The 57,671-nt window shown below is 45.8% G+C and carries 60 protein-coding genes (2 of these 60 cut by a window edge); 42 read left to right on the forward strand and 18 right to left on the reverse strand.

The features are described 5' to 3' along the window. The 3 genes from BUA75_RS01500 to BUA75_RS01510 form a co-directional block, all read left to right on the forward strand. Nucleotides 1-661 carry the final stretch of a carboxypeptidase M32 gene (locus BUA75_RS01500; RefSeq protein ID WP_072872816.1) on the forward strand. It extends 851 nt beyond the left edge of the window, so the window shows 661 of its 1,512 coding nt (coding positions 852-1,512); its start codon lies beyond the left edge, outside the window; its stop codon occupies nt 659-661. A gap of 88 nt (nt 662-749) precedes the next feature. Beyond that, entirely contained in the window at nt 750-2,036 is a 1,287-nt protein-coding gene (locus BUA75_RS01505; protein ID WP_083573998.1) for an MFS transporter, read from the forward strand. Continuing rightward, complete coding sequence (locus BUA75_RS01510; protein WP_072872817.1) at nt 2,033-3,244, forward strand: acyl-CoA dehydrogenase family protein; 1,212 nt, start codon at nt 2,033-2,035, stop codon at nt 3,242-3,244. Before BUA75_RS01505 ends, BUA75_RS01510 begins: the two co-directional genes overlap by 4 nt. Nucleotides 3,245-3,288: 44 nt before the next feature. On the opposite strand, the gene BUA75_RS01515 is transcribed toward BUA75_RS01510, so the two are convergent. Then, nucleotides 3,289-3,783 carry a L,D-transpeptidase gene (locus tag BUA75_RS01515; protein WP_165611918.1) on the reverse strand — a complete coding sequence of 165 codons (495 nt, stop codon included), beginning with the start codon at nt 3,781-3,783 and terminating at the stop codon, nt 3,289-3,291. A 216-nt stretch (nt 3,784-3,999) separates the two neighbouring features. Here BUA75_RS01515 and BUA75_RS01520 point away from each other — a divergent pair, with 216 nt between their 5' ends. Then, a complete protein-coding gene (locus BUA75_RS01520; RefSeq protein ID WP_072872819.1) occupies nt 4,000-5,571 on the forward strand; it encodes an acetate--CoA ligase in 1,572 nt (523 codons plus the stop codon). A gap of 120 nt (nt 5,572-5,691) precedes the next feature. Here the strand turns inward: BUA75_RS01520 and BUA75_RS01525 are convergent, their stop codons facing one another. Continuing rightward, nucleotides 5,692-6,048: a hypothetical protein gene (locus BUA75_RS01525; protein ID WP_165611919.1), complete on the reverse strand. Its 357-nt coding sequence runs from the start codon at nt 6,046-6,048 to the stop codon at nt 5,692-5,694. Between the two features lie 38 nt (nt 6,049-6,086). Then, nucleotides 6,087-6,614, reverse strand: a complete 528-nt coding sequence (locus tag BUA75_RS01530) for a DJ-1/PfpI family protein (protein ID WP_072872821.1) — start codon at nt 6,612-6,614, stop codon at nt 6,087-6,089. An 80-nt stretch (nt 6,615-6,694) separates the two neighbouring features. Here BUA75_RS01530 and BUA75_RS01535 point away from each other — a divergent pair, with 80 nt between their 5' ends. The 4 genes from BUA75_RS01535 (at nt 6,695) to BUA75_RS01550 (ending at nt 12,051) form a co-directional block, all read left to right on the forward strand. Continuing rightward, complete coding sequence (locus BUA75_RS01535) at nt 6,695-8,851, forward strand: ATP-dependent helicase (RefSeq protein WP_072872822.1); 2,157 nt, start codon at nt 6,695-6,697, stop codon at nt 8,849-8,851. Between the two features lie 115 nt (nt 8,852-8,966). Beyond that, entirely contained in the window at nt 8,967-9,440 is a 474-nt protein-coding gene (locus BUA75_RS01540) for a hypothetical protein (RefSeq protein WP_072872823.1), read from the forward strand. Between the two features lie 225 nt (nt 9,441-9,665). Then, complete coding sequence (locus BUA75_RS01545; protein WP_072872824.1) at nt 9,666-10,226, forward strand: GNAT family N-acetyltransferase; 561 nt, start codon at nt 9,666-9,668, stop codon at nt 10,224-10,226. Nucleotides 10,227-10,311: 85 nt separating this feature from the next. Then, entirely contained in the window at nt 10,312-12,051 is a 1,740-nt protein-coding gene (locus BUA75_RS01550) for a FapA family protein (RefSeq protein ID WP_072872825.1), read from the forward strand. 55 nt (nt 12,052-12,106) lie between these two features. Here BUA75_RS01550 and BUA75_RS01555 read toward each other — a convergent pair whose 3' ends face one another. Further along, nucleotides 12,107-12,301, reverse strand: a complete 195-nt coding sequence (locus BUA75_RS01555; protein ID WP_072872826.1) for a DUF378 domain-containing protein — start codon at nt 12,299-12,301, stop codon at nt 12,107-12,109. 220 nt (nt 12,302-12,521) lie between these two features. Here BUA75_RS01555 and BUA75_RS01560 point away from each other — a divergent pair, with 220 nt between their 5' ends. The 5 genes from BUA75_RS01560 (at nt 12,522) to folB (ending at nt 16,050) form a co-directional block, all read left to right on the forward strand. Further along, nucleotides 12,522-12,752, forward strand: a complete 231-nt coding sequence (locus tag BUA75_RS01560) for a NifU family protein (RefSeq protein ID WP_072872827.1) — start codon at nt 12,522-12,524, stop codon at nt 12,750-12,752. A gap of 53 nt (nt 12,753-12,805) precedes the next feature. Further along, complete coding sequence (locus BUA75_RS01565; protein ID WP_083574001.1) at nt 12,806-13,927, forward strand: RluA family pseudouridine synthase; 1,122 nt, start codon at nt 12,806-12,808, stop codon at nt 13,925-13,927. Then, nucleotides 13,924-14,763 carry a YihY/virulence factor BrkB family protein gene (locus BUA75_RS01570; protein WP_072872829.1) on the forward strand — a complete coding sequence of 280 codons (840 nt, stop codon included), beginning with the start codon at nt 13,924-13,926 and terminating at the stop codon, nt 14,761-14,763. Before BUA75_RS01565 ends, BUA75_RS01570 begins: the two co-directional genes overlap by 4 nt. A gap of 46 nt (nt 14,764-14,809) precedes the next feature. Continuing rightward, nucleotides 14,810-15,616, forward strand: a complete 807-nt coding sequence (locus BUA75_RS01575; RefSeq protein ID WP_072872830.1) for a glycosyltransferase family 2 protein — start codon at nt 14,810-14,812, stop codon at nt 15,614-15,616. A gap of 71 nt (nt 15,617-15,687) precedes the next feature. Then, nucleotides 15,688-16,050 carry a dihydroneopterin aldolase gene (gene folB, locus BUA75_RS01580; RefSeq protein ID WP_072872831.1) on the forward strand — a complete coding sequence of 121 codons (363 nt, stop codon included), beginning with the start codon at nt 15,688-15,690 and terminating at the stop codon, nt 16,048-16,050. Between the two features lie 47 nt (nt 16,051-16,097). Here the strand turns inward: folB and BUA75_RS01585 are convergent, their stop codons facing one another. From BUA75_RS01585 to BUA75_RS01600, 4 genes are all read right to left on the reverse strand, one after another. Continuing rightward, nucleotides 16,098-16,520 carry a DUF2269 family protein gene (locus BUA75_RS01585; RefSeq protein WP_072872832.1) on the reverse strand — a complete coding sequence of 141 codons (423 nt, stop codon included), beginning with the start codon at nt 16,518-16,520 and terminating at the stop codon, nt 16,098-16,100. 132 nt (nt 16,521-16,652) lie between these two features. Then, nucleotides 16,653-17,714: a tetraprenyl-beta-curcumene synthase family protein gene (locus BUA75_RS01590; protein WP_242650225.1), complete on the reverse strand. Its 1,062-nt coding sequence runs from the start codon at nt 17,712-17,714 to the stop codon at nt 16,653-16,655. A gap of 43 nt (nt 17,715-17,757) precedes the next feature. Next, nucleotides 17,758-18,042: a hypothetical protein gene (locus BUA75_RS01595; protein WP_072872833.1), complete on the reverse strand. Its 285-nt coding sequence runs from the start codon at nt 18,040-18,042 to the stop codon at nt 17,758-17,760. Between the two features lie 185 nt (nt 18,043-18,227). Further along, the gene (locus BUA75_RS01600; RefSeq protein WP_072872834.1) at nt 18,228-19,283 is read right to left on the reverse strand and encodes a M42 family metallopeptidase; all 1,056 of its coding nucleotides are present in this window, start codon (nt 19,281-19,283) and stop codon (nt 18,228-18,230) included. Between the two features lie 171 nt (nt 19,284-19,454). Here BUA75_RS01600 and BUA75_RS01605 point away from each other — a divergent pair, with 171 nt between their 5' ends. From BUA75_RS01605 to BUA75_RS01615, 3 genes are read left to right on the forward strand one after another with little or no spacing between them, the layout of a single operon-like run. Then, the gene (locus BUA75_RS01605; RefSeq protein ID WP_072872835.1) at nt 19,455-20,987 is read left to right on the forward strand and encodes a dynamin family protein; all 1,533 of its coding nucleotides are present in this window, start codon (nt 19,455-19,457) and stop codon (nt 20,985-20,987) included. Beyond that, nucleotides 20,987-22,948 (forward strand): dynamin family protein, encoded by a 1,962-nt coding sequence (locus BUA75_RS01610; protein ID WP_072872836.1) that lies wholly within the window; start codon nt 20,987-20,989, stop codon nt 22,946-22,948. The genes BUA75_RS01605 and BUA75_RS01610 overlap by 1 nt, the downstream gene beginning before the upstream one ends. Before the next feature lie 12 nt (nt 22,949-22,960). Next, nucleotides 22,961-24,193, forward strand: a complete 1,233-nt coding sequence (locus BUA75_RS01615; protein WP_072872837.1) for a S1C family serine protease — start codon at nt 22,961-22,963, stop codon at nt 24,191-24,193. A gap of 88 nt (nt 24,194-24,281) precedes the next feature. On the opposite strand, the gene BUA75_RS01620 is transcribed toward BUA75_RS01615, so the two are convergent. From BUA75_RS01620 to sigK, 3 genes are all read right to left on the reverse strand, one after another. After that, nucleotides 24,282-25,070: an SDR family oxidoreductase gene (locus tag BUA75_RS01620; RefSeq protein ID WP_072872838.1), complete on the reverse strand. Its 789-nt coding sequence runs from the start codon at nt 25,068-25,070 to the stop codon at nt 24,282-24,284. Nucleotides 25,071-25,205: 135 nt separating this feature from the next. Further along, nucleotides 25,206-25,781 (reverse strand): hypothetical protein, encoded by a 576-nt coding sequence (locus BUA75_RS01625; RefSeq protein ID WP_129583474.1) that lies wholly within the window; start codon nt 25,779-25,781, stop codon nt 25,206-25,208. A 35-nt stretch (nt 25,782-25,816) separates the two neighbouring features. After that, nucleotides 25,817-26,554, reverse strand: a complete 738-nt coding sequence (gene sigK / locus BUA75_RS01630) for an RNA polymerase sporulation sigma factor SigK (RefSeq protein WP_072872840.1) — start codon at nt 26,552-26,554, stop codon at nt 25,817-25,819. 252 nt (nt 26,555-26,806) lie between these two features. Between sigK and BUA75_RS01635 the strand changes: the two genes are divergently transcribed. From BUA75_RS01635 to folE, 4 genes are all read left to right on the forward strand, one after another. After that, nucleotides 26,807-28,003, forward strand: a complete 1,197-nt coding sequence (locus BUA75_RS01635) for a hypothetical protein (protein ID WP_072872841.1) — start codon at nt 26,807-26,809, stop codon at nt 28,001-28,003. A gap of 172 nt (nt 28,004-28,175) precedes the next feature. Beyond that, nucleotides 28,176-28,817, forward strand: a complete 642-nt coding sequence (locus BUA75_RS01640) for a TetR/AcrR family transcriptional regulator (protein WP_072872842.1) — start codon at nt 28,176-28,178, stop codon at nt 28,815-28,817. Between the two features lie 288 nt (nt 28,818-29,105). Beyond that, entirely contained in the window at nt 29,106-30,041 is a 936-nt protein-coding gene (locus tag BUA75_RS01645; protein WP_129583475.1) for a MerR family transcriptional regulator, read from the forward strand. Between the two features lie 222 nt (nt 30,042-30,263). Next, entirely contained in the window at nt 30,264-30,848 is a 585-nt protein-coding gene (folE, locus tag BUA75_RS01650) for a GTP cyclohydrolase I FolE (RefSeq protein ID WP_083574013.1), read from the forward strand. Nucleotides 30,849-30,912: 64 nt separating this feature from the next. Here the strand turns inward: folE and iadA are convergent, their stop codons facing one another. Further along, nucleotides 30,913-32,250 (reverse strand): beta-aspartyl-peptidase, encoded by a 1,338-nt coding sequence (gene iadA / locus BUA75_RS01655; RefSeq protein ID WP_072872843.1) that lies wholly within the window; start codon nt 32,248-32,250, stop codon nt 30,913-30,915. Between the two features lie 125 nt (nt 32,251-32,375). On the opposite strand from iadA, the gene panD reads away from it, so the two are divergent. Further along, nucleotides 32,376-32,780, forward strand: coding sequence for an aspartate 1-decarboxylase (panD, locus tag BUA75_RS01660; RefSeq protein WP_072872916.1), 405 nt, complete (start codon nt 32,376-32,378; stop codon nt 32,778-32,780). Nucleotides 32,781-32,878: 98 nt separating this feature from the next. On the opposite strand, the gene BUA75_RS01665 is transcribed toward panD, so the two are convergent. The 3 genes from BUA75_RS01665 to BUA75_RS16045 form a co-directional block, all read right to left on the reverse strand. Further along, nucleotides 32,879-33,487, reverse strand: a complete 609-nt coding sequence (locus tag BUA75_RS01665; protein WP_072872844.1) for a superoxide dismutase — start codon at nt 33,485-33,487, stop codon at nt 32,879-32,881. Nucleotides 33,488-33,590: 103 nt separating this feature from the next. Further along, nucleotides 33,591-34,670, reverse strand: coding sequence for a quinone-dependent dihydroorotate dehydrogenase (locus BUA75_RS01670; protein WP_072872845.1), 1,080 nt, complete (start codon nt 34,668-34,670; stop codon nt 33,591-33,593). A gap of 41 nt (nt 34,671-34,711) precedes the next feature. Further along, entirely contained in the window at nt 34,712-34,867 is a 156-nt protein-coding gene (locus tag BUA75_RS16045; RefSeq protein WP_207549677.1) for a hypothetical protein, read from the reverse strand. Between BUA75_RS16045 and BUA75_RS01675 the strand changes: the two genes are divergently transcribed. The 12 genes from BUA75_RS01675 (at nt 34,858) to BUA75_RS01730 (ending at nt 44,826) form a co-directional block, all read left to right on the forward strand. Continuing rightward, entirely contained in the window at nt 34,858-35,406 is a 549-nt protein-coding gene (locus BUA75_RS01675) for a sigma-70 family RNA polymerase sigma factor (protein WP_083574004.1), read from the forward strand. The two genes, BUA75_RS16045 and BUA75_RS01675, sit on opposite strands and share 10 nt — an antisense overlap. Continuing rightward, entirely contained in the window at nt 35,396-36,454 is a 1,059-nt protein-coding gene (locus BUA75_RS01680) for a hypothetical protein (protein WP_072872846.1), read from the forward strand. Before BUA75_RS01675 ends, BUA75_RS01680 begins: the two co-directional genes overlap by 11 nt. Before the next feature lie 120 nt (nt 36,455-36,574). Continuing rightward, a complete protein-coding gene (locus BUA75_RS01685) occupies nt 36,575-36,874 on the forward strand; it encodes a hypothetical protein (protein ID WP_072872847.1) in 300 nt (99 codons plus the stop codon). A 99-nt stretch (nt 36,875-36,973) separates the two neighbouring features. Further along, a complete protein-coding gene (ald, locus tag BUA75_RS01690; protein WP_072872848.1) occupies nt 36,974-38,092 on the forward strand; it encodes an alanine dehydrogenase in 1,119 nt (372 codons plus the stop codon). 14 nt (nt 38,093-38,106) lie between these two features. Beyond that, complete coding sequence (locus BUA75_RS01695; protein ID WP_072872849.1) at nt 38,107-38,415, forward strand: metal-sulfur cluster assembly factor; 309 nt, start codon at nt 38,107-38,109, stop codon at nt 38,413-38,415. A 332-nt stretch (nt 38,416-38,747) separates the two neighbouring features. After that, nucleotides 38,748-39,533 (forward strand): Fe-S cluster assembly ATPase SufC, encoded by a 786-nt coding sequence (sufC, locus tag BUA75_RS01700; RefSeq protein WP_072872850.1) that lies wholly within the window; start codon nt 38,748-38,750, stop codon nt 39,531-39,533. Between the two features lie 12 nt (nt 39,534-39,545). Beyond that, nucleotides 39,546-40,826 (forward strand): SufB/SufD family protein, encoded by a 1,281-nt coding sequence (locus BUA75_RS01705; RefSeq protein WP_072872851.1) that lies wholly within the window; start codon nt 39,546-39,548, stop codon nt 40,824-40,826. Next, nucleotides 40,826-42,064 carry a cysteine desulfurase gene (locus BUA75_RS01710; RefSeq protein ID WP_278247823.1) on the forward strand — a complete coding sequence of 413 codons (1,239 nt, stop codon included), beginning with the start codon at nt 40,826-40,828 and terminating at the stop codon, nt 42,062-42,064. Before BUA75_RS01705 ends, BUA75_RS01710 begins: the two co-directional genes overlap by 1 nt. Then, complete coding sequence (gene sufU, locus BUA75_RS01715; protein WP_072872852.1) at nt 42,051-42,473, forward strand: Fe-S cluster assembly sulfur transfer protein SufU; 423 nt, start codon at nt 42,051-42,053, stop codon at nt 42,471-42,473. Before BUA75_RS01710 ends, sufU begins: the two co-directional genes overlap by 14 nt. A 53-nt stretch (nt 42,474-42,526) precedes the next feature. Beyond that, nucleotides 42,527-43,924: a Fe-S cluster assembly protein SufB gene (gene sufB, locus BUA75_RS01720; protein WP_072872853.1), complete on the forward strand. Its 1,398-nt coding sequence runs from the start codon at nt 42,527-42,529 to the stop codon at nt 43,922-43,924. An 80-nt stretch (nt 43,925-44,004) separates the two neighbouring features. Next, the gene (locus BUA75_RS01725) at nt 44,005-44,313 is read left to right on the forward strand and encodes a non-heme iron oxygenase ferredoxin subunit (protein WP_072872854.1); all 309 of its coding nucleotides are present in this window, start codon (nt 44,005-44,007) and stop codon (nt 44,311-44,313) included. A gap of 69 nt (nt 44,314-44,382) precedes the next feature. Further along, a complete protein-coding gene (locus BUA75_RS01730) occupies nt 44,383-44,826 on the forward strand; it encodes an RrF2 family transcriptional regulator (protein ID WP_072872855.1) in 444 nt (147 codons plus the stop codon). 218 nt (nt 44,827-45,044) lie between these two features. On the opposite strand, the gene BUA75_RS01735 is transcribed toward BUA75_RS01730, so the two are convergent. Next, the gene (locus tag BUA75_RS01735; protein WP_072872919.1) at nt 45,045-45,332 is read right to left on the reverse strand and encodes a hypothetical protein; all 288 of its coding nucleotides are present in this window, start codon (nt 45,330-45,332) and stop codon (nt 45,045-45,047) included. A gap of 168 nt (nt 45,333-45,500) precedes the next feature. Between BUA75_RS01735 and fadR the strand changes: the two genes are divergently transcribed. The 3 genes from fadR to BUA75_RS01750 are packed head-to-tail and all read left to right on the forward strand — an operon-like array spanning nt 45,501 to nt 47,901. Next, on the forward strand, nt 45,501-46,127 hold the full coding sequence (gene fadR / locus BUA75_RS01740) for a fatty acid metabolism transcriptional regulator FadR (RefSeq protein ID WP_072872856.1): 627 nt from the start codon (nt 45,501-45,503) through the stop codon (nt 46,125-46,127). Nucleotides 46,128-46,130: 3 nt separating this feature from the next. After that, nucleotides 46,131-46,901 (forward strand): electron transfer flavoprotein subunit beta/FixA family protein, encoded by a 771-nt coding sequence (locus BUA75_RS01745; RefSeq protein ID WP_072872857.1) that lies wholly within the window; start codon nt 46,131-46,133, stop codon nt 46,899-46,901. A 22-nt stretch (nt 46,902-46,923) separates the two neighbouring features. Continuing rightward, nucleotides 46,924-47,901: an electron transfer flavoprotein subunit alpha/FixB family protein gene (locus tag BUA75_RS01750; protein WP_072872858.1), complete on the forward strand. Its 978-nt coding sequence runs from the start codon at nt 46,924-46,926 to the stop codon at nt 47,899-47,901. Between the two features lie 123 nt (nt 47,902-48,024). Here BUA75_RS01750 and BUA75_RS15810 read toward each other — a convergent pair whose 3' ends face one another. Further along, nucleotides 48,025-48,174: a hypothetical protein gene (locus BUA75_RS15810; protein WP_165611920.1), complete on the reverse strand. Its 150-nt coding sequence runs from the start codon at nt 48,172-48,174 to the stop codon at nt 48,025-48,027. A 139-nt stretch (nt 48,175-48,313) separates the two neighbouring features. On the opposite strand from BUA75_RS15810, the gene BUA75_RS01755 reads away from it, so the two are divergent. The 4 genes from BUA75_RS01755 to hutH all read left to right on the forward strand — a co-directional run bounded on the left by BUA75_RS01755 (nt 48,314) and on the right by hutH (nt 52,908). Continuing rightward, the gene (locus BUA75_RS01755; RefSeq protein WP_072872859.1) at nt 48,314-48,646 is read left to right on the forward strand and encodes a hypothetical protein; all 333 of its coding nucleotides are present in this window, start codon (nt 48,314-48,316) and stop codon (nt 48,644-48,646) included. Nucleotides 48,647-48,671: 25 nt separating this feature from the next. Beyond that, nucleotides 48,672-50,774: a S9 family peptidase gene (locus tag BUA75_RS01760; protein WP_072872860.1), complete on the forward strand. Its 2,103-nt coding sequence runs from the start codon at nt 48,672-48,674 to the stop codon at nt 50,772-50,774. Beyond that, the gene (locus BUA75_RS01765) at nt 50,761-51,213 is read left to right on the forward strand and encodes a hypothetical protein (protein WP_207549678.1); all 453 of its coding nucleotides are present in this window, start codon (nt 50,761-50,763) and stop codon (nt 51,211-51,213) included. The genes BUA75_RS01760 and BUA75_RS01765 overlap by 14 nt, the downstream gene beginning before the upstream one ends. Before the next feature lie 162 nt (nt 51,214-51,375). Next, nucleotides 51,376-52,908, forward strand: a complete 1,533-nt coding sequence (hutH, locus tag BUA75_RS01770) for a histidine ammonia-lyase (protein WP_072872862.1) — start codon at nt 51,376-51,378, stop codon at nt 52,906-52,908. Here hutH and BUA75_RS01775 read toward each other — a convergent pair. After that, nucleotides 52,905-54,398 (reverse strand): lyase family protein, encoded by a 1,494-nt coding sequence (locus BUA75_RS01775; protein ID WP_072872863.1) that lies wholly within the window; start codon nt 54,396-54,398, stop codon nt 52,905-52,907. The two genes, hutH and BUA75_RS01775, sit on opposite strands and share 4 nt — an antisense overlap. 236 nt (nt 54,399-54,634) lie before the next feature. On the opposite strand from BUA75_RS01775, the gene BUA75_RS01780 reads away from it, so the two are divergent. Next, complete coding sequence (locus BUA75_RS01780) at nt 54,635-55,240, forward strand: TetR/AcrR family transcriptional regulator (RefSeq protein ID WP_072872864.1); 606 nt, start codon at nt 54,635-54,637, stop codon at nt 55,238-55,240. A 170-nt stretch (nt 55,241-55,410) separates the two neighbouring features. Then, nucleotides 55,411-57,671: the 5' portion of a bifunctional cytochrome P450/NADPH--P450 reductase gene (locus BUA75_RS01785; RefSeq protein WP_072872865.1), read on the forward strand. It continues 922 nt past the right edge of the window; only the first 2,261 of its 3,183 coding nucleotides appear in the window; the start codon lies at nt 55,411-55,413; the stop codon falls past the right edge of the window.

A 57,671-nucleotide genomic window follows, 5' to 3' on the forward strand; every position in this document is an offset into this window, starting at 1 on the left:
TACACCGCTTTGTCATGGAGCTTCTATGGGTATTCATGAATCTCAATCTCGTTTCTGGGAAAACATGTTGGGTCGATCCCGGTCTTTTCTGCAGGCGATTTATGGAGACTTTCAAGCAGCATTTCCTGGATTGTTTGCTGATGTCCATCTTGAGACTCTATATCAAGCAGCAAACCATGTTGAGCCATCACTCATTCGTATTGAGGCAGATGAATTGACTTATAATTTACACATTATGATTCGTTATGAAATTGAACGTGCACTTTTTGAAGAAACGTGTGAAGTTGGTGATTTGCCTCGACTCTGGAATGAAAAGGTTCGCGATTATCTAGGACTTGAGACGCCAAACGACGCGCTGGGCGTTTTGCAGGATGTACACTGGTCGGGGGGGGATTTTGGATATTTTCCCACTTATTCGCTTGGCAATCTATACGCAGCTCAGTTTCGAGAGACGCTTTACAAAGAAATTCCCGATATTGAAGAACAGTGGTCAGAAGGGGATTTCTCGCAAGTCTTGGAATGGTTTTCAACTCGAGTGCATAGCCACGGAAAAGTGCTTTTACCAAGCGAATTGATCGAGCAGGCTACAGGGAAACCGCTGTCTGCAGATTATCTCATTCGTTACTTGCAACAAAAAATGAGCGATATATATCAAGTGTAAGAAAAGAAAAAGAGCTGGGAGAGCAGGCGACGGCGATCCGGAAAATATTCCGGGGCGCCGTTTGACTTGCCGAGAGAGGTGAAAGAACATGCCCTGGCAAGCTCGAATTCAGACTATGTTGGGGAAAAGATTTTGGATAGGGCTACTTCTCTGTATGTCTTATCTATTGGCTTTTATGCAACGGACAGGACCGGGTGTTGTGTCGACCACTTTGCAGCATACTTTCCATGTAAGTGGCGCTGTATTAGGCACAATGACCAGCGTGCAATATTTGCTTTATATGATTTTGCAGATTCCAGTTGGGCTTTCTGGAGACAAACTTGGCCCTGAGAAGCTTCTGGCAGCCGGCGTTTGTTTAGACGGCATAGGAACGCTTTGTTTTGCGGATAGCCACCAGTTTGCCATGCTTCTAGTCGGTAGAGCTGTCGTTGGCTTAGGTGATGCGCTCATTTGGGTGAATATTGTATTGATCATCGGAGGCTACTTTCTCCCGTCTCAATTTGGCGCTTTACTTGGTATTGTGTCCACAGCAGGAAATGTGGGGGCATTGTTGACCACGATTCCGTTTGCCGCCTGGACGACAGTTGCTGGTTGGCGTGAACCTTTTGCTCTTCTTGGAATTTTGCTCGTCATCACGGCCGTATTTGATTTTGCAGTGATTCGGAAAAAAAGGCCAACCTTGGATAGGGTGTCTGTCCTATCGGATCAACCAGAGCAGTTTAAAATTAAACCTGTTCCCATTCGAAGCATTTTATCTACTGTGATTCAAGACAGAAATGCTTGGGCTACGTTTTTTTGCCATTTTTCAGCGGTTGGAACGTATATCGGTTTTGTGGGGCTTTGGGCTGTTCCTTATTTTGAACATACGTATGCAGTCAACCGTTCTTTAGCCACAACGTTTACTTTGACAGCCTTTGTAGGTGCCTTGATCGGTGGCCCGCTTGCGGGTACGCTGACTGACCGTATCGGTTCGCGCCGTGGTACCTATATTGTCCTGCAAGTGTTCATTTGTCTCTCTTGGCTGTCTGTTCCGCTTTTTGCTGGGCAACCACCCGTACTGATTGCCTATATGCTTATGTTTGTACTCGGATTGGGATCGGGAGGTAGTTTGCTGACGTTTGCCGTGATTCGAGATCAGACTCCTGCAGAGCGTGCTGGTGTGACTTCTGGATTTGCCAATACGGGCGGCTTTTTATCAGCAGTTCTTTTACCTGTACTGTTTGGCGCACTGTATGATGCTCACCTTCGCCAAGGTATCCATACGGCATATGCGGTTGCCTTTTTGGTACCCACAGGTTTTACCTTGCTCGGCGTGATAGGCAGTCTGTTTATTCGAGAAAGAAGGCAAGCATTCCAAAATGAGGTGGGAGTATGAGTCAACTTCATTGGTTTTTGGATGATGAAAAGGCGTTAAAGCGTTTCAAAATCATTCGTGAATTGTCGCAGCAGTTCTCAAATCGGGCAGCACTTCACGATACAGATTCATCATTTCCCCACGAAAATATTGCAGCACTGCGACAGGCGGGTTATGTGAGTTGGACAGTTCCAGAAATGTATGGTGGTCTCGGTTTATCATTATATGAATTGCTGGCTCATCAAGAAGAATTAGCTCAGGGCGATGGGTCTACCGCGCTTGCGATTGGTTGGCATATGGGCTTGTTCCTGAATTTATCAGCCACCGACGCATTACCAGAAGAAGTGTTTGCGGAAGTTGCTACAACCGCTGTTCAAAACGGCTGGCTCATGAACTCTTGCGCAACGGAACCTGCCACAGGAAGTCCAAGTCGCGGCGGACGACCGCAAACAACTGCCAGGCAAGTGGAAGATGGATTTCTATTGACTGGTCGAAAAACGTTTAGCACACTTTCTCCTGAATTACACTGGATTCTAATTACAGCTGGTATTGAAGATTCTGAAGATGTCGGCGAATTTCTCATTACCGGCAATCAAGTCCAAATTGTAGAAACATGGAATATGATGGGTATGAGAGCAACAGGAAGTCATGATATTGTCATGGAAAATATTTTTGTGCCCCATCGTTATTTAGTTGCACGCTTAAAGCCGGGAGAAAAATCACCGCGCAATCGTGATGGTGGCGGTTGGATGTTGCATATTCCGGCTTGTTATCTTGGTATTGCAATGGCTGCCAGAGATTTTGCTGTCCGCTATGCTGCGGAGTATCGGCCTAATAGTCTAGCCCAACCCATTTCGCATGTCCCGCATATCCAAGAAAAATTGGGACAGATGGAAATGAAATTGTTAAGCGCTCGAACGTTGATGTACGACATGGCGAGACGATGGGATAGAGCGAGTAAATCGGATCGTCCTACATTGAGGCCTGCTCTTGGTACGGTCAAGACAATTGCTGTCCAAGCTGCGATGGATGTGGTCGATCTCGCTATGCGTGTAGTGGGGGCACAAAGTCTTTCCCGTTCTTATCCTTTAGAACGGTTTTATCGTGACGTGCGCGCGGGATTGCATAATCCGCCTATGGATGATGTGGTTTTGCGTATGCTTTCCGAAGCAGCTGTCAACGAAATACAGAAAACTCGCAACAGTGATTCAAGATTACCCTTATTCTAAGTGTGATCAGATGGGTCAAAAAGGCATGTCGATATAGACGAAAGCTAGGGGTGAATGTATACGTCTGTTCCATTAGGAATATGTGTATACAGCCATTGAGCGTCTTTCAGGGAGAGACGCACGCAGCCGTGTGAAGCTGGTTGACCTAATTTTTGCGCCTCTGATTTTAAAATGTGCTGGTGGATATCCATGGGAATACTGTGAAACAGAAATTCTCCGTGATTTTTAAAGGAAATCCAGTATTTTGCTCCCTCATTGTATAAAGGTGAGTAAAACCATACCCCGCGTTCTGCTTGAATGTGAAAGTGGCCAAGAGGTGTTTTTTCATGCGGACTGCCTGTTGACGCTAACATGTCGGCCAGCAGCCGATCTCCCTGATAGACGAGCACATGTTGTGAAGAAAGAGAAACTTCAAGCCGGTAGGAGGAAGTTGATGGGCTATCCTTAGCGGAAGCGATGTTTGGCAACATCAATCCTAAGACGACAGAAAAAAAAGCGCCAGTTTGAATAGAGCGATAAACGTATCGATAGTTTTTCATGAAGACCTCCTGCCATTCATTTGAAATTGTCGCAAATCGCATCGAATCTGCACATGTTACTGAATTAGTTTGTTTTTCCTTCAACGTCTCATACATAAATGCTCCCATAAAAATTTTCTACTATTCAATATTGACCAAATTTTCTTTTCCGTGTAGCGTTAAATAAGGTAGATTGAATACATAGTCATAGAAAATCATTCCTTTGGAGATGGTTATGTGACATATAATTTTGCCGAGAAAATTGATGAAATTGCCCAATTAGCTGGAAATAAGCTAGCCTTGATTTGTGTGGACGAAAATAGAAAGGAAAGCCACCTTACATATGCTGAGTTGACTGCGCACAGTTCTCAACTAGCTAGAGCGTTACAACTGCAGGGTTTGCATATGGGTTCACGAGTACTTGTACTATTGCCGCGTGGTATTTTGCCATACACTGTCTATTTGGCCTTATTGCGAATCGGTGCCACAATATTGCCAGGCTCGGAAATGTTGCGTTCTCATGATATAGTCTATCGACTCCAACATGCTGGTGTAGAAGCTGTCATTGCGGATGAAGGACTGCTTTCTGAGGCTGAAAAGGCGCTTGAGCAACAACCGGTCAAATATCGCTTTGTGGCTGGAGTGGCGCATGAAGGTTGGAAATCGTTAGATGACATTGTGCAAGGAGTTTCTCATCATCCACTGGTTCAACCTATGGATGATGAAGCATTGGCTTTTCTTTCCTATACCAGTGGTACGACGGGTGGTCCTAAAGGAGTTCAGCACGTATACAGTTGGCCTCGAGAACATTTAAAAGTAGCAGGAACATACTGGTTTGATGCGAAACCTGAAGATTTAGCTTGGGCTACAGCTGGTCCTGGATGGGCTAAATGGGTGTGGAGTCCATTTGTTTCGGTGCTTGGCAATGGCGCCACAGGGTTTGTTTATACCGGACGTTTTCAACCCGAAACTTATTTGCAATTGCTGAATGATTACGGAATCACTTTACTTTGTGCGACACCTACAGAATATCGTTTGATGGCCAAAGTGAATGGTTTGCAAAGGTTCCAGTTAAAGTTAAGATCAGCCTGTTCTGCCGGAGAACCTCTAAATCGTGAGGTTATTGATACATTTCAGAGAGAATTTTCAGTTTTAGTTCGAGATGGTTACGGTCAAACGGAGAATAGTCTTTTGGTGGGTACGCTCAAAGATATGGAAGTTCGTGCCGGCTCCATGGGCAAACCTTTTCCTGGAATGCGTATTGCCATAGTCAATGAGGAAGGTCAGCCGCTACCGGTAGGAGAAGTAGGGCATATTGCTGTGCATAAGTCATTTCCAGCACTTTTCCGTGGCTATTTAAATGATCCAGAACGAACCCAGGCGGCATTTCGAGGAGAATGGTACATTACCGGGGATAAAGGTCGTCAAGACTCAGAGGGCTATCTTTGGTTTGAAGGTCGTTCAGATGACATCATCATATCTGCGGGATATACAATAGGGCCCTTTGAAGTTGAAGACGCTTTAGTCAAGCATCCCAAAGTAGCAGAATGTGCAGTAGTTGCCAGTCCAGATGAAGAGCGTGGCCATATTGTCAAGGCTTTTGTTGTTTTGCGCAATCCGGAAGATGAATTTCTGGGTGAGAGGTTAGTCGAGGAATTACAAAATCATGTAAAGCAACTAACAGCACCTTACAAGTATCCCCGAAAAATTGAATTTGTTAGAGATTTGCCGAAGACAACCAGTGGGAAAATCCGGCGTGTCGAATTGCGCAACAAAGAACAAAAAAATTCCTCTTGGAGCAGGACCTAGTTCTTAGGTTCTGCTTTTTATTAGAATCTGCTGAACGGTTTCTTGACTCTATTTCTTGCATTGTTGTTCCAGACTGTCACGCCGCCCAATCCAGTTGATGCACGACCCGTTCAGCAGACCCTAATTAACCTTTTTGAGAATGATAAATCCTGATTGATTTGCCGGATCGACAACAATCTGTTCTGCTTGATACAGAACACCACTCAAGGTGATATTTCCATGCGTGGCAAATACCAGATCCTGATGTCGGTGCTCGGGATGCCCAGAGCTTGGGAAAATCTGTACCAGTCGCTGATGGTTATACACGCTGACAAAAGCAGCTCCAGCGCTGTTTCGCGTCAATGTCCAAGTTTCATTTTGGGTTGTCACGTTTTGCGTTTTGACGGGAATGCGAATAGATGAACCGTCGCTATAATGTGCAGGTATTTCTGCACTCGGAGTGCTATGCAACTTATAGATGATTAGAAAACCTGCCAATAAAATAATCCAAATCCAATTTTTTCTTGCCAGCCTTCTCATCCTTTCTTTAAATAGTCGTTTAAAAGAACGTGCCTGTAAAACCAACTGGCCATACTGGCTCCGGCATGCGCGTGCGCGCTCAAAATATTTCCGTGGACAGCCAGTACTTGATTTGATTTTTGCACATTTTGCAGTCGATAGGAATAGAGTTGTTCACATTCGTCGTCAATAGCCACTTGCAGACCGCCAAGCAAACCAGCCGTAGCCAATAAACCAACGCCTTGGCCTGTAGCTAATATCCAGGCGTGATGACTGTCTGCTTGGCGCAAAAAACGGATGGCGTGAGGATTTTCAGCAACTGTTGGCGTATATCGCCCGCCTGGTACTAGAACGATGGTATAATCAAATGCGGCTGATGGTTCCAGTGCGCTATCAGCAAGCAACCATTGCTGCCCATCCAGACGAATTTTATTTCCTCCCGGAGTTAGGGTGCGAATGACGATGCCCGCGTCTGTTAAACTCTGGTTGACTTGACCCATCTGCCAGAGAGAACAACCTTCAAATGCCAACAATGCTGCTTTCATTTGTGTACACCTCGCTTTCTTCTTCATCTGCATCGTACACGCAGCAGGAAAAAAAGTCATGCAGGAGTTGCTGTTTCTCTATGAAAGACAAAACATCAATACCCGTGCGCGTTGAGGAACTGCTTGGCGGACTCAATGATGAGCAGCGTACAGCCGTTCAGACAACAGAGGGACCAGTGCTTGTGGTGGCTGGGGCAGGTAGTGGCAAGACGAGTGTGCTTACCCGCCGCATAGCGTATTTGCTTGCCCAACACTTGGCTAACCCTCATCAAATTTTGGCGATCACGTTTACCAATAAAGCGGCTCGCGAAATGCAAACACGCGTGCAGAAACTGGTTGGAGATGCTGCGCGCGATCTGTGGATGGGGACTTTCCATTCAATATGTGTAAAAATTCTTCGCCGCCATGCTGACAGACTGGGCTATGATTTGAATTTTACAATTCTCGACAGTGATGACCAACGAGCATTAATTGCTCAGTCGTTACTGGATGCACATTACGATCCGAAAAAATTCGATCCAGCCGCAGTCCATTTTGTCATCTCGCGTTGGAAGAATGAATTGGTGACAGAAGCACAATTGTCCAAATCGAGATCGGCCAAAAATTTGACAGAGGCGGTAGCATCACAAATTTATCCCGTTTATCAAGATCGTCTTTTTGCCGCTTCAAGTATGGATTTTGATGATTTAATAGGCTTGACGGTCAAACTTTTTCGCGATCATTCGGATGTTCTCCAATACTATCAAGAAAAATTCCGCTATCTGCATATTGATGAATACCAGGACACCAACCGTGCCCAATATCTTCTTGTCCGGATGTTGGCTGATCAATATCGTAATCTTTGTGCTGTTGGTGATTCTGACCAAGCGATTTATGCGTGGCGTGGAGCAGATATCGAAAACATGCTGCGTTTTGAGAAGGATTTTCCAGAAGCGAAGGTTATCTTATTAGAACGCAATTATCGTTCTACTGAAACCATTCTCCATGCGGCCAATGCCTTGATTGCTCAGAACAAACGCCGGAAGGAAAAAAACCTGCGAGCCGTTCGTGAAGGAGGTTGGCCCATCCGTGTGGCCGAGTTAACAGACAGCGAAGCAGAAGCGCGATATGTGGCTGACACCATTCAAGCGCACCTGCAATCCGGCGGACGCCCTGGAGATTGTGCTGTACTATATCGTGCCAATGCTCAGTCACGGGCTATTGAAGAAGCTTTGATGAGTCAAGCCATACCTTATACCATAGTAGGAGGATTGACTTTTTACGATCGTCGAGAAATTAAAGATGTCTTTGCCTATCTACGTGTTCTTGTCAATCCCAAAGATGAAATTTCCTTGTTGCGAATTGCCAATGTACCAAGACGTGGACTCGGTGATGGTACGCTGGGAAAACTGTTAGACTATGCGCATGCTGAAAATAAAACTTTGTATGAGGCACTTGCCTCTGGACGGGAAGCAGGTTTGACAGAAAAAGCGGCATTAGCCGCTGAACAGTTCTATCAGACACTCGAAGAGCTTAGACTATGGATGGAAGGCATGAGTGTGACAGAATTTCTGGCCGAAGTTCTTCATGGGACAGGCTATCGCAAGATGTATGCGGAGAGCAACAAAACAGAAGACCAGCAGCGCCTTGAAAATATTGATGAACTTCTGACCGTCAGCCAATCATTTGATCGGCGTCGGGGTGGTTCAGTGGCTGAGTTTTTGGCGGAAGTCTCTCTGCTGAGTGATGTGGATAAAGATAAAGGCAAGGAGCGGGACAGTGTTCGACTGATGACTTTGCATGCGAGTAAAGGCTTGGAGTTTCCTGTCGTTTTCCTGGTTGGCATGGAAGAGACGCTGTTTCCTCATGCGCGTTCTCTAGATGATGAACAGGGCATAGAAGAGGAGCGCAACCTTTGTTATGTTGGGTTAACGCGAGCTAAAGACAAGTTATATTTAACGTATTGCAGCGAGCGTACTCTTTTTGGACAGACCAGCATGCGTGAGCCTTCGCGTTTTTTGGCCGAGTTACCTGCCCAACTTGTGGAGCGTGAAAGATTAACCAATGATGTCATTTACTCTTATTCAGCGGGAGATAAAGTGATTCACCCACAGTTTGGAGAAGGTATTGTTTTGGAAATTGGCAAAGATGTCAAAACGGGTGAAGAACAGTTAACTGTAATGTGTCATCCGCGCATTGGGATGAAGACGTTTCCCAAACGTTACGCCAAGCCTGCTGTGGAACGAAAAAAAGCGTAATAGGCCGATCTCGTTTCCGTTGTTCAGTGAGCGTGGTACAATACGGATACATTTCCATCGCAAGTTTATACAATAATGAAGAACCGACAGGCTTGCGGTCAGGAGGCAAATCAGTGTGCGTTACTGGATAATCATTGGCATCCTTTTTGTGGTTTTTGTCGCAGTTTATCTGGGTGTATTTCTCTACACGAGGAAAAAACAAAAAGCGTTTGATGAGCAATACCTATCTATGAAAGAAAGACATGAAGTTTTCGTTCTCAATAAGAAAATTACTAAAGAAAGACCTCAACAGGGTTGGGCGCGATTTATGAAAATGAAATCTTATCAAGTGGTAGGCCGAGTTACTGTCTCTCAAGCTATGCGTGGAATGCAGATGAGTAAGATGCAGACAGTCACATTTCGGACCACCAAACAGGAATACGATAAAATCGAGATCAACCATAAATACAAAATGGACATTGCGGGAAATTATATTGGTAATGTGATAGCACCGACGCCTTCTAAACAAAAAAAGTCGTCGTCCAAAACGACTGGAGGAAAATCGGAGAGCAAAGGCAAAAACAATAAGAAATCAAACGTGAAATCGTAAATTCAAAGCTGTTCTCAAAGTCATCCGCAGGATGGACAGGAGAACAGCTTTTTACATGGATTTGCATGCTGAATGTTTCTTCTACGGACCAACGCCTATGTTTTTGCATAGGCTGTTGTGAGTTGGGCTGGGTCTTCGATTCAGATTGTATGGAGACCCGTGAAGCGAGGGGCAGTGGTCTCCACTGGAGATTGGATGAAGCCCGCGAAGCGAGGAGGAACTAGCATGCAACAGAAACGCCGTACGTCTACCGGATTACAGAGTGTGCGCAAAAAAAAGCGTCCGCAGGGTAGAAAAACAGCTCAAACGACAGGTCAAACGCCTTCCGTCAGTTTACCAACAGCGTTAACCTATCGTCTGCGCCGTCCAGAAGATGATGAATATATTGTGAAATTGACCAGTGAACAATTAGGAGGAATTCATCAGAACGCATTTGGTGAACCTTTTCCAGAATCAACTTTTCTGCACTATCTGCAATCTGGGGCGCCAACAGTCATTATTGAAAAGGACGGAAAAAGGATTGGCTACTATTCCTATCTGGTAGGGCCAGCAGAAAAAATGCATATCTCTGCAATGGTGCTAGAGCCTCGGTATCAGTCATCCGGCATTGGTCGCGAGGTTATGGCGCGTATTGAAAAGAGAGCAAAGGAACAGGGAATTCAAGTACTTGAGGTTTTTGTGCAAGAGAATAACGAAAAGAGTCTCAACTTTACAAGGCAACTTGGCTTTCAAGAAGTATTTCGTTTAGAACCGCATTCAATTGCTTTCCAAAAACGCATTCTTTAAGCAAGGATTCGTGCGGATTTTGTCGAATTTGATAGAGAGGAGAAAGAAAATAGCGTGATCGGGACATAAAAGGGAGTCGTCACAGATGTCAGAAACACTGTCACAAGGGCGCATACAGGTGGAGCATAATCAAATCCGGGTACTCGCCGAGCCACAAGATTTGCCGCCGACATTGATTGTTGCTCGTCACCCTTCTTTGCATGTGCTTGTGGACGGTGTGGAGGTTGTGGGTCGTGTACAGGTGCACGCCTTTCAGGAAATTCAGGTCAGTGTCATTGATGTGGAACCTTATCGGGAGATACGCATACAAGTCTCTCCAGATACGCTTCACGCTACACTCGAAATTGAATATCAAAAAGGGCAACACTTTCGCTTGGGCGATTCTCCTCCAACTGCAGTCTGTCTATTGCATGTCATTCAAGAAGCTGTTTTGCCGCAGCCCTATACGCGAAGCGACGTGAGACAATTGCTTGCTGAACAGAGAATTGTTGAAGGTGTGGATTGGGAAGCTATTGATAGTTTGCTCGCTTCCGGTGAATCTGGTAGTTGTGTTTGCGCTTCCGGTACTCCGCCGGTGGATGGTTTGCCGGAGCGAGTAACCATTCTGGTTCAGCCCGTTCATGAACCTCTCTATGGAATTGTTCCAGTGCGTCCCATTCTTTCTGTACAAAAAGGTATTTCCGTAGCCAAACGTCTGCCGGAAGAAAGCGGTGAGGCAGGTGTCAGTGTTTATGGTACGGCCATCCCTCCTTATACGCCTCCTGCCAAATTGCCACGTATTGGAGATGGGCTGGCAGAAAACGATGAAGGAGTTTTCATTTCTGTGCGAGGAGGACGTGTAATTCACCGTCCTGATTTGCTTGATGTGGCTCCCACGTTGGAATTTAATGAATCTCTTACGGCGAAGCAGGGTCATGTGCAGTTTGACGGCGATGTTTTGGTACGTGGCAATGTGGAGCAAGGTGTAGAAATAGCTGCTTCAGGACAAGTTTTTGTCCAAGGGATTGTATCACGGGCTAAAATTGTTGGAGATGCGGGAATTATCATATCGGGTGGAGTTTTTCAGTCAGAGTTGTATGCGGGTCTGCGCTATCATTGCCTGCAAGAACTATACCATTTTCTTCAGGATTTCTTACAAGAATGGCAAATTTTTCAATCGGCCGTTGAACGCTTGCAAGAAGCAGTTAAGACGCGTGGTTCAGAAATTTCCCATGCGCGCATTGTTGCCTCTCTTTTGGCAGATAAATATCGTGAGATACTGGTTTGGCCAACGCGATTTCAAGAATTTATAGAGTCGCACCCTACGCTCGATCTCGGTCCCTGGCTGGGGAGATTGCGCCGGGCTGGAGAATGGATGCGCCAAGCGTATTTGGAATCAACTACAATACAGCGTTGGGTACTTCATCGTACTGAAGTGGAAAAGTGGTTGAGTGTGATAGAAAACTGGGAAGTGTCAGCTGAACTGGCCGCCATACAGTGCGCTTATGCGCAGTCATCTGATTTGCGTGCTGCGGGGGATGTGGATATTACACATCAGGGAGTTTACCAATGTCGCGTGTGGGCTGGCGGTACTGTAAAAGCACTCGGTAAGCCGGGCGTCATTCTGGGTTCCAACATTGAAGCAGGTTTGGCTGTCTTTGCCAAAATTATTGGTTCACACGCCGAGTCAATAACTCGTATCCATCTTCGTCAAGAGGATGGTTGCCAAGTATCTGCCGATCTCGTTTACCCAGGCACAATTTTTATCGTCGATGATTTTCCCCATCATGTTCAGCACGAGTGGCGCCAATGCGTATGGCCAGTCCCCGCAACAAAAGACTCATAACAAAAAAGCTGCCTGCCAGAAGGCATGCAGCTAGCGGGGATAAGTGCTGGAGTGTCTAGACGGTTTCCCTATCAGAGAAGAGCAGGGAAATGCAATAGAGGCCAGCCAGCCCAATGATGACATAAACCACACGACTGATAAGTCCGGTAGTGCCACCAAACAGGGCTGCTACAAGATCGAATTTGAACAATCCAACGAGCAGCCAGTTGAGTGCCCCAATGATAACTAGAACTAATGCTGTCTTGTTCATGGGAACTCCACCCCCTTCGACAAAGAGTATGCGCTCCGCGAGACTTTTCCATGTGTCCAGTTTTTGAGCAAAAACCGGAAATTTTCCTGTGCCAGTTTCGCATATCGTGGTTCTGATCTGCAGAAAGCTATCAGCAGGAGCAGTTGCAGCCTTTTGCCATTCGGGGTATGCTACTAGGGAAAAGATTGTAGAGCCTCGAAGTGAGGAGGGTTGAGCGCATATGGATGTGGAAAATCGGATTCGGGAAGTGTTGGTTCCCATCAAGGAAGCCATTCAACAAGATGGCGGTGATGTGGAGTTTGTTTCCTATGATAGTTTGACCAAAACGGTCTATGTTTCCCTGCTTGGCGCGTGTGTAGGATGCCCGGCCAGTATGATGACCTTGAAAATGGGAGTTGAGCGCTCCATCCGCCAGCAAATACCCGAAGTTGAGCATGTGGAGGCATGTTGAAGACTGCTTGGACATAGATTTTACCATAACAGGCATCAGGGGCGTGTCGTTCAGTGAATCGACGCGCCTTTCTGTTGCTGACGGATGGGTTACGTTTTAATCTTATGGATAGGAAGGAGGTGCAACGCTTGAAGGTGGAACTCAAGGGTCAGAAATTAGAAATCTTGGCACGAGATTTGCATGAGCCTTGTACAAGCCGCGCATGGCTCGAACAAGCGTTGTTTTTGCCTCCTGGTTTCGTTGGTAGACTGCATGCTCAAGGACTCGTTTCACGTGACGCCAATCGTTTGCATGCTGAAAGCAAAATATATCCAGACGACCGAATCGTTATAGATTTATCTGCTTTTGCACCACCTACGACTCTGCAACAACTCGACTTGAAGCGTGTATCCACTCAGTCACCTGGTGCGGAGATTCTTTTTGAAGATCCTCATTTGCTGGCCGTACAAAAACCAGCTGGTATTCTGATACATAGTGAACGGCCAGAAGAGGACACATTGGATAGACGAGTTTCTATACAACTGGGCAGTCCATTTGTCTATCATGTGCATAGGCTCGATCGCGGTACGAGTGGCATCGTACTATACGCCAAGCATGCGCTGATGTTGCGATCGCTTGACCATCAGTTGGCAAAACATAAAATTCGTCGGCTTTATGTAGCTCTGGTGGAAGGAAATCTGTCGCCTTTGAATGGAACCTTGAATGATTCTATAGGAAAGGATCGCCACCATGCGGGACGATATCGAGTATCTAAAGGCGGTCAGCCAGCAGTTACAGAGTATCATACGCTCTTCTCGCCACTCTTTTATGGTCAGCAGAAAGTATCATTGCTTGCTTGTCAGTTAAAAACCGGACGCACTCATCAGATAAGGGTTCATCTTTCTTCGCGGGGTTGTCCTGTTGTGGGAGATGTCTTGTATGGTGCTCTGCAGCCTAGGTTGTCCTCCGCTAGACAAGTGAATCATCATTCTGCAATAGAGTCAACCAAAGAAGCATTTTTTTTGCATGCTCACGCTTTATCCTTTGTCCATCCTTATACTGGGAAGGCTCATTTATTGACTGCTCATTGGCCGCAAGCTTGGCAACCTGTGCTTGAACTTGTGGGAGACCATCGACTCGATAGAAAATTGCATCATCTTTACAAAGAACTGAATGGGGCAGAGGTACAGGCATGATACAAAGAGTTCAGGTTACCATACGATTTTGTTGGGCTTTGTTGTTGGATGTGACGCGTAAAGACATTGCCTCACTTGCAGCAGTGATTTGTTTTTATGGACTTTTCTCCATGTTTCCTCTCTTGTTGTTAATTCTATATTCGCTCTCTTTTCTAGCTCCTAACGACTTGGTGGAACACGCCTTGGTTCAATCCGTTAGGCCTTTTTTTCCTGCTCTTCCTGATGCGAAAAAATTTATTGCTGACAACATTACACGTTTGGCTGGACTTGGGGCTAAAGTGACGCTGTTTTCCTTGATTTCGCTGCTGTGGAGCGCCACAAGCGCTTTTATTGCACTTCAACAGGCACTTGACGTCATCTTTGAAGTGAAGATACCGCGCTCTTATTTTTCTCGGCGTATGGTAGGGTTTGCCATGTTTGCGTTATTGCTTTTGGTCATGATGGTCACTTCTATTGCGCTTGCCATGTTTCCTGCGGCGTTTTCCCATTCAGCTTTCTGGGGAATTTCTATCTTTCATCATCTCCCTTATCCTTCGATTACTAATTTTCTGTTTCCGTTTGTTCTGTTTGTTACCTGTGTGCTTCTGTATCGGATGCTACCTACCCATAATGCACCACTGCGTCCGTTATTGATTGGCGCCTTTGTGGCAACGGTACTTCTCGATATCGCTCGCCAGATGTTTGTCTGGTATGCAGAGAGTTTTGTACGGTATGAGATGGTATATGGCACTCTGGCGATTTTAATGATTATTGTTTTGTGGATGTATGTGGCAAGCACGCTCGCTTTGTTTGGTGCCGCAGTATCTCATCAATGGATGCTTCAGTTTGAATCGTGAACGACCCAACATTTTCATTGGATAAAATCAAGGGGGGACGCTAAGGTTGGAGAAATCAACTTTCTCAGTCATTATTCCTACAAAAAATCGACTTCCAGACTTGTCAGCTTGTCTAGATGCTCTGGCTCATCAAACTTATGAAGGTCTGATTGAAGCTTGCGTAGTGAACGATGGCGGCGAGTCTATTCAGTCGGTGCTGGATAAACCTCGTAACCTTCGTGTGAATGCTTTAGAGTTGCGCGATCCGGTTGGACAAGTAAAGGCTCGTCAGCTCGCTATAGAGCGGGCCAATGGCGAATGGATTGCCTTTTGTGATGATGACGACCGGTGGTTGCCTCAGCATGCAGAACGGCTTGCCCAAGCCCTGCTAAACGGTATGAACTTTGTCTATACAGACGCGGAAATGGTAGCTAGAGATGCTTCTGGTGTTGTTCGTGAACGTCGGACGTTTGCATTTCAGCATGGAGAAAGGCTGCTTTTACACTACAATACTTTGCTTGCTACGGCTGTTGCCGTCCATTCTTCACTTCTCGAGCGAGCTGGTGGATTGGATGTGAATATGGAACATTATTGGGACTGGGATTTATGGCTGCGTTTGGCTCGTCTAATATCTCCTGTTCGCATACCAGGTTGCAGTGTGCTCTATCAAATATCGCTCGCTGGGCATAACCAATCAAGCCGACCTGAAAGTATGCGCTCCTCTTTAGAACGTCTTATTGAAAAACATCACTTGCCAGATTTGCCAAGCAGTAATTTCTGGAGAATGACGGAAGTGGCTGAGTTGGCAAAATACCGTGACTCGCCAGAAGTTTTTTGGGATGGTTCGCTAGAGATTTGGCAAGGTTGGCATTGAACCATAGAGTTGGCCGCATCCAGCAGATGTATGAATGAGGGCAATGTGACAAGGAAAGGGAGAATGAGCAAGTGGATGAAATTCGTCTACGTGGTCTGCAGTTTTTTGGTTATCATGGTGTGATGCCAGAGGAGACAGTTACAGGTCAACGGTTTATCGTTCATCTGAATTTAAAAATTGATTTAAAACAGGCAGGTCTTACCGACTCTATTAAACATACCGTTGATTACGCAGCTGTTTATCGCACTGTAAAGGAAGTTGTTACTGGAGTTCCTCGTCGACTGATTGAGGCTGTAGCAGAAGATGTTGCGAAAGTGCTTTTGGAAAGATTTCTGCTGGTGGAAGAAGTCACGGTGGAACTTGAAAAACCGGGGGCGCCTATCCCCGGTATTTTTGAAACGGTGAGTGTGCTTATGACGCGACGCCGTCATTAAACCCATTGAGTTGAATGCTATGATGCTGGGATGCTTGAGGTTGTGCATTAGGGCTGGACACTCATTAAATAGGCGATAATGGCAAGCAGGGCGACAGCAAGAATACCAATACACCAGTTGCTGACTCGCAAGCGTTTTAATTCGGCTTCAGCCAAAATCTTGCGGCTGTCAGATATTTTTTGTAACTCTCGAAATAGGCCGTAACGAATAGCGACAAATACCAGAAGATAGAGGAGTAATGAAATAATCATCCATGCTTGTTCAAGCATTTTTAGACTGGAAAAAAGAACGAGTAAGCCGCCCGTAATCCACAACAAAATATTGGCGGTGGTTTCAAAAGGGCGGTAGCGTTGGATGAAACGTGTCACACCAGCTACCGAACGCAATCTAGGAATGGCGAAGAAAATGGTAAGTTTCGAACAAACAGCTATAAGATGGACAACCAGTACTGGCATAAAAATCGCAGGCACGCACGATCTCTCCCTACTCAAACGATTCTGTCGCTTAAGCAACTCCTTCTATGCCAGTGTAACTCATTGACCAAACGGCCGGAAGATCCCCGAACAAACTAAAAACACATTGATTCAGTGGTAAATTCTTGATCACCGGATGATCCGATACAAAAGGCAAGCCCAGTAGAACATCCAGGCGGTTGGGCCAGCTTGCAACAGCAGCCATTGCGCTTTGCGAATACCTTTTTGTCGCAATGCTTTCCGATCTGAAAGATACATCCCCAATAAACCTTTGACAACAAACTGGTGAATTTTATTTTCTAAGGGCTTCCGTCGAGAAACCCATAGACTTGTTTTCATAAAACGGCGCAACCTTTTGCGAGCAGCGCGGGGGGAAGGGTAACAAAGCACGAAATTAAAGTCACCTTCACGAATATCTTCTTCTACGTCGATCAGATAATCCAGTAGGATATGCAAGCCGCAAAGCCAGGGAAAATAACCAGCCCGTACCTGGTTGGCCAAATCTGATTCCAATGGCTCTGTAGCGGCTAAAAATAAAGCGAACATACCTAAGGTAGACCCAGTGGCTGCAGCAAACTCCCACCATTCAATTTCCGGAAATTCGCGCAGATAGGGGCGGCTCCATGCAATCAGAGCTGCTTCCCTCAAGTGAGGTTCAATATGCTTAGTTTCTTGCAATTCGCAGTATCGTTCTACAAGCCACTCTACATCAGGTTGGACTGCTGCATAACCAGGCAATTTTTCCAGAGCATTTTGACATGTACTGACTAAATCGTCCAGATAATTGCCATCATCACAAGATTTGCGAAATCGGTAGTATTCTTGATGAGCTTGTCCTGGACGTACGGCATCGCGCATAGCGTCGTGCAATGCGCGGAAATCATTGGCATCTGTGCGTTGACATCGGTCACAGAGGTTGTCCAAATAATCGCTGATGGTTTGTAATGCAACAATAATCTTGACGAGCAAGATTCTCGATTCAGGCTTGGCGGCTGCGTAAACACACCCTCCATCAGCGTGAAAACGCTTGTCAGTCAAACTGGCAAGTGCTTGAACACGCAATTCTGTATCCGGAATGTTTTCAGCCCGGCGGCGCCAATACATTAATTCGGCGCGCGCCGTTGGCATCACATCATGAAACAAACGATAGAGGAACTGTGGTGGAGCTATTACAGACAATCGTTTCGTCACAGCAGCCTCCTCTCTTCGTTGAACACAGTGGCTACAACTGTTTTTACTTTAACAGCAATTGACCTACATCACTTGCCACACTTAACATCTTTTTGGCATTCTCGGCATTTAGCCAACTAGGTAAACCTGCCTGAGACGGAATGGGTTGTTGAGTTTTGGGAGCAAAGGGGATAGCCGGTTTCGGCACAGACGCATGTCCATGAATTTGTCCGTAAAGTCCGCGCCTTTTTGCGCCCTGATGAACCATTTTGACTAATTCTTGAATTCGCTCATCGCGCGCCACATCAAAAGCCATTCCCCCAAATTTTAGCATGGTGTTCAATTGCATGCTCATACACCTCGCATTAGGGTAATTCTTCATTGGCTTCTGCTTTACCATATGCAACTGATGTGTGCGAGTAGCGGACAACCGCCTCATTCCTGATGTGCTTTCATTCACTGCTCTGTGTCTAACATTCTATGCATGTTCTGTATTTCTCAGTCATGCTAAGCGGAATCCACGTGCCTTTATGCTTAAACTTCGCAAAGCGGTGATTGCAAGTAGTGAATGAGCAATTCGGACGTGTGGATTAAAGCGTCTGAGTGCAGGCGTTCATAAGTATGAGAATTGGCAACGCCGGGTCCCACCAGACCATGCTTGATGTCTGCACCGGATCGGACTGCTGCAGAAGCGTCAGAACTGTAATGTGGATAAATATCAACTGCATAGTGAAGCTGGTGTTGTTGAGCTATATGTACAAGGTGCTGACGTAATCCGAAATGGTAAGGTCCTGAGCCATCCATAGCACATATGGAAACACAGTGCTCATCTGTTGTCTGACCCTTGCCAATAGCCCCCATATCTACAGCGACATATTCTACAGTTTGTTGCGGAATGTTGGAATTACCGCCATAGCCAATCTCTTCGTTGTTTGAGATGAGAAAAGTACAATCTACAGCTAATTCGCGGTTGTTTCTTTGCAATGCGTGAACCACACCAAAGAGTATGGCCACACTCGCTTTATCATCCAAGTGCCGACTCTTGATATATCCACTTTCAGTCAAAACAGCGCGTGGATCCCAAGCGATAAAATCTCCTACGGAGATACCGAGTTTCTTGACATCTTCTGCTGAGTGTACGACTTCATCAAGCACAATCACCATATTGTCAGCAGTGCGTTCAGTTTCGTTGACTTTGGAGTTAACGTGGATAGAGGTGTTTTCCAGGAGAACAGTGCCTGTAAATGTCTTTTTCTCAGAAAAAATGCGACAAGTTTCTCCTTCGATAGTACTCCAGGCATAGCCACCAATTTTTTGTATGCGCATTTGTCCACTGGGCAAAATTTCTTTAATCATGCCACCGAGCGTATCGACATGAGCCGTCAGCAAACGGCTAGACTCAGATTGTTTTCCTTGGATGGTAAAACAAAGCGCACCTTTATGTGTTCTGGTCGACTGAATTCCGAGCTTTTTGGCTTCTGCTTCAACAAAGTCAATGGCAGTCTTCGTCATTCCGGTAGGGCTAGGAATATTTAACAGGCGCAACAAAAAATCTTGAGTATACTGTAAGTCTTCCTGCGAAAATAGCATGTTCTTATCCTCCCTTTTGTGATAGATGAGGCAATGTCGCTCTATTGTCAGAATTCCGCCTCATTGTATCACAACAAAATCTCCACAGATTCTTAAACTTGCGTATCATAGTGTAGGTGGAGATTACGATCATTGAGTGGAGATTGTGATAAATGAAAGGAAGCAGACGGTATGGTACAGCAAAGAACAGTCGCTGACACAGCATGGACACCTGAGTCAGAGCGGGCATTGAATCAAGTGTGCGCAGAGATGGAGGAGCAAGGACAAAATGAATTGTCTGAGCGCTTGCGCGCTATTGTCAATCCATTACGGGAGGGTCAATGGAAGATAGTGGTGGCCTTTTGTGGCCTGTTTTCCGCTGGTAAATCCAGCCTCATCAATGCGCTTACAGGTGCTTCTCTTGCGACTGGTGCCGTACCTACAACTGCCAAAGTAGAAACAGCGGCAATGGTCAATGAAGAACTTGGATGTGAAATCGATCTACTGGACACACCGGGCATTGATTCAACGGATGCGAGTCACGAAGCGGAAACGCTTGCACACCTCTACCTGGCAGATCTCGTGGCGCTTGTCATGGATTACCAACACGTGGAGGCTGACGAGCATCTGGAATGGGCAAAACGCTTACAAGATGAGGGGAAGCGGCTCATTTTAATTGTCCACCAGGTTGACAAACATCTCGATTTTGAATTGTCGTTTGAAGAATATCAAGAACGGGTGGAAACAGCATTTTCAGCTTTTGGTGTGGAACCCGAGCGGATTTTCTATACTTCCACGCGTCCTTCACCCTATTCACAAATTGTCGAGCTCCAATCTTTCCTTCTAGGATTAGCGCATATCAGTCCTTGGGAGAAACAGTTTTCCATCTATATTCGTGTGCAGGAAATCCTTCGTCAATTCGCACAAATTTGTCATCAAGAAGAATGGCAAAAGGTACAGGAAGATGTTATGGACATCTTTGGGCAATTCCCGGAAAACGCTCAAGAAGCCAGGCAGTGGTTAGAAACGAGATCGAAATCTATTCTAAAAGTACAAAAAGACTACCAATTGCGGCTGGATGAGCTACAGGACAAATGGAATCATGAGCGTATTGAACTGGCTCGTCTCATTGAATTGGCGCAGATTTCTCCTTATGAGACAACGGAACTGGGCAGAAAATATGTTGAGAGTTTGCGAAGTGATTTTCGTGTAGGCTGGTTTGGTCGCGAGAAAAAAACGGAGCAGGAACGCGAACAGCGTATCCAGAACTTCTTGAATGATTTAACCGATCGCGCTCAAAAAAATCTTTTTTGGCCGCTTCAGTCTGCGTTGCGCGCCTTTCTTCAGGAGGAACTAAGTTCCGGAACCTGGGATGCTGCGCAACTTGACAATTTGACAGTTCCCATAAGCTCTGAATTGCTGCAGAGACAAATCAAATCTGGTGCGCTGGTTTCTGCAGATTACGGTTATCAGTACGTTCGGGATGTGGTAGCGGCAATTCGTGGCCAGACATTGGCGCGTTTGCAAATGATGCTGGACGATTATCAACAATTGGCCATTGTTCAACTGCAGGAAGAAGAACAGTCTATCAAACAAACATTTGCTCCTGATGTGGAAGCCTGTCGCGCCTTGAATGCTTGGTTGCAGGTTTATGAGAGTATTGAACGGGAATGGCGCCAGAAATTAAATGCAATTCCTGTATTTTCGGAGGTGGGCGCAAGGTAATGGGTGTTGAACATACCATCCAAGATAAAATTGCAGCAGCTCAAAATTTACTGGCGGATTTACCGCACGGGCAGCCTTTTCAGGAAAGCCTTGTCTTAGCAAAGGAACGTTTTCAGAATCGTCAAGTCATGGTGGCTGTTTTTGGTGCTTTTTCAGCAGGCAAGTCTTCTTTGCTCAACGCTTTGCTGGAGCAACCTGTATTAACCGTCTCTCCCAATCCTACGACAGCGACAGTGACAAAAATTCTTGCTGGTCGTCAGGGTGAATTATGGATTGAAGCTAAATCGAAAGATGAGGTTTGGCAAGACGTATCTGATGCCTGTCGACGCATCCAGTTAGAAGCAGATTCTCTCGAGGCTGCGCTTGCCAAAGCAGAGAGTTTGCAGCCAGCTCAGTATGGCAAAACAGCGAGAACTTCCCTTTCCTATCTCAAAGCGGTCAGCAAAGGTTATCCTGTTATGCGTCACCGTCTTGGACAATCATGGAACGCAACGTTGGACGAGCTGCGTTCTTTCACTGCAGATGAGTCATTGGCCTGTTATGTCAGAGAAGTACAGGTGCCGCTGGCGAATGCGCCTTTTGCGGAAGGATTTGTTCTCGTGGATACACCGGGCGTCGATTCTATTCACCGCCGTCATACCAATGTTGCTTTTAACTATATGCGCCAAGCAGATGCAATCGTTTTTGTGCTTTATTATACACACGCTTTTTCGCGTGCAGATAAAAACTTTTTGCAACAATTGGCTGATGTGCAAAACGTAATGGGTCAAAACAAATTGTACGTGGTTGTGAATGCGGTCGATCTTGCTGTGGACGAAGAAGAGCGCCATGCTGTAGAGCAGCGCGTTCGAGATGAGCTGAGATCACTGGGTATCGTTGAGCCGCGTATTTATGGAGTTTCCAGCCAACTGGCTTTAGCGGCCAAGCAATTAAAAATAAAAACGGATCCGAAATTTGAACAAATGGCAAGAGTACGTCTTCAATTAGGTCCTGAAGAGCCATTGCCAGTTCCGGATGAGATATGGAATATTTCAGGGCTGGAAGCTTTGCAAAAAGATTTAATGACGGCAAATGATGATGTGCGTGAGCGTTTGCGGGTAGAGACTTTACAACGCGAAATGACGCATCTTATGAATCAAATCGAAGCGGAAGTCACGCGTTTGGGATTGCTCCAGCGCGCTCGAGCAGAAGAGCGGGAACGTTTCGTGGCAGACGTTGAAACTGCTCATCGTTTGCTTCAGGAAGAAAAAGAAAACGGCGCTGTTTTGCGGAATGTGCAAGTACAACTGCAAAGTGATTGTCAGGAACTTATTTTTCATATAGGAGAACGCATTCGTCTCAGGTTTTCTAACTTATTCCGTGAGGCGTTTTATCCGGGCCGTTTTGTTCAAAGTAAGGAGACCAAAATGGCTTTGCAGGAAGCGGCCGCAGAATTGGCCGGACAATTGGAAACGCAAATTTTGGTAGAGACTAGAACTTTTTCGCTTCGTTTGCAAAAAATTGGACAGGAATTACTTGAACAAGCAGCAGATGCTCTTTGTGCTCGACTACCACAGATGTTGCGAGCAGCAATCAATATTCCAGACATACAAATTCAGTTGCCTGAGGTTCAGGCAGAAGATGTGCACATGAATCATCAACCTTTACTGCAATCTCTCCACTACTTCCGTTCTGCGCGGCAGTTTTTTGAAGAAGGCGGCCAACGTGATATGCTTGAAGCAGTGGAACCATTGCAGATGGGGGAAGTAAAAAGCGAGATTAGCCGTTTGACAACACAATTACTCGAACATTTGCAACAGCAATGGGCAGAGATGGAGCAAGAATGGATTGAAGCATGGATGTTGCAGTTGCGACAGTTTACAGAGCAAGGTAGAGCAGAGGAAATAGCAGAGAATCAATCGCGTTGGCAATTTGTTGCAGAAGAATGGGCAAAGTTGTGGGGGCTATCTAGGGCGCAATAAGGGGGTATGCACATGGCGAGAAGAAAATGGCGCGATGATGATTTATGGCAATCGCGCCGCAACGGGGGGGCGCGGACAGTTCTACTCGGTATTGGGATATTTGCTGCATTTGCTGCAGGACTTGGAGTAGGATTGTTGGTGCAGTCGCCGCGTGTAGTAGAAGTGCCAATGCAGGCTCCAACTTCTGGCGCTCCAAGCAGTACGGGTGCGCTCGGAAACTCTCCTGCGAATACCCTTGCCAGTGGACAGTCGGCTAATGTCATTACTCGGGTCTATAATCAGGTAAAAAACAGCATTTGTACCATAACAGCTATCTCTGGCGGTACAGGCAAAAATGCCGGCGAGGAAGACATTGGCACAGGTTTTTTAATTAATAATCAGGGCGATATAGCTACAAACGCTCATGTCGTAAATGGACAGAAAACTGTTACGGTTACGTTTGGACAAAAGAATTATACAGGAATTGTGCTTTCTGCAGATACATTGGATGACTTGGCGATTGTTCATGTGGCGGGTATCGATCAACTGCCGCCGTTGCCTCTTGGAAATGCCAACACACTGGTACCAGGTCAGTTTGTCATAGCCATCGGCAATCCGTTTCAATTGACGGAAAGTGTGACTTTTGGCATTATCAGCGGTTTGAATCGATCGATGCCTATGCAAACGGGTCATGTGATGGATGGATTAATTCAAACCGATGCACCTCTGAATCCTGGAAATTCTGGCGGTCCTTTGCTTAACGAGGCTGGACAGGTGGTTGGTATAGATACAGCCATTGAAAGTCCGGTTGAAGGATCTGTAGGGATTGGTTTTGCGATTCCTATTAACCGTTTGGAACGCTTGCTTCCGACTTTATTGCGCGGTGAACAGGTCAAGCATGCCTGGATTGGTATTGCAGGAATGGATATTGACAGTTATTTGCAAAGTCAACTTGACCTCCCAGTCAGCCAGGGTATTTACGTAGAGTCTGTCACACCCGACAGTCCGGCTGCGAAAGCAGGATTACGCGGAGATAGTGGTGCGGCTGCCGCCAATCAGACGGGGCAAATCAGTAAACTGCGCGGTGATGGAGATATCATTATTGGCTACAATGGGCATCCCATTCAGACCATTGAGCAGTTGACGGCAGATATCAATCGGGATCAGCCTGGACAAGTGATACAGTTAACAGTGTTAAGGAATGGTAAGAAAATACAAATCTCTGTGACGCTTGGTAACTGGCCATCATCATCCAGTGGAGGTTGATTTCATCAATAACCAACCGGTCTTTTGCTGACCGGTTGGTTATCCAGTCGTATGGGATGAAAAGTCGATATTGCCATACAGTCGTTTTTTAAAATCGAATTGGCCCGAGACTTTGACCGCCGTCCATCGTGAGTACATCGCCGGTGATAAAGCTGGCTTGCTCGGAAGCGAGCCAATCCATAGCTTTGGCGATTTCTTCTTTGCTGCCCAGTCTTCCTGCGGGGATGGAATGAAGAACTCGTTGATAGGCTTCTTCTGTTGGCCATAGGCGATCGGCGCCGCCGGTGTCGCCTATTGGCCCAGGAGCAATGCAATTAACCCGAATACGGTGTTTGGCCCACTCGACAGCTACGCTTTTCGAGAATGCCACTACACCAGCTTTAGCAGCAGCCGAATGACAGACACCTGGGCCGCCATTCGCGTAATAAGTGGCGACAACATTGACAATCGCTCCTGGTTGCTGGCGGGCAATTAAACGTCGAGCAAAAGCGGTGGAATAGAAAAATGTTCCATTCAATACAATTTGAACAACAGCATTCCAGCCGTTAGCTGACAGTTCTTCTGCTTTACAGATAAAATTCCCTGCAGCGTTATTAATCAGCACATCTACTTTTCCAAAGTCTGAAAAAACCTCATCCCAAATTTCCTCTGCGCGTTCTGAGTCCCGTACATCTGCCTGATAATAACGTATACGATCTGTTTTATTTTCTGTTAATCCGCAATGCGTGGCAATCGAATTAGAGGCGTTCTGCAATTTCTCAATACTTCGTCCAATAAGAGCAACAGAACCTCCCGTTTTCACAAAATGCTCCGCAAACGCTTCGCCAATGCCACTGCTTCCTCCGGTAACAAGTGCAACTCTTCCGCTGTTTAACAATAAGATTCCTCACTTTCGCGGGCCTGAAAAGGTCTTCATCGCGCAGCTAGTTCAACCTCTGCACAGAGCCCACTGTTCTGAAGAGTTTCAACTGACATTCAGTCAAAACTCTGATAAACAAAGATTACCTTATTTTCAGCCGTTTGAGTTTAATTTTTTCAAAATATTTACGAGTGAAGGGGAAGCCATAAATGCATGGCCATTGGCCAGAACATAAGGCGATTGTAATGAGGTTGGGTTTACGGCCAGTTGGATAGAAAGCATTTGTTGTGAATTGGACTCCACATAAAGCGTATCGAATACTTGAGCGCTTTGGACGTTTTTGTTATCAGATATAGGAGTCGATTCAGATAGAGATTTAAGAATTTGCACAATCGTGTTGTGACCGCTGACTGAAATCAGCGTATTGGCAGCCGTTGCGCCAGAAGTCAACGGCTGCAATAAAATGGAACGAACATTAGCCACATCTATATTTTCCGTCAATACGTGAAGTGTGACATGTTCATTGATATAGTCAACGACAAATGCAGACAGGAATGCGACAATCAGGAGAATTGGCGCAATCCAGACAGTACGTGGAATACGGTTTCTTCGCAAGCCATACATAGGGCAGAGGACTCCTTGATTCAAAAGTCGCTTGGCGCGTCCTCTGGTATCGTACTCTGAAAGAGCATCGACATCAACAGCAACTATATGGTTATTTATCAACAATCTTGTGAGAAATATCTATCTTGGTTAGCAGCGTTCTAAGAATCTGCATATCGGCGCTGATAACGAAAAGCAGCTCGTCGGCGCTTGCCTGCTTGCGAGTGATGAAACATTTTGAGCAGAGCCCTTTTTTCTAAACGTGAAACGTAGGAACGGGATATGTTTAAAGCATCTGCTACGTCGTTTTGCGTCCACTCGCGTCCGTCCGTCAGTCCAAACCGCAGTTCAATGACACGTCTTTCCCGTTCATCCAAAATATCAAGCAACTTTAGTGTGGATAGGATTTCCATGCGTTTGCTGACTTCTTCCTCAGTCATGTCTACTTCAGAGCCAAGTACATCGGCAATGACGATATCGTTACCTTCTTTATCAGTGCCAATGGGGCTGTAAAGGGATACATCTTTACGGGATTTTTTCTGTGCTCGCAGTTGCATGAGAATTTCATTTTGAATACAGCGCGCAGCGTAAGTAGCAAATTTTGTCCCTTTGTTGGGCTGGTAAGTATCTACAGCTTTGATCAGTCCAACGGTGCCAATGGAAATGAGATCGTCCTGATCGATATTGGCTGAGTCAAATTTTTTTGCTACGTGGGCAACTAGGCGCAAATTGTGTTTAACCAACATGTCATGCGCTTCCCGATCGCCGTTTTGCCAGCGTTCGAAGTACATCTTCTCCTGCTCCTTGCTCAACGGTTGGGGAAATGACTGATGGAGGTAGCCGCTGACCAACGTGACATCATGAAGCAGGGAAAAGGCAGCAGCGGCAAGAGAAAACAAGGCAGGAACACCTCCGACATTTGATTCAAGATAGCGTATGTCGGAAGCGTATTTTTGGTGAGGAGCTTTGTAGATGTCACCTGCCCAAAGTTTGTTTTACATCATAGTCTTCGCAGAAAAAATCTTCATTGCGTATGATAAATCGTTTCATGCATGCTTTCGCTTTATTGAATGCAAGCAAACCTGTTCTTTTGTAGGTCTAATGACGGGGTGAAACAAAGTTGCCATCCATACCATAGGAGGTCTATAAGAATGACGGTGCCTTCACAAAAAATCTATTTATACGCAGCAACAGAAGGTGATTTTTGGAAAGCAATGGCTGCTGCGCAAGCTTGTAATATACCAGTTTCCCAAGTGACGGGTGATTTCCAAGAAGCCTGGCGCTATGTTGCAGATGGTCAACATCTGGTTATAGCTGTTGGGGGCGCTGCACTTTATGCGCTCTACTACAATCCTTGCAATTGGCAGAATCCTGCTGCTGAAGCTGGGGGGCACACACCATTTTCTCATTATGCCAATGGTGGAGGTATCCAAACCATCACCAAGAACTTCTTTGTGAATGCAGCAGGTTATACAGCACTAGATTCGCTCAAATTAGCCACAATGCTCACTTACTATGCAATTAATGGTGTCTACCCTTATGGGTGGACTGGATTGCCGATACAGGAAACTCCGCAAGCTGTTTGTGTCCAAGGTTCGTCTAACCATATTGATCCTTTGCAACGATCAATAACCACTGTTCAAAAAGCTGGCACCAATATTCTTTCGCCAGAGGTTGGATTATACGCGGTGTTTGACTCTGTACAGTCTGCCGAGTCAGCTTTACAAATCGGCTGGTCAGGATTGGCCAGCACAGCGGCATTGGGTATCTCTACGCCTCCTTATACAGAGTTGCTCTCTAACCATTCTGATCAATATGTTGCAGCCGCGTTGGCCAACAATAACAATCCTCTGGTCTTCTGGATTTCCTTTTGGACGGTTTCTTGGCCTGAACCGGGAGATAGCTTTCAATCGGCTGGGCATGCTGCGGGTGTCTATGCTGCCAATCAATTGGCCAACTATCCAGGGACAATACGCCCTAGTTTTGTTGTGATTGATCCGGAAGGATACAATCAACCTGCAACGACCTCCAGTGAATGGAAGGATTTTATCAGTGGATGGCGGGAAGGACTGCTCTCTGTAGATAGCTCTTTGCAACCAGGATTCTACTGTAATCAGTTTCAGTATCAACAGTATCAATTAAGCTCTTTGCCCGATCCGGCATTTATCGCCATATCTCCAATCTCGGGAAATCAACCTGAAGTAACGGGCGGCAATATCCGTGGCTATATTGCTTACACCGCAAGTTGTCCTGTAATTTCTGATATAGAACAGGTAAAAAGCTGGGGAGCTACGTACAATACAGTTCAATTTGCGGACAGCGGTGTAGATTGTGGTCCCAACAGTTAAAACCAGCAGATGATAGTTTCCATTTTTTTAGCATCCGATATGTCTGTAAAACAACTGCTGTTCTTTGGCATGCCAAGGTGGATAAGGTACACTATGGGGTATGATAAAGCGTATGGACCACCTTGGCATCAATGGAAAAGGCCCAAGGCGTTGGTTAGGGAGGTAAATTTGTATGACGTCAACTGTCCGTCGCAAACCGGGCCGCCCCAAGCTGGTCAATGGTGATACTTCAACTGCGCACGCTATCCTAGAAAAGGCTGCTGAATTATTTATGAATTATGGGTATGAAGGCGTGAGCGTAGAGCGCGTGGCAGAAGAATGCAATTTGACAAAGGCAAGTATCTACTACCATTTTGCTAATAAGGCGAGTCTTTTTACTGCTTCAATGATTCATTTGATGAATTTAATAGAGAATCAAGTTAAGGATATCTTGTCCAAAGACATGCCTTTTCTGGACAGGCTTTATGAAATTTCACTGGCTTATTTGAAAATTGCTGAACCACGCATGGAGTTTTCCACGTTGATGAGAGAAGCTAAGCCGTTATTAAGTCGGCAACAGTTACGGCGTATGAAAGAATCGGAAGAACGTTTAGCCACAGCCTTAGCCCAAGCAATTCAAGAAACTCAAGAATCCCAAGCCAAAGCGTATGTCGATCCTTATTTGGCAGCTAAGGTCTATCAAGCACTTTTGCCACTGGGTCGTTTGAAACTGGCTAACGGCGCTGCTTATTTTTCAACTGCCGAGCAAGCAGCATCGGAAGTTGTCCATATCACCGCTAGAGTTTTAGGATTTTCTTTTCAGACAATCGAATAAATCTTCATACTTATGCTTCGTTGGACGCTCGAGCAATGGAACGTGATCGAAAAAATAACATTGTACAAATATTATACAATTGTTGTACAATACAAATGAACCCACTGTCCTATTTATCCATTCAGTCTCTTGGATAGGCAGACAAGTATGCCTGAGAAATCAGTTGGCGAGACTTGGATTATCACCAAATGGTTTATTATGAAATTTTTGTATTGCTCTAAAGGATCAAGGTTAACCATGATGTCGTGATTGCGAGATTTTTTAATTTGGGGAAAGGAAGGCCATGTTGTGGGCAATAAACCTGCGTTTTACAGTATTAGCCAAGTTGCGGAAATGACGGGACTGACAACGCAGTTAATCCGGAAGTGGGAACAGCGTTACCGTCTCATCCAACCAGAACGCATGCCTAATGGCTATAGGGTTTACACACAGCATGATGTGGATCTTCTCCAAAAAGTAAGTAAGCTTGTGCAAAGTGGGTTCTCCGTAAAAAACGCGGTTCTCTCTGTGCAAAACCAGCATTCTCATTTGCGAGCGTTAGAAAGTCATCCAGAATATCAGCAAACCTCAGAGACTCTGGTTTCAGACAGAGGAATGGATGTTTCAAAAATTCAACAACTGCTTGCTTTAGGAGAACGAGCGGACAGCAGCGGTTTAATTGAGACGATGCAACGCATGCAGCAGGAACTAGGAATTCGGCCATTCCTTTATGAAATCGTTGTTCCCTTTTTGCAAAAAGTGGGCACTTTTTGGAAAGAAGGGGTTTGGAGCGAATATCAGGAGCATATTGCCTCAGGAGTGACACGCGATGTGCTGATTCAAATGAGACGCACATTGAGGACACCTGAAAGTGGACCGCTTCTGCTGGCCGCTTGTGTACCTTATGAGCGGCATGAGATTCCTTTGCACATGCTGATGATTGAAGCTGCTCTGGAAGGATGGCGCAGTGTTTTCTTAGGCCCTTCTCCAGCTGAAGGAGCAATTGAAACTTCAATCGTAGAGTTGCAGCCTGTTTGTGTGGCGCTTTCCATGTCCACTCTCGAGCCTGTCCATATCCATCCAACTCTCATAGATGAGTTGAGTCAATTTGCGGCAAAACATGCCAATACGACTTTCTTCTTTGGCGGACGGGGAGCCCAAGCTTACTTTTCTACGCATTCTGCGCATCCATTTTACCTTGTGCAAAACCTGCGGGATGTATTAAGAACGCCCAACTTTTTTTAGACTTATCCATGTCTTACCAAGTCATCGGTCAGCAAATTTTGTCATTCGTCTCTGAATAGTGATCCAATCGATATGTGGATAAAGTATATTGGAGTGGTAAAGTGGACAGGTATAGATGGTTTACAAGTGTTCCGAGGGAGAGATGAGGTCATGGCCCAAATCAAGCGTAGCAAAGCGCTGCAATCGGTAGCTACTTTCGCGGAAGATACAGCCGCGATTGAGATGAAAAGGCACAGACCGACCGTAGACAGAGAAAAGGTTGAAGAAGCCATACGTATGTTGCTCGAAGCTGTAGGAGAAAATCCTAATCGGGAAGGTCTTCTGGATACCCCTGCTCGTGTCGCGCGCATGTATGAAGAAATTTTTGCAGGTTTGCATCATAATCCGTCCGAGGAATTATCCGCCCGTTTTCATGTTGATCACGATGAATTGGTATTTGTTAAGGATATTCCGTTTTATTCGATGTGTGAACACCATCTTCTCCCGTTTTTTGGAGTGGCGCATGTAGCCTATCTGCCAAGTGGCGGTGTCGTAACGGGCCTTTCCAAGCTTGCGCGTCTTGTCGATATGGTGGCCAAACGCCCGCAGGTTCAAGAACGCATGACCAACATGATTGTCGATGTTTTGATGCAAGAAATGGAACCTGCAGGGGCCATGGTTGTCATTGAAGCAGAACATTTGTGTATGAATATGCGCGGAATCAAGAAACCTGGCAGCAAGACACTCACCATTGCGGCTCGCGGCGAATTTCAAGAACATCCAGAACGCCGCGAGGAAATTTTGCAAATGATTCGTTATGCGCACTAAAGGTACTTGGCTAGTTTTTATTCATCTTCAAGGCAAAACCATGCTGAATATATCATTCGAGGTGTTAGCAGCAGTAGTGGCGACGGCGGCTTTTCGCTTGTCGCTCGTCGCGATCAGGAAAGTCATCTTCGTCTTCGTCTGACGGTTCAAGCATGGGTCTGCCGCGTTTTTCTGACTTTTCTCCAGATTCGTCGTTGCTTTGTGGAGATCCGGGAATATCATGCGCATTTTCAAAGGTGCCAAAGACAATTGCCTCTCCGTTTTCCACTACCTTGCGGCCCTTGGCAAATACGTGTTGAATTTTGTATTCTTTATCCGTCAATAGTATATCAGCGTCAAGGCCGGCTTTGAGTCGGCCTTTGTGTTGTAGTTTTAATATGCGTGCCACGTGCAGGGTCACTATGCTAATAGCTGTTTCCACAGGAACCTCTTCTTGAACGATGGCATCCACCGTTTCTTCCCAAAGTGTTTTAATGGAGCCAATGCCCATGGCTAAAAGTTTGCCGCGATCGTCAAAAATAGGAGAACTGCCATTGCTGTCAGAACTCATGGTAATCAAAGCAGGGCGAATTTGGGCATCCAACAAGCGGCGAATCGCTTTGGATGGTTTAACAGAAACGTGGTCGTGCTTGTCGGGGCGAATACCAGATGTAACATCGACGATTCCCCCTTTTTTTCCGTATCGCACAGCATCCTCTAATAAATCAGGATTGCGGTTAAGATGGGTTGGGACAAAAGTGGATAGAGGCAATTCTGTTTTGTCGATTAAATGAAAAAGAATCGACAGCTTTTGATCGTCATCACCCACATGCAAATGAAGCACGCCTGCCTTGCCAGCTAAAAGCCCGCCAACACGCGCTTCACTGGCTAGTTCGGCTAAATCCTGCTCGCTAGGATGGGATGAACGGGTATCAGAGATGGCAATTTCGCCAATGCCGATCACTTTTTCGATTAAAACCAAGTCGCTGCGTGGCATGCCTGTCAACGTACGTGTGGGCACTTGATAGGCACCAGAGTATATGTACGTGCTGACGCCCTCAAAATCGAGTGCCTGCGCTTTGGCTAGCAGTTCGCGGGTGCTGCGCGTTACACCATCTGTTCCCAGAACTCCTACAAGGGTGGTGACTCCAGCTGTTGTAATATGGCTCAAAGATATTTCTGGAGTACGGTAATGAAAACCACCTTCGCCACCACCACCAGCCATATGGACATGTTGATCAATTAATCCAGGAAAGGCGTAATATCCGTCAGCTTCGACAATTTCCAGTTCGGGTAAACTTCCGTGCATCGAAAGGTCATCAGCAATTGCCAGAATGTGTCTGCCACCAAGCAGAATGTCTTTCTTGCCAAGTGATTTTGGTGCAAACACTTCAGCGTTTTTAATCAAAGTCAGTACAGGCATGCAAATCCCCTCGCTCCAACAAAAGGCTGCTACAAGTCTTTCCATCCATAGCCCGCAATAAACGTGGCAAGATATTATGGAGATACGGACAATCTGTGTATAATGCTGTGGGGGGTGTTGCCAAGATGGAACGAACAATGTTGAAATCCAAAATTCACCGAGCCACGGTCACGCGGGCCAATTTACATTATGTTGGCAGCATCACGATTGACGAAATACTCATGGAAGCTGCAGATATATGGGAAAATGAAAGAGTTCAGATTGTGAATTGTAATAACGGGGAGCGCTTGGAAACTTACGTCATTCGGGGCGATCGCGGTAGTGGTGCGATTGAATTGAATGGCGCGGCTGCTCGTTTGGTACAGCCTGGAGATATTATCATCATTATGTCCTATGCGCAAATGAGTCAAGAAGAAGCTCGGGAGCATCGGCCTCGTATTGTCATTGTCGACGAGCATAATCAGCCTGTGCCGGTTGATTTTACAGAAACACATGCGTTCAATCAGCAATTGCAAACGGTTATTCGTTGACTGAGGCTTTATTTCCATCCTTTGTATGCAAGTATGAAAAAAGCAAAGCGGGCAACCGTAGGGCTGCCCGCTTTAAGATGAGCATGGTGCAACTGCTATTATTTCGCAGCTTCAAAACGTTTGTTCACTTCAGCCCAGTTGATGAGGTTCCAAAACGCTTTGATGTAGTCTGGGCGTTTATTCTGATACTTCAAATAGTAAGCGTGTTCCCATACATCAAGTCCCAGAACTGGTTTTTTGCCCTCCATCATGGGGTTGTCTTGATTGGGAGTGCTCATAATGGACAGTTTGCCGCCATCCACCACCAACCATGCCCATCCACTTCCAAATCTACCTGTTGCAGCTTTGGTAAACTCCTCTTGGAATTTTTCGAATGAGCCAAAGGTCTCGTCAATCGCCTTGGCAATTTCACCCGTAGGTGCTCCGCCGCCGTTGGGGCTGAGAATTTCCCAAAACATACTGTGATTGGCATGTCCGCCACCATTGTTGCGCACAGCGGTGCGAATATTTTCTGGAACAGCGTCTAAATGGCTTAGCAGTTCTTCGATACTTTTGGATTGCAGGTCAGCATGTCCTTCCAGAGCGGCGTTCAAATTGTTGACATACGTACCATGGTGACGGTCGTGGTGGATTTCCATTGTCAGGGCGTCAATGTGTGGCTCCAAAGCGTTAAAAGCGTATGGGAGCGGTGGTAATTGAAAAGCCATGCAAATCCCTCCTATGTAAAGTTGTAGAGTATTTGTTCTTCTTTAGTTTAGCGTAATTATGCGGGATTTTCCAAATCTGATTTTGCCACTTCTGCATTTTCCGTTACTTGTACGATTCCGCTTGTCCCACCAAATCAGCAATCCTTTGGACACCTTCACGATCGAGCCGTTCAGCCAATTCCTGTGTCAATACGTCCAATAAAGCAGGCCCGCGATAAATAAAAGCAGAATAAATTTGAACGACACTGGCGCCTAGTTTTATCTTTTCGTATACGTCGTCTGCACTATAGATACCGCCACATCCAATAATTGGCACTTTTCCTTCTGTAACCTTATACAAAGCGGCTATGACTTGGTTCGATCTCGTTTTTAGAGGTTTGCCGCTCAGTCCGCCACTTTCTCGGGCATGGATATGTTTGATTTGATAACGTTCAAGGGTAGTATTGGTGGCAATCCAGCCTTCACATCCCGCTTCAAGAAGTTTGCTGGCTAGTGGAACCAGACTTTCATCCGGCAAATCGGGTGACAGCTTGACAAAGACGGGCGGTTGATAGGAGCGGTGAGAGGTTTGACGATTGCGTTCGGCAATCACTTGTTCGACAATACGGCAGGCTTCTTGTTCGTTTTGTAAGTCGCGTAGTCCAGGAGTATTGGGAGAAGAGACGTTAATGACCAAATAATCAGCTACACCCGCCAATATTTCCGTACAGGCTACATAGTCGTCAACAGCTTGAGCATTGGGGGTGATTTTATTTTTTCCAATATTCGCCCCAACAGGAATGGTGAGATGGCTTTCTTGCAGACGTTTTTTGAGTGCATGGGCACCAGCGTTGTTAAATCCCATACGATTCACCAGCGCTTCTTCTTCAACAATTCGAAATAAACGAGGTTTCGGGTTACCGGGTTGCGGCCGCAGAGTGACGGTGCCCACTTCAAGCATGGAAAAACCACAAGCTTCAAGGCCAGTGAGTGCAATACCGTCTTTATCCAGACCCGCGGCAAGTCCAATCGGATGTTTAAGATCCATATGATAAAGTTGTGTGGCTAAATTTGGGGCGGGCTGTTGGGCTTTAGGACGCAGCCATTTCCCCATATTTGGCGCTGTTTTCAGCATGGAGAGCGTGGTGTGGTGAGCTGTCTCAGCGTCGGTGCTAAAAAGCAGTTTTCGCAAAACCGAATACATCGAATGGATTCTCCTCTGCACCTTGATGCGTTTTTATCTAGTCAAAGTTTAGCATCCTTTACGCTGACACCCCAACAAGGTAGACTAAGAAACGGATCGGCCGATGTTAAATAATGGTTTGTAACATGGTAGTCGATGGTGCCGTCAAAAAGGAGAGGACGGCTGGAAGGATTGGTGAAAACCATCAGTGAACTCACAGCGAGAGCAGTGGCTTCAAGAAGAAAAATTAGCCGCCCTCAAAGACTGGATGAAGTTATATGGACAGGATGTTATTCAATACGCATACTCCTATGTCAAAGATTATCATCAAGCAGAAGATATCGCTCAGGATGTCTTTCTAAAGGCTTTGACACAGTATGATACATTCAGGCAGGAAAGCTCGCCAAAAACTTGGCTCATGGCTATCACAGCCAATCGATGCAAAGACTATATCAGGTCTTGGAAAGTCAAGCACGAAGAAATCAACGAACAGCCTATTCAAACGTTCAGTACATCTGAAAATGTAGAGCGTGAAGTGATAGAACGGTTGGAGAAGGATGAAATTTGGCAGATGATTCAACGTATCCCTCTAAAATATCGAGAGGTTCTAGTTCTGTTTTATCAGCAGGAACGAAGCGGTCAAGAGATTGCACAAATCTTGCAGATTTCCGAAGCCTCTGTTCGAACGCGTTTGCATCGAGCGAGGTCGTTCATCAAAACCGAGTTGGAGAAAGGAGGTTTCACAGATGCAACATGAGGACGATGATATGGAGCAGAAAATTCGCCAAACGCTTCAGAAAGCAGGTAAAGTCCCGTTTCGTGAACAATTGCAACAGCGCATTCTAGAAGAGGCTGAGCGACAATTGGTCAACGTTCCTGGTTTGGGGGTAAAAAAACGGCGCTGGTTTCGGCTTTTGCCCAATTTGACTGCTGCAGCGGCAGTATTTTGCGTGATCGCTGTAGGGGCTTGGCTCTATACACAAAAAAAGCCGCAGGCTGGACCAATTGCTCCTTCGGGTGCTTTTAGTTCGGCTTCGCAAGGTAGTCTAGCTTCTACATCCACATCCTCCTTATCTAAGGATGCCTATTTGCTCTATCCGGCACCGATAACTGTTCAACATATTCGATTTGGTCAGCTTCCTGGTTGGCCTGCTGGTTCTGTGGTCTTTACGCAGTTGACCAATGAGTCGAATCGGATCATAAAAAAATCTGAAATATTTGGCATTCTTAGTTTTTCTGGAAAATCCGTCCAATCACGAGACAATTTTTTAAGTTTTGTCAATGGCCCTAAAGAAATAGCGCCTCATGCCACAGTTACCTGGTCGTTTCATCCGGTGGGTGCACCGGTTAATGCTGCAGGTGCGCTGTCGGAGCAAGCCCAACTTGCGTTTTATTGGTCGAATGCTTCCGATATTCCATCCAACCTCCATGATTCGCCGCTGGTTTGGCGTCAGTCATCTATTCTCTTGAGCAACATCAGTGTCTTAAATGGTCCAACTTTAGCGCGGGGGCAAGCCATCACGGTGGATGCCCAGTTTACCAATCCAACCAAGCAGACGATTGTAACTCATAATTTACTTGCCGTTGTTTGGTTCTCTAACATGCCCAACCAAGGATTTACTGAATATGGAACTGCACGCTTTCTGGAACATCTGCCTTCGTCGATTCCCAACAAATTAGCGCCAGGAGCCTCCTTTGATGTGCAATTTCATGTCATCGGTGGAGAGAACACAGATTATTTCAGTATGACACCGCATGTTCAACTTGTGGAATTGCCTACTCAAGTCCCAACACCTTCTCCTTGAACGATCTCGACCTTTTCAATCTCGGCCTGTGCAATGGAATGATGGTAAAGTTGCTCTTGCTTTCAATAGCGGAATAGAGGAGCATAGATGTGAGATAATGGACGAAGAAGGTATTTGAGCATGACAACAAGATTTAGCATGGCTGAACTGGCAGAAATGCTTCATGAAAACATCGAGCACGTACGGATAGCTGTGGATTCACTTGCTGCAGCAGGCCAACTGACAGGGGAATCTTTTCAATTTGGTCATCGCAATTGGCGAATTGCTCCAAGTGATGTGAAAAATATTGCACACTGGTTGGTGGAAAACAGAGAACACTTGAGTCAACATTCATTAGCCGAAAAACAGTCAGGTCGCGGACAGAGAAGAGTTGTCAGGAAAGTCATTTCTGCTCCGAACAAGAGCCATCAAAAGGACTGAATTCTTGCTTATTTTATCAGCAATTGCGTTTCTGGGGTGGTCTGATTTACACTGATGGCGCCGCCTGAGGATTGGCAAATAGCGAGGAGGTTGGAAAAGGTGATAGTGGGGGTTCCGAAAGAGATTAAAAATAATGAGAATCGTGTGGCTATTACGCCGGCAGGTGTTCACGCGTTGAAGTTAGATGGTCATACGGTCTTGGTGGAAGCTGGGGCAGGATTGGGCAGTGGCTTCACGGACAGTGTCTATGAAGAAGCCGGTGCGAAAATTGTGCCATCAGCTGCAGATGTTTGGGGACAAGCTGGGATGGTCATGAAAGTCAAAGAACCGCTTCCGGAAGAGTTTGGATATTTTCGTCAAGACTTGACCTTGTTTACATACTTGCATCTGGCTCCAGAACCTGAACTGACGAAGGCGTTGATGGATAGCGGTTGTACGGCGATAGCCTATGAAACGGTGCAATTGCCCGATAGGAGTTTGCCGTTGCTCTCGCCCATGAGTGAAGTGGCTGGTCGCATGTCGATTCAAATTGGAGCGCATTTTCTGGAGAAAGCACATGGTGGACGTGGTGAATTACTTGGTGGTGTTCCCGGCGTGCCGCCTTCTCGAGTGGTCATTGTGGGAGGAGGTATAGTGGGGACAAACGCGGCGCGTATGGCCATGGGCTTGGGTGCTTCTGTAACCATACTGGATACGAACCTTTCGCGTTTGCGCTACCTTGACGATGTCTTTCAGGGACGTATACGTACCATCATGTCCAATGCCTACAATTTGCGTCAGGAGATTGAAGGTGCTGATTTGTTGGTGGGTGCAGTCCTGATACCAGGGTCCCGTGCTCCTAAACTGGTAACCGCTGAAATGGTGCAGGGTATGAATCCTGGTGGCGTGATTGTCGATGTGGCCATTGATCAGGGTGGGAGTATTGAAACTATTGATCGAATCACCACTCATGACCAACCTGTATTTGAAAAATATGGCGTGTTGCATTACTCTGTTGCCAATATGCCAGGAGCTGTGCCACGTACCTCTACGCTTGCATTGACCAACGTCACCATCCCTTATGCGTTACAACTTGCGAATTTGGGAGCGGAAAAAGCGGTTGCTGCAAATGAGGCACTGGCCAAAGGTGTCAATGTATACCGTGGGCATGTAACCTATCAGGCGGTAGCTGATTCATTAGGATTGCCGTATACTCCGTTGTCCAATCTTGTCTCCTGAGAGGAGGGGTTTTTATGGTTACGGAGGAAGTCGTTCGCAATATGTTGATGGATGTGCTCGATCCGGAAATACAGATTGACATTGTCAACCTGGGCATGGTCTACGGGATCGATATACTCGAAGAAGGCCGCAAAATTAAAGTAACCATGACATTGACGGCTATGGGTTGCCCGGCCTACGACGATTTAAAGCAACAAATTGAGGACACGTTGCTTTCTTTGGAAGGTGTGCAAGAAGTCGAAGTAGAATTGACGTTTGATCCGCCTTGGGATAAAGAAATGATGTCTGAGGAAGCGAAGCTGGTTTTTAAATATTTGTTTTAAAGGCTTTCACACAACTATCTGTTGTGGGTGGATTCCCAGTATGTTTGCCTGGATTCTTGGAGAAGGTTAAGACAGTGCGAAACTTTACTACACTGTCTTTGCCTTCTTTATTTGTAGACATTTTGTAGACAAAAGGGTATGCGAAGTTAATTCAAGGTACATGTATGCGCAGTTACCCTTGATTTTCATCAGCAATATGGTACATTGAGAATGAAACATGACTCAAACAGTCAACTTTAAGACATTATGCCAATGGATGTATGAAGCCATGAATGGTGTTAAACGGCTCTCATCAAAATGATGAGGGTCGCTTGAGTGAGGAGGATATGGTGATGTCTGTTCCACAGTTGGTCATTGAAGGATTACACGTCACGGTTGAAGGCAAGGAGATTGTCAAAGGATTGGATTTGACAGTTGGAGGCGGAGAGATTCATGCCATTATGGGTCCGAATGGCACGGGTAAAAGTACACTCGCTTCCGCTTTGATGGGACATCCCAAATACGAGGTCACAGGTGGGCGTGTCACTCTGGATGGCCAAGATTTACTCAGTATGTCCGTGGATGAACGGGCTCGTGCCGGACTCTTTTTGGCCATGCAATATCCTGCTGAGGTCCCAGGTGTATCTAATGCCAATTTTATTCGCCAATCCTTAAATGCTCGTGCCGGCGAGGGAAACGAAATTCCAGTGTTAAAGTTCCACCGTCAATTACAGGAAAAAATGAAGAAATTGAATATAGACGCAAGCTTTGCAGAGCGCTATTTGAACGAAGGGTTCTCAGGCGGAGAAAAAAAGAGAAACGAAATTTTGCAAATGAGCATGCTCGAACCACGGATCGCTATTTTGGATGAAATCGATTCTGGCTTGGATATTGATGCGTTGAAGATTGTTGCGGAAGGCGTAAATAATTTGAAATCTCCGCAAACAGGTTTTCTCATCATTACACACTACCAACGTCTGTTGAATTATATTGTGCCCGATCGCGTTCATGTCATGATGCAAGGCAGGATTGTGAAATCGGGTGGCCGGGAACTTGCCGAATATCTTGAGGCGCACGGGTATGATGAACTCAAGGCTGAACTGGGCATTGAAGACGAATCTGTCCAGGCTGGCGTGTAAGGAGGGTCTGTTGTGACAGAGAAAAATGTCGTCAGCGCCTCTGTAGGGCGTGCGCTCAGTCATCAGTTGCAGGAAGCAGATTGGCTAGCAGATTGGCGTGAGTCTGCATGGACTTCTTTTCAAACATTAGAAAAACCTTGGTTAGAGAAAACGGATTTGAAGCGCTGTCAGTTTGAAGTTGTAGAAAAAAGTCCTTCTACTGGGAGTCACTTGGAAGCGAGAAAACTGTTTGAGTCTGTAACAGGATCGGCTGTTTTGATTTTAGGGAATCGAATTGAAGCGATTCGCCTGACAGAAGAAGATAAGAAAAATGGCGTCGTCCTCATGAGTTTGCATGAGGCAAGCCATACACATCGTCATTTGCTTGAAAAATATCTGGGAAGTGTAGTTCCTTCTTCACATTCCAAGTGGGCGGCTTTGAATGCGGCTGCATTTCAGGCTGGTGTGCTGCTCTATATTCCACGTCATGTAGAAGTGTCTTCAGACATTCTCATCATTCGCTCGGAAGAAGAAGCTCTAGAGAGTGCCTATCCTCGTACATTGGTCATTGCAGACACAGGTGCTAAGGCTCGTGTGGCAGAGATGCAATTTGCGAAGCCTGCGGCTACTTCTGCTGCTGCCACGTCGGATGTGTGGGAAGTGGTGGCTGAGAATGACGCGCGTTTAGAGATTGGCTTGATCGATGAAATTCTTGCAGGACCGTATCGGTTTTATACACGCCGTGCTAAGTTGGGCAAAGATGCAGAAGTTAACTGGTATGCAGCGAGCACGGGTGACGGTTTGGCTGTGTCCGATATAGAGAGTTTGCTGGATGGCAATGGGTCACGTTCCAACACGCGTGTATTAGGTACTGCGGTGGGGCGTATGCACCATGATTTAACCGCTAAAATGACACATGCCGGACGATATTCGGAGAGTGACATTGTCATGCATGGAGTATTGCGGCAAAAAGCCAATGCGGTATTTCGTTCTTGCACAGAAATTGTTAAAGGTGCTGTGGAAGCGGGTAGTGAGCAGCATGACCGGATGATTCTGGTTGATTCTACGGCACGCGCCGATGCCATTCCCATGCTTCTGATTGATGAGAATGATGTAAAGCGTTGCGGCCATGCGGCCAGTGTTGGGAAAATCGATCCCAATCAGATCTATTATCTCATGTCACGGGGAATTTCAGAAAAATTAGCAACACGCATGATTATCTGGGGATATTTTGAAGAGACGATTCTCAGTTTGCCTGTAGAAGAGGCAGTGCGTGAAGCGTTTGTAGCGCGTTTGGAAAAGGAGTTGGATTGATGATGTTCAATCCCACACAACTGCGCAAAGATTTTCCCATTTTAGATCAAAGCATCAATGGACACCCACTCGTATATTTGGATAGTGCGGCGACATCCCAAAAGCCACAATCTGTGTTACACGTGTTGCGCCGTTACTACGAGATGGACAATGCTAACGTTCATCGAGGTGTACACACGCTGGGTAGTCGTGCAACGGAAGCCTATGAGCGGGCTCGAGAAAAAGTGGCCGATTTTATTCAAGCGGATCGTCCAGAGGAAATCATCTTTACGCGAGGGACTACAGAGTCCATTAATATGGTAGCATACGGTTGGGCACGTTTGCGTTTACAGCAAGGTGATGAGATAGTGCTGACGCCTGCTGAGCATCATAGCAATTTGGTGCCCTGGCAGCAAGTGGCACGAGTAACGGGGGCAAAGCTGGTTTACCTAACACTTTTGCCAGATGGAAATTTGGATTTGGATGAAGTGCGCAGCAAATTGAGCGATCGCACAAAAATAGTCGCTATTCAGCACGTTTCCAACGTTTTGGGGACGATTCACCCCATTAAAGAAATTGGCGCTATGGCCCACCAGGTGGGAGCGCTAATGGTTGTAGACGGCGCGCAAAGTGTACCGCATATGCCCGTGGATGTTCAGGATTTGGATTGCGATTTTCTCGCTTTTTCCGGTCATAAAATGTGTGGCCCTACAGGTATCGGTGTGTTATATGGCAAAAAGGAATGGCTCGACGAGATGGAGCCAACGTATTTTGGCGGAGAAATGATTGACTTGGTGGAGTTGGAACAATCCACTTGGAAGGAAACTCCTTGGAAGTTTGAAGGTGGAACTCCTATCATTGCTGGTGCGGTAGGTCTGGGAGCTGCTATTGATTATTTGCAACAGGTGGGCATGGAGGACATTCATCAACACGACAGTCAACTCGCCCAATACGCTATGGAGCAATTGTCGAAAATGGAAGGGCTTGAGATTTACGGACCAGCACCAGGTTCACAGCGTGCCGGTTTGGTGACCTTCAATTTGAAGGGTGTGCATCCGCATGATGTTTCCACAGTGCTTGATTCAGAGGGCATTGCCATTCGCGCTGGTCACCATTGTGCTCAACCCTTAATGAGATGGCTTCATCAAGCGGCCACGGCGCGGGCGAGTTTTTATCTTTACAATACAAAAGCCGATATTGATGCACTGGTGTCTGGTTTGGAATCGGCAAAGGAGTTCTTCGCTCATGCAATTGGATGAATTGTACCGTCAAGTGATTATGGATCATTACCAGCATCCGCGCAATCAAGGCAAGTTGGAAGAAGCGGCAGTCAGTGTGGAACTGCGCAATCCTTCTTGTGGCGATGAAATTCGTCTGCAACTACTTTTGCAAGACGGTAAGGTTGAGGATGTGCGGTTTGAAGGTAGCGGCTGTTCCATTTCTATGGCGTCAGCATCCATGATGACGGAAGCCATCAAGGGGCAATCAGTCGATAAAGCTCTTGAATTGGCTCATCAATTTCGTGCCATGATGCGCGGTGAAGAAGTTGATGCGGAAGCATTGGGAGATTTGGAAGCTTTACAAGGAGTGTCAAAATTTCCAGCTCGAATTAAATGTGCGACGTTAGCTTGGCAAGCGTTGGACAATGCGGCTAAGACAAATTCATAAGCAGAATGGTTAGGTTGGATTCATTGAATTCACATGAATGGGAGGTCTACGAGATGGCTAAACCATTGCCGGATATGGAAGAGTATCAATATGGTTTTCGCGATCGCGATATATCGGTTGTCAAATTTGAAAAGGGCTTGACACGTAAGACAGTTGAAGAGATTTCCATGATGAAGAATGAGCCGGGTTGGATGACTGATTTTCGTCTCCGTTCTTTGGATATTTTCTTTGAAAAGTCGATGCCGCGATGGGGCGGTAATTTGTCCGAGCTCGATTTTGATGATATTACCTATTATGTCAAGCCTTCTGAACGAAAAGGGAAGACATGGGAAGAAGTTCCAGAAGAAATTAAGAATACGTTTGACCGCTTGGGAATTCCAGAAGCTGAGCAGAAGTTTTTGGCAGGTGTATCAGCCCAGTACGAATCGGAAGTTGTTTATCACTCCATGCGAAAAGATTTAGAAGAAATGGGTGTTCTCTTCACCGACACCGATACGGCGTTGCGTGAGCATCCAGAGATTTTTAAAGAGTATTTTGGCACGGTCGTGCCTCCGGAAGACAATAAATTTGCAGCGCTCAATTCTGCTGTGTGGAGTGGCGGAAGTTTTATCTATGTTCCCAAAGGTGTGCGTTGTGAAGTTCCATTGCAGGCATATTTCCGAATCAATTCAGAAAATATGGGGCAATTCGAGCGCACGCTGATTATTGCCGATGAAGATTCCTTTGTGCATTATGTGGAAGGTTGTACTGCCCCTGTATACAGCACCAATTCGTTGCACAGTGCCGTGGTTGAAATTATTGTCAAGGATAGGGGCCGTTGCCGCTATACGACAATTCAAAACTGGGCGCCCAATATTTATAATTTGGTAACCAAACGTGCAGTGGCTTATCGTGATGCAACGATGGAATGGGTGGATGGCAACATTGGCTCCAAATTGACCATGAAATACCCGTCTGTATATATGATGGGCGAGGGTGCTAAAGCGATGGTACTCTCCATTGCTGTTGGTGGACGTGGACAGCATCAAGATGCTGGCGCCAAAGTGGTGCATAACGCCCCTAACACAACGTCGACCATCGTCTCTAAATCCATTTCCAAACATGGTGGCAAAACGACCTATCGGGGCTTAGCATCATTTGCGCCAAACGCTGTAGGGAGCAAAGCGAATATCAAGTGTGACACACTGATTATGGATGATGACTCTACGTCGGATACCATTCCATACAATGAAATTATGAATGACGATGTCACTTTGGAACATGAAGCATCTGTATCCAAGGTTTCTGAGGAACAGCTATTTTATCTCATGAGTCGAGGCATTTCTGAGGAAGATGCAACGCGGATGATTGTCATGGGCTTTATTGAGCCGTTTACTCGTGAGTTGCCTATGGAGTATGCAGTTGAGATGAATCGACTGATCAAATTTGAGATGGAAGGTTCGATTGGTTAATACGGCCTGTATCTGCAGACTTGCCAAGATATCTTGGCAAGTCGTGCTTTACAGTCGTTTTTAGCAGGAGGAATGGAGATTTGGGTTGGGTCAAAATCGCTCAATTATCTGAGATCCCGGTTGGACAAATGCTTCATGTAGAAGTTGGCATGGAGGATATTGGTTTGTTTCATACGGAAGACGGTTTGTTTGCTACCTCGGATGTTTGCACACATGCGGCACAACAGTTGACGAATGGTCGGTTGGAAGGAAACATTGTCTCTTGTCCCAAGCATGGTGGTAAGTTTGATGTACGAACAGGTGAAGCAACAGCGTTTCCCTGCTATATTCCACTGCAAACTTATCAGACAGAAGTACGCGGCGAGGAAGTATGGATTCACTTGGATTGACAGCCAGAAAGCAGTCAGGATTTTCACTGAGAAGCAAATGAGAACCTGCACAAAGCGAGGGGATGAACAATGAAGGTATCGAAGCGAACGGAGTATGGTTTGCGCGCTATGGTGGCGATTGCCGAGCGAGCGGGGACGCAGACTCCCGTAGCGTTGCCTACAGTTGCTCTCGAAGAAGGCATCCCAGAGCAATTTTTAGATCAGATTGTTTCCCAATTGCGCAAAGCTGGTTTTCTACGGAGTGTTCGAGGTGTCAATGGAGGCTTTATGTTGAGTCGTCCGGCATCAGAAATTTCTGTTGGCAGTTTGATGCGTTTTCTGGAAGGCTCTCTTTCACCTATGGCTTGCGTAAGTGAGGACAATTTGAGTCCTGAACTGCTTTGTGATCGCGTTTCTACTTGTCATACACGCTCTGTTTGGCTGCGTGTGATGGAAGCTCTGATAGCTGCTCTTGATAATTTAACGCTTGCCGACGTTCTCTCTGACAAACCTATTTCGCTGCCTGCCATCTGATTCGAATCTTCATGCGTCATTCCATTCTCTTTGTCAGGTACAGTAAAGTATTGCAGTATGCGGATATCAACTTCCAGTTGTTTTGAAAAGAAAGAAGCCAAAAAAGAGCCTCCAAATCCACGGATAGTGTGGAGATGGAGGCTTTTTCATGGTAAAGGAAGTGACAACTGGAGAGTTAAAATAAAAATAGTGTTTTGAAAAGTGGATGATTCCTCTTTTTAAGGTTGCTGTTGAAATCCTAAGTCCATCTTCGGCAACTGTTGAATTTTATCGAGTGCAGCATCACGTTCTCGACAAGCGGACAAATAGTCCAAAAAAAGCATTTTAATATCTGGATGTTTGTTAAGAATGGCCGGATCGACCTGAAGATGGTGCTCTTCCCGGTCGTAAGAAATATGAAGATTGGGATTGTAGCCGTAATCCCGCAACGCGCCAAGCAGTCGGTTCAAATTGTCATTAACTTGGATATGCGCTTTGGTCCACTCTTCAGAAGAGTGTGTCGGCATCATATGGTTTACCTTCCCTTCATGTACCGTTCAGTGTTCTTCTCTAGTATACAGGAAACTTGCCTTTCAGGCATCTTGAAAGCAGATAGGACAGTTGACAGCTTATTCATCGAGGTGTACTCTACAAATAGTGAATGACTGTTCATTCATTAGAGGAGGGGAGGGGCCATCGCTAAGGAACGTGATGATGCCAAGCACAGTGCTATCCTGCGAGCCGCGATTGCTGTCATGTCTAAGTATGGGTACCATGGCGCGCAGATTTCTCGCATCGCTAGGGAGGCTGGCGTGGCAGACGGCACAGTATATCTGTATTTCAAAAACAAAGAGGATATTCTAGTGTCCATTTTGCGTACAGCGATTGGTCAGATTGTCGAAGAGTGCGAGCAAAAGCTGCCTCTGAAATCCCATGTGGATGACAAGTTGTCCACGCTGATTCATCTCTATTTCAGTCATCTCGGAGCCAATCCGGCGCTTGCCATGGTTACACAGGTATATCTGCGCCAAGTTGATGCAGATATTCGCAGGCAGGTAGGAGATATCGTTAAGCCTTTTTACAATCTTGTGGATGGACTGATTGAAGAAGGCAAGCAACAAGGTGTGTTTCGTCCGGCTCTCAATCATAGAATTGCACGTCGGATGATTTTTGGAACCATGGATGAAACTGTAACAGCTTGGGTTTTGACTGGAAGTAAATATGCGCTTGCAGATTTATCAAACGATGTGGTTGACGTACTCTTGCATGGCTTGCATCAAAATTGCGAGCAAAAGAAAATAACGTCCACAGGAGGAGAATAAACGTTGAAAATTCTGGTCTTGGTTAAACAAACCTTCGATACGGAAGAAAAAATTCGTCTTCAAGATGGGCAAGTTCAAGAAGATGGTGTCCGTTTTGTCATTAATCCTTATGATGAATATGCGATTGAAGAAGCTATCCGTATCAAAGAAGCTGGTGACGCCGAAGTGGTGGTAGTTTCTGTAGGCCCGTCACGCAGTGAAGAGGCCCTGCGTACAGCATTGGCGATGGGTGCAGATGAAGCCATACTGGCAGACGATTCTGAGCTGTTTGGTGATGAATATTCCGCTGCGAAAGTTCTCGCGGCGATAGCTCGTAAAGATCAATATGATCTGATTATTGCCGGCAACCAAGCCGTTGATGACGGTTCGGGTCAAGTAGCAGTGCGATTGGCTGAAGAACTTGGCATTCCGCATATCTCTACGCTGACCAAGCTTGAAGTGAACGGCAATGAAGTCATTGGTCATCGTGACGCAGAAGGTGATGAAGAAATTGTCAAGGCTACTCTGCCAGTTCTCGTCACAGCTCAACAGGGCTTAAACGATCCACGATATCCTTCTCTGATAGGTATTCGCAAAGCTGGGAAAAAACCGCTTACGCACGTGACTTTGGCAGATCTCGGTTTAACTGCCGAGGAAATTGCCAGAAAAAGCGAAGTGGTTGAAACTTTCCTGCCACAGCCTAAAACCGCTGGCAAGATTCTATCTGGAGATTTATCCCAACAAGTGAGTGAACTAGTAACAGCATTGCATTCTGTAGAAAAAGTGATTGGTTAAATTTCTGAAGGAGGATACTGGAATGAGTCGAAAAGCACTGGTTGTTGCTGATGTACGTCATGGAAAATTGCGCAATGTGACATTGGAAATGCTCGGAGCAGCAACAAAAGCTGCCGAAGGTGGGGAAGTGGCTGTAGCTCTCTTGGGGCATCAAGTGAGTTCTTTGGCAGAAGGACTTGGCAAGGCAGGTGCCGATCGCGTTTATGTGGTTGATGCGCCAGAACTTGAGAAATATACACCTGGCGCATATCGTAAGGCTTTGATGGAAATTTATCGAGTTTTCTCTCCTGAACTTATCTTATTGGCCCATTCAGCCATAGGTAAGGATTTGGCTCCCGTAATCAGTCAACGTCTGGGTGTGGGACAGGTTTCAGATGCGATTGCTGTCGAGTTGACCAACGGCCAATTACAGTTTACTCGTCCCATTTATGCTGGCAAAGCATTTACAAAAGTTGTTGTTAAGAGTAACCCTGTTGTCGCTACTATTCGTCCCAACAATCTTGCTCCGCTTGCAGAAGATGCAGGTAAAGCGGGAACCGTGGAAGCTCTCTCTGTGTCTTTTGAACAACAGGATTTGGCAACCTTAGTTCAAGAGATTATTCAAAAGGCATCGACTGGTGTGGATTTGACGGAAGCGAAAATTATTGTCTCCGGTGGCCGAGGAGTGAAAAGTGAAGAAGGTTTTGCTCCTTTACGTGAACTGGCTGAGGTGCTTGGAGCGGCAGTTGGCGCATCTCGTGGTGCTTGCGATGCAGGCTATTGCGATTACTCTATGCAAATTGGTCAAACAGGTAAGGTAGTCACACCCGATCTTTATATCGCCTGTGGTATTTCAGGTGCGATTCAACATTTGGCCGGTATGTCATCGTCGAAAGTGATTGTGGCAATCAATAAAGACCCTGAAGCGCCCATCTTCCAAGTGGCCGACTACGGCATTGTGGGTGATTTGTTTGAAGTAGTGCCCTTGATGACGGCAGAGGTTAAAAAATTGTTGGCATAACGCTCACTCAGTAGATGGTTTACCGTACCCAATAAAATCAGGGCTGTTCCATAAGAGTTAGTTTTACTTTGGAACAGCCCTGACCTGTTTTGAGATTTTTCTCGTTACCTCTGTCCAATCTTTTTAAGGAGCGGACGACACTTGGTTGGCTACCGATTGAACTGAGAGGTAACCATTGCTTGCGTTATATGGAAACGCAGGCTGAGGACGGAAAGTATAATAACCCACAACAATAATGGCGATGACAAACAGAATTTCAAAAAATCTACGCACCAGTGCCCCCCCTTTCATCTCTACAAATCACGTATGTCCTTTTCTACAACAAATCTATTTTAACATGTTAAGATGGTGCTATGCATCTATCAATGAAGTGTCATGAAATGATGATATCGGCTAAGAAAGGCGGCAACTCATGGCTAAGTTTGATCCGCTCGATTGGACTCATCAATGGGATGATTTTGAAATGTATATGTATCTCGACAATGTAGGGGATGGAGAGGAAAAACCAGGCATACGCATGCAGGTATCACGTCGTTGTCTGGAAGATGGTGCAGAGCAGTGGGAGCTTTTGTATGATCGAAAAATTGCTGATTGGCCAGCAGGAATCTTAATCGGTGAAGTGAACAATTCATTGGAAGAACAGGTGCTGCGCGAATATTTGGATAGTCATCCATCATTAGTAGAAGATGAGAAGCGATTTTTAGCTGCATTTCTTCAGGATGAAGGCAGTCTGGATGTGAACTAGCTTAGCGCAGAGAGAGGGGTTTGGGATGGTGGAACATACGCGTGTTGAGATTTCCGATCTGTTTCGCTTGCAGGTTGTTAAACGGCCTATATTTTCACCGCAAATGAATTGGATTGTCTTTGAGCAAACTCGGCCTGATGTGGACAAGGATGAGAATATAACTCATCTTTACGCATATCATCGTTCAACCCATACCATCAAGCAGTGGACCCAATTAGGACGGTCTAATTCTCGAGCTGTTTTTGCCCCTGATGAGAGCAAGTTATATTTCCTCTCTGATCGAAACGGATCGACACAAGTATGGTGCATGCCACTCAATGGGGGAGAATCTTATCGGATGACTCGTTTTTTACGAGGCATTTCCGATATTCAGTTAGATGCGCAAGGTGAATGGATGTATGGATTGGTGGATGTACCGGAAGGCGGGGAAATAGAAATTTGGCCAGAAGAGTTGAAGGATACAGAAGTAAAAGACTGGATTCTGGAACAACAAAAATCTTGGTCGGCACATAGTAAGCGTTTTCGTAGATTGTACTATAAAGCGGATGGCAGAGGCATTTTATCTCCTGTATTTCGTCAACTCGTTCGGATTCATCTGCAGAGCTCAACCGTGGAAGTTATGACTGAAGGTTCATATGACGTTTCTTCTTATGCCCTTTCCTTGAAAAACAATGCCGTCTATCTTGCATCCAATCGCCGTTCTGATGCAGAAATAAGTCTTTGGCGCGATCTATATGAACTTTCTTTATCTGAACGGAAATTGACGCTGCTCAGCCAGGAATGGGATGTTCATAGTCTTTCCGTATCACCAGATGAAACTGCACTGGCCGTACTTGCTCATGGCAAAGAATACGGCAATGCAACTTTTGAACGGCTTTATCGTTTTGATCTGAAAACTCGTCAGTGGACGAGTTTAATGCAAAATTGGCAAGAAGCTACAGGCAATCACAACATGAGTGATCTCCGTGCGGGAGTTAGTCTTCCGCCGCCGCTATGGTCGGAGGATGGGCGTTGGGTATATCTGCTCGTCACTCGCCAAGCTATGACAGAGTTGGTGCGGGTGGATGCCCAAACCGGCGAATTGCAACGCATGGTAGGTGGACGGCGAGATCTTTACGGTTTTGATGTCAAGGCAGGCCGTGCTGTCTATGTTTATACTGACGTGAAAACACCGTGTTATTTGGCAGAATGCCAACTGGGTCAGGGACTGCCAGCTTGGCCAGTGCGTCAGGAAACGGACAGTATGGACGAAGGGGAAACCAACAGTTTTCCGAATGACGAACAACAGGTTTATTATCCGAATGCTTGGGCAACTTCGATGAATTGGGTAGATGTGCAACCGTTTTGGTATAGTGCTGCGGATGGTTGGCGTTTGCAAGGATTTGTCATGTTACCTCATCATTCTGACAAAATGGTGGATGGCAAAGTGCCAGTTATACTAGAAGTTCACGGTGGCCCACAGGCAGCATATAGCTATTCTTTTTTTCATGAATTTCAATATCTCGTAAGTCAGGGTTACGCTCTTGTTTTTGTCAATCCTCGCGGCAGTGTGGGGTACGGGCAAAAATTTGCTGATGCTGTCCAGGGCGATTACGGTGGTCAAGATATGCAGGATATTCTTGCCGGCCTTGAAATGGCTTTGCGACAACATGATGTGCTTGACGACAAGCGAATTGCGATTACAGGTGGCAGTTACGGTGGTTTCATGACCAACTGGATGATAGCTCATGATCATCGTTTTTTTGCAGCCGTGTCGCAACGCTCCATTAGCAATTTTGTTTCCTTTTACGGCGTAAGCGATATTGGACCTTTTTTCACTGAATCGGAATTAAAAGGTGACGTTACGGACAATGTGGAGACACTCTGGCGGCAATCTCCACTCGCTTATGCAGCACAGGTTCGCACGCCTCTGCTCTTGATTCATTCGGAACTAGATATGCGCTGTCCGATTGAACAGGCTGAGCAGTTTTATACGATTTTGAAAAGATTAGGGCGTGAAGTGGAACTGTTGCGCATACCTGAAGCCAACCATGATTTGTCTCGTAGCGGTAAACCTTCGTTAAGAAAAGAAAGATTAGAAGCGATTTTAGAATTTATCGACAGGCACTTGCCTGTTGTGGCAGAATAATGTTAATTGCGTACATGAAGGTGAGCCAATGGCGAAAAGAAACAAGTTGAAGTCTGCTTCTACAGTAAACCATCGTGATGAATGGAAACCTGACTACGCCATGGATAAAATGGAGCCGGTAGCAAAACCTAAAAAAAACGTTATACCGGAAGAAAACGCACGTTTGGAAGAGTTTCTTTCAGCAGCAGTGGCGGAGAAACTGTCCGCTCTAAAAAGGACTGAGAAGCCAGATGAAGATACTGCGCTTCGTATAAGTGACAAGTCGAAGAAAGAGAAGCAGATTCAGACTCGTTCTGCTAAAGAGAAATTAGAAGAAAATCCAGATGCCACTTTCGCGGAGTTGTTTGATCCGGCAGAGGACGATCATCAGTCTTTTGAAGAGTTGCTCAAAGACTCTGCTTTAGACTGGAGGCATTTTAAACAGGGTGGCGAATCATGAGCAAGTATAGTTTTCATAAAATAAGTTTCCTGCCAATATCACCACAACCTTGCAAGCTATGCAAGATTTTCGAAAAACCACGATGTTCATTCTGGGGCGGCCCTCTGGGTCGTCCCTTTCTTATGCTAAAGCAACAGAGTAATAGAAAGGGGACAAATAGAAATGGAACAGCAGAAAGTATACTGGTTGAACGGAACAGACATGACTTTGGAAGAATTAGAACGGATCGTCCAAGGGGTTTGGCAAGTTGGTGTATCACCTGAGGTTTGGGCAAAGGTAGAAGCAAGTAGACAACATATTGAACGCTGTATTGCTGAAAAACAGGTGGTTTATGGGGTGACAACCGGTTTTGGCAAGTTGGCAGATGTGCCTATTCAGCAAGAAGATGTGGCTAGATTACAAGTCAATTTAATCCGTTCCCATGCTATGGGTGTCGGTGACTCCTTTCCTGTGGATGTGGTAAGGGCCTTACTCGTATTACGGACGAACGCACTGGTTAAAGGTTTTTCTGGTATTCGCAGGGAGACATTGCAACTGCTCGTCGATTGTATCAACCGTCGTGTACATCCTGTTATTCCTAGTCAGGGTTCCTTGGGCGCCTCAGGAGATTTGGCGCCGTTGGCGCATATGGCGCTTGTGTTGATGGGCGAAGGTCAAGCTGAATATCAGGGAGTGGTGATGGACGGAGCGGCTGCTCTGCAAAAAGCGGGTTTACAACCAGTACAATTGACAGCCAAAGAAGGGCTGGCTCTGATTAACGGAACACAAGCGATGACAGCAGTTGGTGCGTTGGCAACATTGGAAGCTAGACGCCTGGGTTTAGCCGCAGATGCTGCACTAGCTTTGACCATGGAGGCTCTTGGTGGCATTACAGATGCTTTCTTGCCAGAACTGCACTCTACACGCCCCTATCCTGAGCAGGCTGAAGTGGCTCAAAGGATTCTGGGTTTATTGAGTGGCAGCAGACTCACCACTCATCAGGGAGAGGTGCGCGTGCAAGATGCGTATTCCTTGCGTTGCGCACCCCAGGTTCATGGCGCGAGTTGGCAGGCTGTTCATTATGTTGAAGACAAACTTGCCATTGAAATGAACGCAGTAACCGACAATCCCATAGTTTTACCGGATGGGCGAATTCTTTCTGGCGGTCATTTCCATGGGCAGCCTATGGCACTTGCTTTTGACTTTTTAAAATTAGCCGTAGCGGAATGGGCAAATATTTCTGAAAGACGTACTGAACGACTGGTTAATCCTCAACTTAGCAATCTTCCAGCTTTTTTGGCGGGTGAGGCAGGTTTGGAATCGGGATTCATGATCATTCAGTATGTTGCGGCAGCTCTTGTATCAGAAAACAAAGTATTGGCTCATCCAGCTTCTGTTGATTCCATTCCGTCTTCTGCCAATCAGGAAGACCATGTTTCCATGGGGACCATTGCGGCTCGTCAAGTAAGACAAATGGTGCACAACAGTGCCCGTGTCGTGGCGATAGAGCTTATTGCTGCGACACGCGCTCTGCTGATGAACAGGTGTCAAGAACAGATGGCACCTGCTACGTTACGTATTCTCGAATTTGTAACCGAGCATGTTCCATTTCGGCTGGCAGACAGTTCATACAGCGCCGAAATTGAAAAGTTGGCCGAAGTTCTGCTTTCTACACCTATTCCAATGGCCCATTCGTCATTCCAGGAAGGAATTTAATCTCCATTCTCTGGCCAATTTGTATTTGCTTGATGAACGTTTGGCTCAGGCGTGGTTGGGTGGTTTGACTCCACGTCTGAGCGAGATTTAGGTAAATAACGAGAAACGGGCACTGCCAGTCTGTCAATATCAAGTGCTGATTGCAGCAGATGGCTATCCAAGCCGAGCTGTTGCCCTGCCTCCAGTAAGCTGCAATTATTTATCAGTGCCTGATGAACAACTGCTGCTGCACGTTCGTAGCCAATAGCGACGTTTAATGCAGTAGCTAGAGACAGACTGGATTCAGCATAATGACGTGAAACATCCGTATGGAGAATCAGCCCTGCCACTCCTTGCTCTGCAAATTGTTTGACGGCATTGGCTAAAATAGTCATGGCATGCAGAGCGTTTGCTGCCATGACTGGCATCATGACGTTAAGTTCCAGTTGTCCGGCCGATCCGGCCAGAGCAATGGTCGATTGACAACCTTGCACCTGGAAGACTACCATGTTCATCATTTCTGCCATAACTGGGTTGACTTTGCCGGGCATAATTGAGGAACCAGGTTGTACGGCAGGAAATTCAATTTCTGCCAATCCAGTGCGTGGTCCAGAAGCTAGCAGACGTAAATCGTTGGCAATACGACCAATGGCCTCTGCCGTCCTTTGCAAGATGTTCCCGTAATATACAACTTCATCAGGATTTTGATTAAAGGTGAAGGGATTAACCGGGAGGCAGAGAGGAAGCTGTGTTCTTTCTGCCAGATAAGTTATGGCTTGTTCTGCAAAACCTGGAGGAGTATTGATACCCGTTCCTACAGCGTTTCCACCTAAGCCAAGTACCGCCAGTGCGCTACTAGCCTCATTTAACCATACACGATGGCGTCGAATGTTTTCGGCGTATGCCAAGAAACTGTCAGCTATACGCATAGGTACTGCATCCTGGAGATGTGTGCGCCCAGCTTTGACTGCAGAACCTGCCTGATGGGCAACTTTAGCTAGAGTGGTTTCCAAAATAGCCAGAGACGGATCGACCAAACGTTGATGTGTCAAAAGCATGGATAAATTCATAGCGGCGTGAATGGTATCGTTGGTTGACTGAGATTTGTTGACATGGTCGTTAGGATGGACGGCTAAAGGTTCTTCACGTGTGCCGCGGAGAATTTCTGAAGCGCGTGTAGCAATCACTTCATTGACATTCATGTTTTGTGAAGTACCTGCGCCTGCTTGATAGATGTCAACTTGAAACCATTGATTCCACTGGCCTGCAATGACTTCATCAGCAGCTTGACAGATGGCTGCTGCCAGTTCTGGTGACAGGGCGTGAAGATGAGCATGAGCTTTGGCCGCGGCCCATTTGATGAGTGCTTGCGCTTCTACAAAAATAGGCGGCAAACGGAGTCCACTAATAGGGAAATTGCGCAAAGCCCGCGCAGTTTGAGCTCCATAATAGGCATCAGCGGGAATTTCCATTTGACCGAGCGAATCATGAACGGTTCTTCTTTCTTTCATTTCATACCCTCCAGAGCCACGAACCAGGGATAAAAAGACAAGTGAAATTTTGGAATATTATTTATTTTAGTCTATCCGCCTTAGACCAGTTCTATGTGAAGTCGAATCAGTTTCAGATTAGAATGGAAATGTTGTGAATCATGGTTGTCTATTATCATTATTTACATCATGCCCAATTGGCATTGATCGGCAATCGTCTTGCAGGTGAGATTTCGATACGGTGAGGGATAATTGATATGGAAAATGACGCCGATATCCATTATGTGCAGCCGAAAACAGCACGTGGACAACGACGGGTTCAAAAAATTCTCAATGCTGCTGCTGATCTGATTGTTGAAGAGGGGTTAGATACCTTAACAACCAATGCTGTAGCCAAACGGGCTCAAACCTCTATAGGCTCAGTTTATCAATTTTTTCCAAACAAAGAAAGCATATTGTTGGCATTAGCTGATCAATACCGTATGGATTTAAATCATATTCTCGATGAATCTTTGGAAAGGACACTCCATTCCTGCAATTTTTCTGAGCAGTTAGACAATCTCATTGAAAAAATTGTTTTATACGAAGTTCATCATTTAGCGCTTGGTGTTATTTTTCAACCTTACAAGGGAATGGCGACAGATTTATTGTTTAACGAAGTTATGTCGAGATTGGTTAGACTATTGACGTTATGGGCACCCCATATGTCGAGGGAAGAGAGTCATTTGCATGCGGATATTTGTTTGCGGGTCATGGTAGCCTTACTGCCGGTTACACATGATAAATCGGAAATTCGGATGGATGGAGTACGGGAGTTAAAAAATATTCTTAAAAATTATCTCATGCCTCTTTTAAAGAATTGATTTGGATAGTCTCGATGGATTCATCTAAATTTTAATTTTGATTCACTGAGTGGTCAGCAGCTTCTTGCAAATATGAGCTTATATTCATATAATAAAAATATGAGTAATTGCTCATGTTTAGATTGGGAACGTCATTCTATGCCGATTTAACAGTGAAAAGAGGTTCCATCATGGAAAAACTTTCAACCTTTCCTCAACCTAAGAAATTTGGGCTGCTTGGAAATTTGCCTCTGATTGATAAAGACTCTCCCAGTTCTTCTTTTGATCATTTGGTGGACGAGTGGGGTCCTAATATAAGGCTTGAACTTCCAGGCCGATCATTCATTGTTACGAGTGACCCAGAAATTGTAAAAGAAGTTTGCGATGAGACTCGGTTTGATAAAAATATTGGCCATTTACTCCATGTGCGATCTTTCGCAGGTGATGGCCTGTTTACGGCTTGGACTGAGGAGATCAATTGGCAAAAAGCACATCGCATACTTTTGCCAGCATTTAGTCAACCGGCCATGAAAGCTTATCACTCCAAAATGGTGGACATCGCGTTGCAATTGGTACAGAAATGGTCACGGTTGAATACGGATGAAAGTATTCGTGTACCGGAAGATATGACCAGATTAACGCTTGATACGATTGGCTTGTGTGGTTTCAATTATCGATTTAACAGCTTTTATCGAGAAACACCCATTCCCTTTATATTGAGCATGGTTCGGGCATTAGACGAGGCCATGCATAAAGGCAATCGGTTACCTATTCAAGATCAGTTCATGGTTCTTACCAAACGCCAGTTTGATCGCGATATCCAAACCATGTTTTCTTTAGTAGATAGATTGATATCGGATCGGAAAAATGCTGGAGATAAAGGGGAGAACGATCTACTGGCAAGAATGTTGAATGCCACTGATCCGGAAACTGGGGAATCCCTCGATGATGCGAATATTCGCTATCAGATGATTACTTTTTTGATTGCTGGACATGAAACTACCAGTGGACTTTTGTCTTTTGCTATTTATTTTTTGTTAAAGCATCCTGAAGTTCTTCAAAAGGCGTATGAAGAAGTGGATGCGGTATTTAAAAGCGAAGTTCCAACTTATCAAGAGGTACTGCAACTGAAATATATTCGCATGATTTTAAATGAGGCATTGCGCCTTTATCCAACAGCTCCAGGGTTTGCGCTTTATGCAAAAGAGGATACTGTGGTTGGTGGCAAATACAAGATACAAAAAGGTGAGGTCGTTTTCGTTCATATCCCCAAACTTCATCGCGATAAAAAGGCATGGGGGGAAGATGCGGAAGAATTTCGTCCAGAACGATTTGCGGATTTAAACCAAGTGCCTAATCATGCCTATAAACCGTTTGGTAATGGTCAACGAGCATGTATTGGCATGCAATTTGCGCTTCATGAAGCAAGCTTAGTGCTTGGCATGATTTTGCAAAAATTTCAACTGATAGATCATATGAATTATCAACTCAAAATCAAGCAAACATTGACCCTCAAGCCAGACGATTTAACCATTCGCGTACAGCTGCGAGAGACTTCCAACTTTCTTCATATGGCAGAATCCCAATTGAATTTAGGTGTGGAAACCAAGAAACAGGAAGAGCCTCGTTCGTCCGTGCCTAAGATTTTAGGTGTCAATCAACGACCACTACTCGTGTTATATGGATCTGACATGGGAACAGCTAGTCGGATTGCCAAAGAGCTTGCAGATCTGGCCCAATTCCAGGGGATTCGCAGTGAAGTTGCTCCTGCAAACCAATATATAGGAAAATTGCCTACAGAAGGCGCATTGCTGATTATTACGTCTTCTTATAACGGCAAACCCCCCAGCAATGCCAGGGAGTTTGTTCAATGGCTGGAACAAGTAGATGAAGGACAGCTCAAGGGAGTCAACTATTCCGTACTCGGTTGTGGAGACCATAACTGGTCAAGTACGTATCAAGCGGTTCCGCGTTGGATTGACGAAAAGCTTGCCGAAAAAGGGGCTAACCGATTCTCGGCTCGCGGTGAAGCTGATGCTAGCGGTGATTTTGAAAAAGATTTGGATAACTGGAAAGCTCAAATGTTGGCGGATGCAGTGAAAACATTTAACTTACAGATTCGGGAACAGGAGGAGAAGGATCAAGGCACTTTAAACATCCAGTTTGTCAGTGGATTTGCAAAAACGCCACTGGCTGAATCTTATCAAGCGTTTCATGGAGTGGTCCGTGACAACCGCGAACTCCAACATGTCGGTAGCGGAAGAAGTACGAGACATATCGAGATCGAACTGCCTGCAGATGTTTCTTATCAAGAAGGCGATCACCTAGGCATTTTTGCTTGCAATCGTAGAGAAAACGTAAAACGAGTCATAAAACGTTTTCACTTGACGGAGAGCGATCAATTAATTTTAAGGGCGAGTGGCTCCGGTGCCTCTCATTTGCCGTTAAATCA

The sequence above is a fragment of the Alicyclobacillus tolerans genome (assembly GCF_900142255.1).
Classification (GTDB): domain Bacteria; phylum Bacillota; class Bacilli; order Alicyclobacillales; family Alicyclobacillaceae; genus Alicyclobacillus_I; species Alicyclobacillus_I tolerans.

Excerpts from the sequence above, each read along its gene's own strand:
- hutH (WP_072872862.1), top strand. The coding sequence starts at position 51,376 with ATGGAACAGCAGAAAGTATACTGGTTGAACGGAACAGACATGACTTTG.
- BUA75_RS01670 (WP_072872845.1), bottom strand. The coding sequence starts at position 34,670 with ATGTATTCGGTTTTGCGAAAACTGCTTTTTAGCACCGACGCTGAGACA.
- BUA75_RS01750 (WP_072872858.1), top strand. The coding sequence starts at position 46,924 with ATGAGTCGAAAAGCACTGGTTGTTGCTGATGTACGTCATGGAAAATTG.
- BUA75_RS01605 (WP_072872835.1), top strand. The coding sequence starts at position 19,455 with ATGGTACAGCAAAGAACAGTCGCTGACACAGCATGGACACCTGAGTCA.
- BUA75_RS01570 (WP_072872829.1), top strand. The coding sequence starts at position 13,924 with ATGATACAAAGAGTTCAGGTTACCATACGATTTTGTTGGGCTTTGTTG.
- BUA75_RS01535 (WP_072872822.1), top strand. The coding sequence starts at position 6,695 with ATGAAAGACAAAACATCAATACCCGTGCGCGTTGAGGAACTGCTTGGC.
- panD (WP_072872916.1), top strand. The coding sequence starts at position 32,376 with ATGGAACGAACAATGTTGAAATCCAAAATTCACCGAGCCACGGTCACG.
- sufU (WP_072872852.1), top strand. The coding sequence starts at position 42,051 with ATGCAATTGGATGAATTGTACCGTCAAGTGATTATGGATCATTACCAG.
- BUA75_RS01730 (WP_072872855.1), top strand. The coding sequence starts at position 44,383 with ATGAAGGTATCGAAGCGAACGGAGTATGGTTTGCGCGCTATGGTGGCG.
- BUA75_RS01680 (WP_072872846.1), top strand. The coding sequence starts at position 35,396 with ATGCAACATGAGGACGATGATATGGAGCAGAAAATTCGCCAAACGCTT.
- BUA75_RS01510 (WP_072872817.1), top strand. The coding sequence starts at position 2,033 with ATGAGTCAACTTCATTGGTTTTTGGATGATGAAAAGGCGTTAAAGCGT.
- BUA75_RS01615 (WP_072872837.1), top strand. The coding sequence starts at position 22,961 with ATGGCGAGAAGAAAATGGCGCGATGATGATTTATGGCAATCGCGCCGC.
- BUA75_RS01595 (WP_072872833.1), bottom strand. The coding sequence starts at position 18,042 with ATGCAATTGAACACCATGCTAAAATTTGGGGGAATGGCTTTTGATGTG.
- BUA75_RS01760 (WP_072872860.1), top strand. The coding sequence starts at position 48,672 with ATGGTGGAACATACGCGTGTTGAGATTTCCGATCTGTTTCGCTTGCAG.
- sufB (WP_072872853.1), top strand. The coding sequence starts at position 42,527 with ATGGCTAAACCATTGCCGGATATGGAAGAGTATCAATATGGTTTTCGC.
- BUA75_RS01545 (WP_072872824.1), top strand. The coding sequence starts at position 9,666 with ATGCAACAGAAACGCCGTACGTCTACCGGATTACAGAGTGTGCGCAAA.
- BUA75_RS01530 (WP_072872821.1), bottom strand. The coding sequence starts at position 6,614 with ATGAAAGCAGCATTGTTGGCATTTGAAGGTTGTTCTCTCTGGCAGATG.
- BUA75_RS01685 (WP_072872847.1), top strand. The coding sequence starts at position 36,575 with ATGACAACAAGATTTAGCATGGCTGAACTGGCAGAAATGCTTCATGAA.
- BUA75_RS01600 (WP_072872834.1), bottom strand. The coding sequence starts at position 19,283 with ATGCTATTTTCGCAGGAAGACTTACAGTATACTCAAGATTTTTTGTTG.
- BUA75_RS01640 (WP_072872842.1), top strand. The coding sequence starts at position 28,176 with ATGACGTCAACTGTCCGTCGCAAACCGGGCCGCCCCAAGCTGGTCAAT.
- BUA75_RS01515 (WP_165611918.1), bottom strand. The coding sequence starts at position 3,783 with ATGAAAAACTATCGATACGTTTATCGCTCTATTCAAACTGGCGCTTTT.
- BUA75_RS01775 (WP_072872863.1), bottom strand. The coding sequence starts at position 54,398 with ATGAAAGAAAGAAGAACCGTTCATGATTCGCTCGGTCAAATGGAAATT.
- BUA75_RS01735 (WP_072872919.1), bottom strand. The coding sequence starts at position 45,332 with ATGCCGACACACTCTTCTGAAGAGTGGACCAAAGCGCATATCCAAGTT.
- iadA (WP_072872843.1), bottom strand. The coding sequence starts at position 32,250 with ATGCCTGTACTGACTTTGATTAAAAACGCTGAAGTGTTTGCACCAAAA.
- BUA75_RS01780 (WP_072872864.1), top strand. The coding sequence starts at position 54,635 with ATGGAAAATGACGCCGATATCCATTATGTGCAGCCGAAAACAGCACGT.
- BUA75_RS01550 (WP_072872825.1), top strand. The coding sequence starts at position 10,312 with ATGTCAGAAACACTGTCACAAGGGCGCATACAGGTGGAGCATAATCAA.
- BUA75_RS01665 (WP_072872844.1), bottom strand. The coding sequence starts at position 33,487 with ATGGCTTTTCAATTACCACCGCTCCCATACGCTTTTAACGCTTTGGAG.
- BUA75_RS01635 (WP_072872841.1), top strand. The coding sequence starts at position 26,807 with ATGACGGTGCCTTCACAAAAAATCTATTTATACGCAGCAACAGAAGGT.
- BUA75_RS01755 (WP_072872859.1), top strand. The coding sequence starts at position 48,314 with ATGGCTAAGTTTGATCCGCTCGATTGGACTCATCAATGGGATGATTTT.
- BUA75_RS01695 (WP_072872849.1), top strand. The coding sequence starts at position 38,107 with ATGGTTACGGAGGAAGTCGTTCGCAATATGTTGATGGATGTGCTCGAT.
- sufC (WP_072872850.1), top strand. The coding sequence starts at position 38,748 with ATGTCTGTTCCACAGTTGGTCATTGAAGGATTACACGTCACGGTTGAA.
- BUA75_RS01710 (WP_278247823.1), top strand. The coding sequence starts at position 40,826 with ATGATGTTCAATCCCACACAACTGCGCAAAGATTTTCCCATTTTAGAT.
- BUA75_RS01560 (WP_072872827.1), top strand. The coding sequence starts at position 12,522 with ATGGATGTGGAAAATCGGATTCGGGAAGTGTTGGTTCCCATCAAGGAA.
- folE (WP_083574013.1), top strand. The coding sequence starts at position 30,264 with ATGAAAAGGCACAGACCGACCGTAGACAGAGAAAAGGTTGAAGAAGCC.
- BUA75_RS01505 (WP_083573998.1), top strand. The coding sequence starts at position 750 with ATGCCCTGGCAAGCTCGAATTCAGACTATGTTGGGGAAAAGATTTTGG.
- BUA75_RS01555 (WP_072872826.1), bottom strand. The coding sequence starts at position 12,301 with ATGAACAAGACAGCATTAGTTCTAGTTATCATTGGGGCACTCAACTGG.
- BUA75_RS01610 (WP_072872836.1), top strand. The coding sequence starts at position 20,987 with ATGGGTGTTGAACATACCATCCAAGATAAAATTGCAGCAGCTCAAAAT.